At 61.4% G+C, this 57,671-nt stretch carries 35 protein-coding genes and 3 pseudogenes (2 of these 38 running past the window's edge); 13 read left to right on the top strand and 25 right to left on the bottom strand.

The features are described 5' to 3' along the window. The 3 genes from GPA22_RS00795 to GPA22_RS00805 all read right to left on the bottom strand — a co-directional run. Positions 1-715 carry the 5' portion of a DUF1329 domain-containing protein gene (locus GPA22_RS00795; protein WP_211168859.1) on the bottom strand. The gene continues 629 nt to the left of window position 1, outside the view, so 715 of the gene's 1,344 nt are visible here — the first part of the coding sequence; the start codon lies at positions 713-715; its stop codon lies off the left edge, out of view. A gap of 134 nt (positions 716-849) precedes the next feature. Continuing rightward, positions 850-2,697: a DUF1302 domain-containing protein gene (locus GPA22_RS00800; RefSeq protein ID WP_169254191.1), complete on the bottom strand. Its 1,848-nt coding sequence runs from the start codon at positions 2,695-2,697 to the stop codon at positions 850-852. A 210-nt stretch (positions 2,698-2,907) separates the two neighbouring features. Beyond that, on the bottom strand, positions 2,908-3,732 hold the full coding sequence (locus GPA22_RS00805; RefSeq protein ID WP_169254192.1) for a tyrosine-protein phosphatase: 825 nt from the start codon (positions 3,730-3,732) through the stop codon (positions 2,908-2,910). Between the two features lie 514 nt (positions 3,733-4,246). Here GPA22_RS00805 and GPA22_RS00810 point away from each other — a divergent pair. The 4 genes and pseudogenes from GPA22_RS00810 to GPA22_RS00825 all read left to right on the top strand — a co-directional run bounded on the left by GPA22_RS00810 (position 4,247) and on the right by GPA22_RS00825 (position 9,436). Then, entirely contained in the window at positions 4,247-5,890 is a 1,644-nt protein-coding gene (locus GPA22_RS00810; RefSeq protein WP_169254364.1) for an electron transfer flavoprotein-ubiquinone oxidoreductase, read from the top strand. Between the two features lie 153 nt (positions 5,891-6,043). Continuing rightward, positions 6,044-6,521: pseudogene (locus GPA22_RS23045) on the top strand (Rossmann-fold NAD(P)-binding domain-containing protein); the annotation flags it as partial. Next, positions 6,511-6,819: pseudogene (locus tag GPA22_RS00820) on the top strand (HU family DNA-binding protein); the annotation flags it as partial. The pseudogenes GPA22_RS23045 and GPA22_RS00820, both read left to right, overlap by 11 nt. Before the next feature lie 727 nt (positions 6,820-7,546). Then, positions 7,547-9,436, top strand: coding sequence for a putative bifunctional diguanylate cyclase/phosphodiesterase (locus GPA22_RS00825; protein WP_169254194.1), 1,890 nt, complete (start codon positions 7,547-7,549; stop codon positions 9,434-9,436). A 110-nt stretch (positions 9,437-9,546) separates the two neighbouring features. On the opposite strand, the gene GPA22_RS00830 is transcribed toward GPA22_RS00825, so the two are convergent. The 4 genes from GPA22_RS00830 to GPA22_RS00845 all read right to left on the bottom strand — a co-directional run bounded on the left by GPA22_RS00830 (position 9,547) and on the right by GPA22_RS00845 (position 15,125). Then, on the bottom strand, positions 9,547-10,374 hold the full coding sequence (locus tag GPA22_RS00830) for a restriction endonuclease (RefSeq protein WP_246263974.1): 828 nt from the start codon (positions 10,372-10,374) through the stop codon (positions 9,547-9,549). 80 nt (positions 10,375-10,454) lie between these two features. Beyond that, positions 10,455-11,177 (bottom strand): HNH endonuclease, encoded by a 723-nt coding sequence (locus tag GPA22_RS00835; RefSeq protein ID WP_169254196.1) that lies wholly within the window; start codon positions 11,175-11,177, stop codon positions 10,455-10,457. A gap of 12 nt (positions 11,178-11,189) precedes the next feature. Continuing rightward, positions 11,190-12,428 carry a GmrSD restriction endonuclease domain-containing protein gene (locus tag GPA22_RS00840; RefSeq protein WP_169254197.1) on the bottom strand — a complete coding sequence of 413 codons (1,239 nt, stop codon included), beginning with the start codon at positions 12,426-12,428 and terminating at the stop codon, positions 11,190-11,192. Positions 12,429-12,470: 42 nt separating this feature from the next. Beyond that, entirely contained in the window at positions 12,471-15,125 is a 2,655-nt protein-coding gene (locus GPA22_RS00845; RefSeq protein WP_211168860.1) for a hypothetical protein, read from the bottom strand. A gap of 101 nt (positions 15,126-15,226) precedes the next feature. Between GPA22_RS00845 and GPA22_RS23050 the strand changes: the two genes are divergently transcribed. Both GPA22_RS23050 and GPA22_RS00850 read left to right on the top strand, forming a co-directional pair. After that, positions 15,227-15,532: a transposase gene (locus GPA22_RS23050; RefSeq protein WP_425483923.1), complete on the top strand. Its 306-nt coding sequence runs from the start codon at positions 15,227-15,229 to the stop codon at positions 15,530-15,532. After that, a complete protein-coding gene (locus GPA22_RS00850; RefSeq protein WP_425483924.1) occupies positions 15,529-16,479 on the top strand; it encodes an IS3 family transposase in 951 nt (316 codons plus the stop codon). Before GPA22_RS23050 ends, GPA22_RS00850 begins: the two co-directional genes overlap by 4 nt. Before the next feature lie 46 nt (positions 16,480-16,525). Here the strand turns inward: GPA22_RS00850 and GPA22_RS00855 are convergent, their stop codons facing one another. The 7 genes from GPA22_RS00855 to GPA22_RS00885 form a co-directional block, all read right to left on the bottom strand. Beyond that, a complete protein-coding gene (locus tag GPA22_RS00855; protein WP_169254198.1) occupies positions 16,526-17,818 on the bottom strand; it encodes an RNA-directed DNA polymerase in 1,293 nt (430 codons plus the stop codon). A gap of 44 nt (positions 17,819-17,862) precedes the next feature. Beyond that, positions 17,863-19,842, bottom strand: a complete 1,980-nt coding sequence (locus tag GPA22_RS00860) for a coiled-coil domain-containing protein (protein ID WP_169254199.1) — start codon at positions 19,840-19,842, stop codon at positions 17,863-17,865. Between the two features lie 11 nt (positions 19,843-19,853). Then, positions 19,854-24,866, bottom strand: a complete 5,013-nt coding sequence (locus GPA22_RS00865; RefSeq protein ID WP_169254200.1) for an N-6 DNA methylase — start codon at positions 24,864-24,866, stop codon at positions 19,854-19,856. A gap of 3 nt (positions 24,867-24,869) precedes the next feature. Continuing rightward, the gene (locus GPA22_RS00870; RefSeq protein ID WP_169254201.1) at positions 24,870-27,701 is read right to left on the bottom strand and encodes a helicase-related protein; all 2,832 of its coding nucleotides are present in this window, start codon (positions 27,699-27,701) and stop codon (positions 24,870-24,872) included. 3 nt (positions 27,702-27,704) lie between these two features. Further along, the gene (locus GPA22_RS00875; RefSeq protein WP_169254202.1) at positions 27,705-33,026 is read right to left on the bottom strand and encodes a DEAD/DEAH box helicase; all 5,322 of its coding nucleotides are present in this window, start codon (positions 33,024-33,026) and stop codon (positions 27,705-27,707) included. Between the two features lie 61 nt (positions 33,027-33,087). Then, positions 33,088-34,515, bottom strand: a complete 1,428-nt coding sequence (locus GPA22_RS00880) for a nucleotidyl transferase AbiEii/AbiGii toxin family protein (protein WP_169254203.1) — start codon at positions 34,513-34,515, stop codon at positions 33,088-33,090. Continuing rightward, positions 34,508-35,305, bottom strand: a complete 798-nt coding sequence (locus GPA22_RS00885; protein ID WP_169254204.1) for a type IV toxin-antitoxin system AbiEi family antitoxin domain-containing protein — start codon at positions 35,303-35,305, stop codon at positions 34,508-34,510. The genes GPA22_RS00880 and GPA22_RS00885 overlap by 8 nt, the downstream gene beginning before the upstream one ends. Positions 35,306-36,104: 799 nt before the next feature. Here GPA22_RS00885 and GPA22_RS00890 point away from each other — a divergent pair. After that, the gene (locus GPA22_RS00890; protein ID WP_169254205.1) at positions 36,105-36,338 is read left to right on the top strand and encodes a TrfB-related DNA-binding protein; all 234 of its coding nucleotides are present in this window, start codon (positions 36,105-36,107) and stop codon (positions 36,336-36,338) included. Positions 36,339-36,391: 53 nt separating this feature from the next. On the opposite strand, the gene GPA22_RS00895 is transcribed toward GPA22_RS00890, so the two are convergent. The 7 genes from GPA22_RS00895 to GPA22_RS00925 form a co-directional block, all read right to left on the bottom strand. Then, positions 36,392-38,680, bottom strand: a complete 2,289-nt coding sequence (locus tag GPA22_RS00895) for a DEAD/DEAH box helicase family protein (protein ID WP_169254206.1) — start codon at positions 38,678-38,680, stop codon at positions 36,392-36,394. Between the two features lie 111 nt (positions 38,681-38,791). Then, positions 38,792-39,760 (bottom strand): hypothetical protein, encoded by a 969-nt coding sequence (locus tag GPA22_RS22580; protein ID WP_211168861.1) that lies wholly within the window; start codon positions 39,758-39,760, stop codon positions 38,792-38,794. Between the two features lie 264 nt (positions 39,761-40,024). Next, positions 40,025-40,360, bottom strand: a complete 336-nt coding sequence (locus tag GPA22_RS00905) for a hypothetical protein (protein ID WP_169254207.1) — start codon at positions 40,358-40,360, stop codon at positions 40,025-40,027. 101 nt (positions 40,361-40,461) lie between these two features. Next, on the bottom strand, positions 40,462-41,106 hold the full coding sequence (locus tag GPA22_RS00910) for a hypothetical protein (RefSeq protein ID WP_169254208.1): 645 nt from the start codon (positions 41,104-41,106) through the stop codon (positions 40,462-40,464). A 171-nt stretch (positions 41,107-41,277) separates the two neighbouring features. Then, entirely contained in the window at positions 41,278-42,381 is a 1,104-nt protein-coding gene (locus tag GPA22_RS00915; protein ID WP_169254209.1) for a DUF6094 domain-containing protein, read from the bottom strand. Positions 42,382-42,883: 502 nt separating this feature from the next. Next, positions 42,884-43,543, bottom strand: a complete 660-nt coding sequence (locus GPA22_RS00920; protein ID WP_169254210.1) for a DUF3275 family protein — start codon at positions 43,541-43,543, stop codon at positions 42,884-42,886. A gap of 328 nt (positions 43,544-43,871) precedes the next feature. After that, a complete protein-coding gene (locus tag GPA22_RS00925; RefSeq protein WP_169254211.1) occupies positions 43,872-44,351 on the bottom strand; it encodes a DUF3577 domain-containing protein in 480 nt (159 codons plus the stop codon). 676 nt (positions 44,352-45,027) lie between these two features. Here GPA22_RS00925 and GPA22_RS00930 point away from each other — a divergent pair. The 6 genes and pseudogenes from GPA22_RS00930 to GPA22_RS00950 all read left to right on the top strand — a co-directional run bounded on the left by GPA22_RS00930 (position 45,028) and on the right by GPA22_RS00950 (position 49,705). Next, the gene (locus tag GPA22_RS00930) at positions 45,028-45,360 is read left to right on the top strand and encodes a hypothetical protein (RefSeq protein WP_169254212.1); all 333 of its coding nucleotides are present in this window, start codon (positions 45,028-45,030) and stop codon (positions 45,358-45,360) included. A gap of 100 nt (positions 45,361-45,460) precedes the next feature. Further along, positions 45,461-46,435 carry a replication protein RepA gene (locus tag GPA22_RS00935; RefSeq protein ID WP_169254213.1) on the top strand — a complete coding sequence of 325 codons (975 nt, stop codon included), beginning with the start codon at positions 45,461-45,463 and terminating at the stop codon, positions 46,433-46,435. A gap of 691 nt (positions 46,436-47,126) precedes the next feature. Then, positions 47,127-48,005: a DNA-binding protein gene (locus GPA22_RS00940; RefSeq protein ID WP_169254214.1), complete on the top strand. Its 879-nt coding sequence runs from the start codon at positions 47,127-47,129 to the stop codon at positions 48,003-48,005. Between the two features lie 112 nt (positions 48,006-48,117). Continuing rightward, positions 48,118-48,312: pseudogene (locus GPA22_RS23055) on the top strand (DUF72 domain-containing protein); the annotation flags it as partial. A 121-nt stretch (positions 48,313-48,433) separates the two neighbouring features. After that, positions 48,434-49,018 carry a DUF72 domain-containing protein gene (locus GPA22_RS22880; protein WP_343035914.1) on the top strand — a complete coding sequence of 195 codons (585 nt, stop codon included), beginning with the start codon at positions 48,434-48,436 and terminating at the stop codon, positions 49,016-49,018. Positions 49,019-49,225: 207 nt separating this feature from the next. Then, complete coding sequence (locus GPA22_RS00950; RefSeq protein WP_169254215.1) at positions 49,226-49,705, top strand: H-NS histone family protein; 480 nt, start codon at positions 49,226-49,228, stop codon at positions 49,703-49,705. A gap of 220 nt (positions 49,706-49,925) precedes the next feature. Here the strand turns inward: GPA22_RS00950 and GPA22_RS00955 are convergent, their stop codons facing one another. The 4 genes from GPA22_RS00955 to GPA22_RS00970 form a co-directional block, all read right to left on the bottom strand. Continuing rightward, positions 49,926-51,365 (bottom strand): hypothetical protein, encoded by a 1,440-nt coding sequence (locus GPA22_RS00955; RefSeq protein ID WP_211168864.1) that lies wholly within the window; start codon positions 51,363-51,365, stop codon positions 49,926-49,928. A 1-nt stretch (position 51,366) separates the two neighbouring features. Next, the gene (locus GPA22_RS00960; RefSeq protein WP_169254216.1) at positions 51,367-56,322 is read right to left on the bottom strand and encodes an AAA domain-containing protein; all 4,956 of its coding nucleotides are present in this window, start codon (positions 56,320-56,322) and stop codon (positions 51,367-51,369) included. Between the two features lie 198 nt (positions 56,323-56,520). Then, on the bottom strand, positions 56,521-57,276 hold the full coding sequence (locus tag GPA22_RS00965) for a hypothetical protein (protein WP_169254217.1): 756 nt from the start codon (positions 57,274-57,276) through the stop codon (positions 56,521-56,523). A gap of 3 nt (positions 57,277-57,279) precedes the next feature. Next, a protein-coding gene (locus tag GPA22_RS00970; protein WP_169254218.1) for a hypothetical protein crosses the window boundary here: on the bottom strand, positions 57,280-57,671 show its 3' portion. It continues 289 nt past the right edge of the window; only the last 392 of its 681 coding nucleotides appear in the window; the start codon falls outside the window, past its right edge — the gene reads right to left on this strand; its stop codon occupies positions 57,280-57,282.

Consider the following 57,671-nt stretch of genomic DNA (forward strand, 5'->3'; position numbering starts at 1 on the left):
CATGGACCAGCACCAGCTCCCCGGCGATGCTCGACGGCGCCGTGTACGTGATCATGCCGTAGTAATTGAGGTTCTCCGGGGGATTGTCTATGTTGCTGGAGAACAGGATTTCCTCTTTCCGCTTCGACGGAGTGAAGCGGCCGTTACCTTGCACCGGAAATCCCGTACTGACCCGGTCGTAAGTGCCGCCCCGCCAACGCATCACCATGTTGTGGTAGACCTCGTAGGCTGACTGCGGAAACGGGAAAGGCACGGCAGACTTCCGGGTGCCGGTGAAACCGTTGCCATCGGCGCTCAGTTTGGCATTCGGCGCTTCCTTCGCAATCGCCTCGTACTGCTCCTTCGGCAGGGCATGCGTGCGATGGCTGGGGTAGACGTTGATCTTGTAGTTCGGGAATCGCTTCAGCAGTTGGATGTGGCCCGCGGTCAATTGCGCTTCGTACTGCTGGTAGTTGGTCGCGGTGATGGTATAGAGCGGCTTTTCATCGGCAAACGGGGATACGTAGCCATTCTTCGGATCGAATCCGGCGGGCGCCTTCTGGATGCCGCCATCCCAAGCGGGAACGGTTCCAGCCTGGTTGCCGGCTTTGGGCGCCCCCCAAGGCGTCAGCTCCTTGCCGAGGCGGGAGAAATCGCCCGCGGCGGCGGCACTTCCGCTGACCAGACCGGCGATCAGAAAAAATTCACACAACATCGTCAGTTTCAGAAATTTCATGGTGTCCTCGAATTGAGTGTTTGACGAATACCCTGGATTCCGCCAGCCACGCCAGCGGCCGTGCCAAAACGATCCAGTGTTTGCGCAGTGCACGGCGCAGACCCGTTGCGGCCTCGCACCGCCCCACGACGCCGTTAGAGGGTCATGCCGATCACAAGGGAGACAAAGTCGCGATCGCGGAAGGAGTCGTACTTGGTCTCACGGGCATAGGTCGTGTAGCTGAAGTCGGCGTAGTATTTTTTCAGATACTCAGCCCGCACCCCCAGGCCAAGCGTCTTGCGCCCTTCCAGGAAGATGTTGTCGGCCGAGTATCCGCGCACGTCGTGAGCGAAGAACACGCGCGGGGTCAGGTTGACTCCGCCAACATTGTTGTATTGCAAGGAAGCCAGCAGCCGATAACCCCAGGCATTGGTCGTCGCAAACCCGTCCGCGTCACACCCGGCATTTTGGGAAGATGAACCGTTGGACACACAGTTGCGGCTTACCCCGTTGACAGACCATGGTGCAATGCCGTATTCGAAGCCCCGGCCATAGCGAGTCGACGTCAACGGATTGCCGATTCCGCTCCAGTGCTGGTAGGCAACCTCGCCCAACAGGGACAGGTTGTCAGCGCCAGCGACATTAGCAAACGACTTGATAGTCGACACTTGGATCTGCGTCTTATCCTTTCGATCGTAGCCACGGAACACCGCGCCGGCCGGGATGCTGGCGAAAGGCCCCTTGGTCTGGGCCAGAATGCCGCCTTTCTGGATACCGTAGCCGCCGACCAGGTCGGCACCGTTGATCTGAACAGGGAAATCCTTGGTATGGCTGAGTTCGCCGAACATCGACCACCCGCCAACCTCGGTCGCGGCACTGAGCCCGAAGACCTTGATATCGTTGGCGCTCCAGTCCCAGAAACCCTGTACGCCTAACGGCGCCCTCGATAGCGGCCCGCCGGCAGTGGACGGTGCATTGAGGATGCTAATGCGTGGCGCGGTCGTCGTGTAGTTAACGTAATACGCTCCGATGTCAACGTCACCGACGAGTTTCTTTGCGGCGATGCCGTACGAGCCAGAATCCCTCGGATATTCGTTCTTGCCAGTCATCTTGCCGAGATTGGCCGCCAAGGCCAATGGATCAGGGGTGGCAGGGGTGAGGTTCACGAACCCAAACTGAGAATCCCGGCAATTGAGTCCGTCGCTGGCACTCCAGTACGTGCCACAGCCTTCCAGCACACTTCGCTGCGTCTTCAATTTGTAGAAAGCTTCCACATTCACACCAGCAATACCCAGACTGGCTGAAACCTGCGGCGTCGGCAGAATGATTTCCTTCACCTGGGCACCTGGCCGCCGTGCAGCGGCAACGTCAATCGGGTTGTACTGATTGATGCCGCCACCGATGAACAGACTTTCCCCCCAGTTCACCGCATGGCTGCCCAGTTTGATGCCGAGATCAGAACCTTCCGATGGAGCGAAGCTGCCAAAAGCGTACCAGTCGAGCATTTCGATGCCGCTAAAGCGCGACAGGCGGTCGGTGAAATGGCTGTCTTCAAGAGGTTTGCCAGCAGCATAGTCGTTGGCGACGCTGCCGTGGGGAACTCCGCGGTCCTTCTGCGCATAGTCATACCACCCCTTGGCCCGCAGGAACACGCCGAACCCCTCCTTTTCGACCTTGAGCTCGCCGATCACCTTGGCAATCGTCGAAAAATTGTCCCCTCGGTTGCGATAATTCAGGTTGCCGTCGTCCGTAGACTGCGAGGGCATCGAACCACCATTCTGCTTGCCGATAAGCGCCGAATCAGCGTTTCGCGTGCGCCACGACGACGCTAGCGACATATCCAGCCCCCAGCGCCCCGAAACACCATTGTCGAGTTCGAACGCATCGGCCTGCGCCGCGCCGGATGCACATGCGATCCCCACGGCGAAGCCATACGGCACAACACGACAATACCCACTCATGACTTTCCTACCGGTCCCATTTAAGCCACTGCTCAGCAACATCACACTCCTCCTCGTGGTTCGAGCCGAAGGCCCGCTCTTGCGAACAGCCCATGAATCGCCCGCATCCAACAGGTTTAACGCCGCACTGGAGGAGCCTTAAAGGGGCATTGTTCATTTACTGCTAGGCTGAACAGTATGGAAACTCCGGCCCGCCCGCATCGTCGAAAAAGACACTTCCCGGAATCATGCGGTGCACCACCGAGAAAGCCTTCAACCGGAGCACTTTCGCTCCCCGCGGTAATCCCGCACCGTGCTGGGATCGACAAGCAGCGAGCGCAGCAGTCGCCGTTTGCGCGCTGCGTCCAGGCCCGCAACCGCCGCAAGATAGTCGTCTACCGAACCGAATTCGCGCACGAGTTGGTCGATAGCCGCATCCAGAAACTCCCCCCGGACGCCACCCAGCACAGCGGCAGCATTGGCTGCCCGGGCGGGAACCTCGTCACCGAAGGCCCGCCGCAGTTCGGCCTGCATGAAACCCGTCCGGGCGAACCCTTGCGCACTCTTCAGATAGTCGTCCCGAATGGCTGCCATCGGCACCCCCAGCGCCCACAGCAGCATCGCGCAAACGAACCCGGTGCGATCCTTGCCCGCCACGCAATGAATGAGCACCCCACCCGCACCGGGGGAAAGGCAGTGCTCGAACAAGGCCGGGAATACGCCGGCGAGCACCCGCGGCATCTTTTTGTATGCATCGACCAACATCCGGTGCGCAGCGGCGCCATCGAAATCGGGTTCGATCAGCCGCCGGGCCCAACCGACAGGCTTCGCCACCTTCAACTCGGCGCCGTCTTCGATCACTACCGAACGAATTGCGCCGGAAGCGGAAAAGATGCTGCTCCTCTCAGCACGCTCGGCAGCACTGCGCAGATCGAAAACGACCTCCACGCAGAGCACGGGCAATTCCTCCAAACCACCCCGCTCCACCCGCGAAATCAAACCGGATCGATACAGCCGCCCGTGGCGGACGACACGACCGTCCGCGGCTTCAATTCCGCCCATGTCGCGGCAATTGGGTAGATCCTTGAGTATCGCCATGAAGCCCTCGACCTGCTTTTTCCCGTAGCCGCGCCTCTGAAACCACCCGTTGCGGCGGTCTTGCTCGTCGTTTTAGAGGACAGCCTAACGAAGCAAGCCGAGCAGCCCATCGTCGTAACCGACAACAAGCGACCCCAGCGCCTCCGGTCGACGGATGCCGCAGGGCAGCGGTGAGCTTCCTGAACACGAGGGCGCGAGCGCATTCTCCTTTGGCGAGGCTAGGCTGGCCCCTTCAACAATCAAAGCAGACAGCCGCCCTTCTGCTGCAGGCGATCGCGGCTTCAATTCGATCTCACAGCCGTGGCTTTACCTCCCGCCCTCAAAAATCGTCGCTTCCGATGACGACAGGCGATGCGCTCGGGCGCACTGTTGCGACAGTGACGGAGCAGTGCGATGCACGCAGACGTGACACGTAAAGTACAGAGAACTGCAGATCAGCGCCCGACCAACGCGTTCCGCGGCTTTGGGCAGTCCCCGGAAAACTATCTTGTTCATGAGAGTGAAAGAAATCTTGATGGAGCGCGAATCGATGGAGTTTGACGTCCTGATCGTCGGCGGCGGCCCTGCGGGCCTGACTGCGGCGATCCGGCTCAAACAGCAGGCCGAGGCCAGGGGCCAGGACATCTCGGTGTGCCTGATCGAGAAGGGGGCCGAGATCGGCGCCCACATCCTGTCCGGTGCGGTGATGGACCCGCGCGCGCTCACCGAGCTCTTCCCCGACTGGAAGGAACGCGGTGCCCCGCTCAACACCGCGGTCACCGAAGACCGCGTGATCTTCCTCAACGAAACCGGCGGGCGCACGATTCCCAACGGTCTGTTGCCGGACTGCTTTCTCAATCACGGCAACTACATCGTGCGCCTGGGCAACGTTGCCAAGTGGCTCGGCGAGCAGGCCGAGGCGCTGGGCATCGAAGTCTATCCCGGCTTTGCCGGCGCCGAGATCCTGTACGACGAAGCAGGCGCGGTGAAGGGCGTCGCCACCGGCGACATGGGCCTCACCCGCGAGGGCGAGCCCGGCCCCAACCACCAGCCGGGGATGGAGCTGCACGCCAAGTACACGCTCTTCGCCGAAGGCTGTCGCGGCCATCTCGGCAAGATGCTCGAGGCGAAATACAACTTGCGCGACGGCGTCGATCCGCAGACCTACGGCATCGGCCTGAAGGAGCTGTGGGAAGTACCGGTCGAAAACCACCGCCCCGGCCTGGTGGTGCACACCGCCGGCTGGCCGCTGCCGTCCGACACCTATGGCGGCGGCTTCGCCTACCACCTCGAGGACAACCTGGTCGCGGTCGGCTACGTGGTCGGCCTGAACTACACCAACCCGCACCTGTCGCCGTTCGAGGAATTCCAGCGCTACAAGACCCACCCCGAGATCCGCAAATTCCTCGAGGGCGGCAAGCGTCTGGCCTACGGCGCGCGCGCGATCGCCGCCGGCGGCCTGCAGAGCCAGCCGCGCCTGGTATTCCCGGGCGGGGCGCTGATCGGCGACGATGCGGGCTTTCTCAACGCGGCCCGGATCAAGGGCAGCCACGCCGCGATCAAGTCCGGCATGCTCGCCGCCGATGCCGCACTCGAAGCGCTCGCCGCGCACCGCCAGCGCGATGCGCTGACCGCCTTTCCCGTGGCCTTCCACGACTCCTGGCTGTATGACGAGCTGCACAAGACGCGGAACTTCAAACCCTACATGAAGCGCGGCCTGTGGCTCGGCTCGCTGCTGTTCGGAATCGACCAGAAAGTGTTCGGCGGCAAGGCGCCGTGGACCCTGCACAACAGCGCCGACCACGACAAGCTCAAGCCCGCGGCCGAGTGCACCAAGATCGACTACCCCAAGCCCGACGGCAAGCTCACCTTCGACCGGCTCTCGTCGGTGTTCCTGTCCAACACCAACCACGAGGAAGAGCAACCCTGTCACCTGCAGCTCAAGGACGCCGCGGTGCCGATCGCAGTGAATCTCGCACTCTACGACGCGCCCGAGCAGCGCTACTGCCCGGCCGGGGTGTATGAGATCGTCCGCGAGGGCGAAGGCGGCGCACCGCGCCTGCAGATCAACGCGCAGAACTGCGTGCACTGCAAGACCTGCGAGATCAAAGATCCGACCCAGAACATCACCTGGGTGGTGCCGCAGGGGGGCGAAGGGCCGATCTACCAAGGGATGTAACACATCCCCATCGTTTTCAGGGGTGTCGCAGTTCACGTTCAGGGGGTCTTCCTCCCTCTCCACTTCCCCCTTTTGCGCGACTCCCCTTTTTTTTTCAACTGCAAACGAGCACTCGGGAACCAGCCATACCATGACGCTCTTGATCGGTATTGCAAGCGAAGCCATGTCGGGCCGGATGTGTTCAAGAAGTATCAGGGCCTCGGTGCCCAGTTGGTGATGCAGGCGGGTGCCGGCGTGCCGGCGCACTATCCGGACGCGAGCTTTACCGATGTCGGCTTCGCCGCCAATGCCGAGGCGGTATATAGCACCGCCGAAATCGTGCTGTGCGTGCAGCCGCCGTCGGACCGGATCGCGGCGATGAAACCGGGCAGCCACTCTGCATGCTGCAGCCGTGGGCCGACGCCGAGCGGGTGAAGCTGCTGCAGGAAAAGCAGGTGGCCGCGTTTGCGCTCGAACTGCTGCCGCGCATCTCGCGCTCGCAGAGCATAGACGCGCTGTGTCCTCGCATGCCGCAGTGGCCGGCTACGAATGCGCGCTGATCGCCGCCGACCACAGCCCGAAGTACTTTCCCATGCTCACCTACGCTGCCGGCACCATCCGTCCGGCCAAGATGCTGGTTGGAAGCCTTGGAGATGGTTGAGGCTTTTTTCGAGGAAATCTTCGCTTCGCTCGAAGCTGGTGAGGACGTCAAGCTGTCGGGCTTCGGCGGATTTCAGCTGCGCGAGAAGCCCGAGCGTCCGGGCCGCAACCCGAAGACCGGTGAGACCGCGCGGGTGACCGCGCGCCGCTTCGTGACTTTTCACCCGAGCCAGAAACTCAAACTGAAGGTCAGTGAATTTGCGAACAAGCGTCAGGAGCCGCGCCAGACCGACAAATCGGTGGGAGGCGCTTTGGGCGTTCAGCGCGGGCGAGTAACGGAGCCGGCGTGAGCGACCGGATCGGGCCTCATCGCCACCCACTATGTGACCAACCGTCCCATGGTTACGGGAATGAGCATCCCGCCCCATGTTTCAGTGGCAGCCTGAAGTTTTTGACCGATCACCCTGCCTTCGGCGAATCGAAACCCAATGAGGAGTAGGTCAAGCTTGGAAAGACCCTCAGCATGAACCACAATACGTAGAAACGTCGTGACTCGACCGGCTCTTCGAAGCTGCGTGACCAGTCAGCCCCTCGAACTGGTACGGCCTCCGGCCTGGGGCTCTTGTATTCCATCCACCGATCGGAAGGATTTCGATGACGGTGGTCATGCGTCCCTCCGACCGCCAGTGACATACTGCTCTCCGAGTCACCGACAAGACTCTTGAGAATGTACCCTCCAAAGGCTACATTTCTTTCAGCGAAACGGCACGATATCCGCGTTGTGCGCGCAGCGATGGCCTCAAGCGGTGCATAGCCGCCCCCGCGCAGTCGTTTTTGCTCATCGTTGAGCCGCGCACTGCGCCGCTCAACCTCATTGCTTCCCGCACTCCGCTCTTCCGCGTCGCACATCCATGCGTATGGCGTGGACGTTGCGCCGCCGAATTCGCGCTTCAGAACCCCGAAAATCGTTGCTCGCCCCGCCGGCGCCTCACCGCTTCGACGCATCAACCGGGTTACCCGCGGCCCGTAGCGTGCGTCCTCCTCGTTGCCCGTGCTCGCGCGTAGCTCAAGGCTGCGTTGCAGCGTCGGCCCTTCGGCGCCAAGAAATCCCTGAAGGGCAAGGCCAATAGGCCATCAACCAACGAGAAAACACGATGGAGAGACGCCATGCATACGACATCCAACCTTTCTCTCGAAAGCCACTACCACCCGAGCGCATCGACGGCCGGGCGGCTTGAGAAGCACCAATGTACCGAGGCAGACAGACTCCCCGAGGATCCGAGAAGACCACGTGTGCTCGTCGTCCGTGACGACCGCAGCACACGCCCGGGGCTGCGCGACGCGCTGGAACGCAACGGCTTCGTCGTCGACGTGGCCGACAATGCAGGGTTGGCGATCGCCCGGCTCATGCACACCGTTCCCGACCTCCTGCTGCTCGATGCGGCGAGGTCCGGCGCCGACGGCTTCGCGACCTGCATGCGGCTCAAGGCACTCTCCCAATGCACGGACCTGCCGGTGCTGATGATTACCGCTCCCGACGCGAGGCAGATCGAGTACGCCTTTGCGGTCGGGGCGAGCGACTGCATTTCGGAACCCCTGCACCCGAACGTCCTGGTCCACCGCGTGCGCCACACCCTCGATCTCAGCCGCGCCGAACGCTACGTGCGCCACCTCACCTACACTGACAGCCTCACGGGCCTGCCGAACCGCACCGCCTTTCAAGAGAAGTTGCGGGCGCAACTCGACCCCACACGGTCCGACACGCGGATGCTCGCGCTGCTATTCCTCGACCTCGACCGCTTCAAGTTCGTAAACGACACGCTCGGACACGAAATCGGCGATTGTCTACTGAAAAGCGCCAGCCGACGGCTCGCCCGTAGCGCCGGGGCTTACGTCGCGCGCCTCGGCGGGGACGAATTCGCGGTGGTGCTCGAAGATCTGACCTCGGTCGCCGCCGCCGCGTCGGCCGCGCAGGCCATCACGACCGAGCTCGCGAAGCCCTATCGGATTGACGGCCATGACCTCTTCGTCACGGCAAGCATCGGCGTCGCCGTCTATCCGCGCAACGGCGCCGACGTCGGCACCCTGCTCCGCCATGCCGAGACCGCAATGTATCGCGGCAAGCGCACTAACCACAGCATCATGTTCTATGAAGGCGCAATGGAGACAAGCGCCAGTGAGCACCTGCAGCTCGAATGCGATCTGCGCCATGCGGTCGAGCACGGCGAGTTTGTGCTCCATTACCAGCCCGAGCGAGAGGTGACGACCGGACGGATGGTCGCCGCCGAAGCGCTGGTGCGGTGGCAGCACCCGTTACGCGGACTGATCGGCCCGAACCAATTCATCCCCCTCGCGGAGGAAATCGGTCTCATCGGACCGATAGGCGCCTGGGTGCTCGACACGGCTTGCGCGCAGCTCAAGATCTGGCGTGAAGCCGGGAACAACTTGCGGATTGCAGTCAATTTCTCCGCTGAGCAGCTGCAGGACCTCGGCATAGCTGACGCGGTCGAAAACGCGCTCCGCCGCAGCGGGCTGAGGTCCGACGATCTCGTCGTCGAGATCACCGAAAGCCTGTGGTTGGACCGTCACGGCGGCGCGATCGATAACCTCTTCCAGCTCAAGCGCCTTGGTGTGCACCTCGCGATCGACGACTTCGGCACCGGCTACTCGTCCCTCAGCTACCTGAAGCGAATGCCCGTGGACATCCTCAAGGTCGACCGCAGCTTCATCACCGAGCTCACCTCTACGGGCCCGGAGCCCGCGATCGTGCGCGGCATCATCGCCCTCGCCCACAACCTGGAACTCAAGGTCATCGTCGAAGGCGTCGAGACCGCGATCCAGTACGATCTGGTCCGCAAGATGGGCTGCGACGTCGTACAGGGCTACCTGCTCGGCAGAACGCTATCTCCGACGGCGTTTTCGGACGCGTATTTCGGTCAAACATCGTGCGAAGGATCGAGCACCTGACGGCGACAGCACCAATCCGGCCGTCAGACGTCTTCTCGTCGATTTGCCCGAAGCGGGAAACGAATCGCATCTCTGGTGCTCGACCGAGACCTGCCTGCAATCGCGGCTGGTCAGTCGATTTGTCTGGTTCCACGACATGCAGGATAGGCCGTGCACCCCCAGAACTCGCTGCCCGCATTGGCGCCGCGGTTCGCAATGCGCTTGACCATGGGTTTGGCGCAGGTCGGGCACTCCGGTGTGAGAGTAGCATCCACCGTTGCCGGCGTCGGCGGCTGATCGGTCTCCCGCTCCGGGGTTTGTCCCTTCGCGTTTTGCGCTTGGCGAATCAGCCCGTGCAACAAGGGTCCGTCAATGAGCTTCAGGTTGCGCCCTCGCGCAAAGCGAGTCGCCTCTTCGGTAAATCGGCCAGACGTAACCACGAAGCCGCCTGCCGCGCCTTTGGCTGCCATTACGCCGTAAAGCTCGCGCACCACCTCCACCCCTACCTTGTAGGCCTTCCACTGCTTGCATTGCACGAAGAACTTCTCCGTACGCTTCGAAAGCACCAGATCGACGCCGCCATCGGCGCCCCCGCCCCCTGTTTCTACCACCTGGTAGCCCTGCAGCCGGAACGCCTCGCCCACCAGCATCTCGAATTCGCGCCAACTCATGACGTCGAGCACATTGGCCGCCTTGCTCTGGCCGACGTTGGTGATGAGCTTGCGACGCTCCCGCCGTCGCCACGCCGACATGCCTGCACCCGCCACGCAAATCAGCGGCAAGAGGTATTGCCCAAAAGTCGCCAAGGTCTTCCAGAGCGTCTGCGTCACCATGGTTCCCATCTCACCCGGCTTGACGGCCGCGACCACCTCTTGGCCGGCCATACGATGTAGGACGAGATACGAGACCGCAGCCAGCGCCACACCAGCCCACCAAGGCAACATGGCCACGATGTCCATCAAGTCTTCGGCGGGGCTCGTTTTCCTTCTACGTGCCATAAATTTCCTCCATTGGTCTCGTGCCTTCCGTCATCGAGCCTTCACTGCCTGAACACTTCGGCGCGATGGAAACCCATGTAGCGCTGGTGCTGCGAGGTCAGGTAATCGACACGAAGTGAGTGTTGAAGGTTGAACAAGACCAAGGCCTCATGAGGCAGCGTGGTCGACACCAGCAGCTCGCCCGCGTCATCAAAGCTCACCCATCCACCGTCGAAGAGCGCATCCAGATGCGGAGCGAACAGTAGACCATTGAACACATCGAGCCGCTCGTCGTCCGAGCCGCACAACGCCCAAGGCTTGATGTGGGAGGCCCTCAGCAGTTCCGGAACGGAAAGGCCGGTGACGCAGCATCGGCCCCGCCAGTAGTCCAGCAACGCTCGTCTGAATAGATCCTGCCCCACGCGCTGAACCACGAGGCGCTCTGCTTCCGTGGATCGCGGCATAGCCTTCGTCGCCCGCTCGAACTGTGCTGCGACGCGATTCGGCATCGTTCGAGCCGTCGCTGCAGCCCGCTCGAGCGTTGCATACAGCGCCGGGATTCCATCCGCGAGCGTCCAGCCCTCTCGTGCAAGCGGTAGGCCTTCCAGCAAAGTCGAATCGCTCGCACGCACCTCGAAACGGGCATCCCGTATTAACCGCACTTCCAAGGTCTCAGGAAACCTAGTCGACCGAAGGATCAGGCCGCCTTCTTGCAGCTCTGGCGGAAGATCCAAGCCGCAGTCGGCGGCGGCTTTCTCGATGCGGGTGCGGTCCAAGGGCATCATGGCGGCGGCCCCTCAGTCGGCGCCTTTTGCCAGATTGCATGCCGGACAAGCTACCTGCCCGTTTTCGACTGTGGTCGCACCCCCCTTCGACCAAGCCACCTTGTGGTCGCAGTGCCAGTCATCCCACTCGACGCGAACACCGTCGCACTTGATGCGCACTTGGCAGGTTTGGCTGTCCCGGCGAAATACCGCCAGCTTCTGCACATGCGTGAAGTCGCGCTGGTTATCCTTCAGCGGCAAGGCCGGGAACAGCTCAAGCAGGTGGCGAAGCATGAAATCCATCCGGAAGCGGATGGATTCCTGCGCGTCGGTACTGTGACTGATGCGTTCCTTGTAGGTTACCCACTCAGCGTCGCCATGGTCCTCATCGAGTGCCTCCTGAGTGCGACGCTTGGCTTCGAAATCGAGGAACCAGCCCCGCAGCTCCGGCTTGATGTCGGCGATCGCGTACACACGCTGAAGCTCGGCAAAGACGCAGTACAACGCGATAGCATTGTAGCGCTCCAGTTCCGGCGTCTTTTCCGGGAACACCTCCGCCATGAGACCAAGCGTGCGGCGCACAGCCTTGGAGGTGGCGCCGTTTACGTCGAACTTTTGATTCGCCTCGTACATCCGGTTGAGGTCGCTATTCTTGACGTTGACTGGCCCGCCGGCAAGCTCCAGGCACACCATCTGCGCAGCAATTTGGTCGTGCGTGAAGCGTGTGTTCGCGAAGCCCACGCGCCCGAAAAATTCATGCTGCGTTAAGGAGCGCACGAACTCACGCATGACGCCCGGCATTGCGTTGCGTTTCTCCTGCGCCTTAAGCGAGGTGCCGTTCTGCAGACGGAGGAACATCTCTCGTACTTCGTCTTCGTCGGTGTCCTCGAGCACGACGATGTCGAGCGCATAGGTGTCGAACCGCACGCGCAGGTCGTCTGGCAGGTTCTCATAACCACACCCTGCCGTAGGCATCCCTTCGACAGGCTCCACGTCCTTCGGCAGCCTGAAATCCCCGTCTACGAAGCTCCAGATGGCCCGCAATCGCTGCTGCCCGTCAACAACGTCGTAGTGATCTGGGGTGCCCGGCAACTTGCGCCAGTACATCTTGGGCACATCGTAGTCGCGCAGAATAGTGTCGATGAGTAGCTGCTTCTGCGCCGTTGTCCAGACTGCGGGGCGCTGAAAATCGGGGTTGGTGTCGATGCGCTGTCGGATGCCTTTGGCGTTGGACAACGTACCCAGGGGCCACGGTTTCTTGTTGGTCTTCATCTTCCATTGCCTATGAACAAAACTTTTCCGATGGACACGATATCAAGCCGGTCTGCCTTTGTAGCCAGCCGGAGCAGCCTTGAGTTCCTTCGCGACTTTCCCTGAGCTGGTCGATTTGAAGGGGGCGGGGTCAATCTCGAAGACGCTCACCGCCACCTGGTTGTTGCCGTGAACGTGAGCAATCAAGCGCTCGTGCTTGGGGAGCGGTGCCTGCGCAGTAGAGCCACCAAACTCACCCGAGTTGGCCAACACCACTGGTTGGTACATATGAAAATGCAGGGCTGCCACCATGTTGTCGAAGGTCTGAACATCTTGGTTCAGCGCTGCGACCAGAAACATGTCGGACTTGTCCCGCAGGTCGGCGACCAAATCAAGGTCGGTCGCGTCGTAGCAGATGGCCGCCGCAACACGTGTTCGCGTCTTTGTTCCAACGGGTAGCTCAACGAGCGTCAGATGTGGGCGATACCCCTTCACGCCCATTGCCCGTTCCAGCTTCATCGGATGAAGCTTCCCTTGCCAAGCGTATTGGATGCTGCGCCCGTGGCCTGGCGACTCGGTTCTGATGAGCCACAGGCCTTGGTTTATCGGTGCGCCGAGCTTGGCCGAATGCAGGAACGTGAGGCCGGCAAAGATGTTCGAGCGCAATTTGTCGGAAAGCCGGCGGAGGAGGAAAATATGCTCCGGATGCACGGCCAGCTCAGGGAACAAGATGACATCAACTACTGGGTTCTCGCCGTCATCATCCCTAAGTTTTGGCGGCTGTGCGGAAGCCCACGTGCGTAGCTTCTGATACGCCAGTCTGCAGACCTCAGCCAAATGCCGCCTGTGTTCGGCAAGGACGCCAGGCGTCCAGTGGGTGGGGTCTTTGACGTCGAACTCATCTTTTCTTGGACGCATCGGCTGGACGATAGCGACGCGCAGAGGCCTGTCTTGCAGTGCGGCATGGTCGTCAGTCGGCACCACATACATCGGTGTTTTGCTGCGCACACCGAACAGCGCTCGCTGTTCAACAATTCTCCGCTCGATGAACAGCAGTAGCTCCTCCGGCGTACGTGCTGCTCCCGCTGCCACCGCATCATTGGCCCGGAACTCGACACCCGGCCATTGGAGTAATGTCGAAAGCAAGCTGGAGAGCCATGGAGAGACCGGGCCAGGCTCGTCCGTCAATCCTCGCCCGGAATTCAGCAGCCCAAACCGGCGCTTGAACCACGTACTGCGGAGACCCGAGTAGCGCCCCACCTCCTCGGTCACCAGATACCGTCGGCTGGTGAAGTCAAACTCGCCGGTCAATGCCGCCCGAAGAATCCGGCCCAGCCCGTAGAGCCATGCCTTGTCTTCGCCTACCCACGGTGGATTGGCATACAGGGGGTTCGGCGCCTCATTGCCCTTGAACGGCAACACAGAGAGGAACTCCGTCTCCTCGGGTAACGCCAGGACTCGTGACCAGTCGGTGCATTCCAAGGTGACGTCACTTGCGCTCAGGCCCGCGCTCAAATGCTTCTGGATACCGTCAGCCCTCAGCAGCGCTTTCGCTAGCATCAGGACACCGTTTTCCTGGCCGAACACGTTGTCCGCATCCAACATGATTTGGAGTAGCGGACGCTGCGCCCGGCGAGGCGTGCCGAAACGTTTTGCAGGCGGCTTCCGATTGGCCTCGATAAGTGCATGGGGCACAAACTTCTTCCATCGGGGGGCTCTATTACCCTTTGAGTTCAACGCTGCCATCACGAGGTCGGGTCGGTTGAGGGCAACAGTCATGACGATCACGGCCTGATCGTCTTCGTCTTTCGTTAATCGCAGCCCTTCAGCCAGCCAGACGCCGAACCGCCTGGAAGTCGGACTGAACTGCTGCGCGACCAGTGCAAGGGGTAGGGCCTCGATCAGGTCTCGCGAATACGTTGGTTCAAACATCATCGTGCGCTGAAGAGCCTTGTATGCCGATGCCTCAGCAGGCATCTTCCTTCGAGATGCTGCGAGCGATACGTCGCCAATGGATGCCAGATACAAGTAGGCCTGCTGCAGCAGGTACCAAGGCGAGGCGTCGCGCTCAACGATGATGCGCCGAGCCAGCACTCCGAGATCCTCACGGTAGCCAAGGATGTCAACCGACTCCGGGTACTCCTCCTCATCTCGAAAACCCGTTTCTACGGCCCCCGCCCGAAGCAGGTCTGCGACGACATACTCGGCCACTCGCACTTGTCTCAGCCCCTCGCTATCGAGGCCATCGAGTGCAGCGAACAGCTTGACGCCAAGCGCTTCCACTACCGGCGCCAGCAGCTTGGGGTGAGGGTAAAGGTCCATCCCACACCGCAGCAGCAGAGCGAGCGACGGGTTCTCCGCCCAGCACTTGATGAGCTTGCGGGCCGTCGATTCGAACTCGTGCGCGAGTGCCATTCCGTTGGTTACCCGCTCGCTCAATGCCTCACCCGCGTCAGCAGGCGCGGTGATGTCAGTCATTGCCAACCGATGGCGCATTAGCTGCGCCAAGCGCGTGGCCACGAAGCGCTTGACGGTATCGTCGCGGACGTCCGTGTTGGGCACAGCGATGCTGGCAAGACTCAGGCGCGAAGGCGTCGGCTCCTCCGAGTCCTCAATCTGGTCAGACATCCACAGCAGGCCATCAAGTCCGCCAGCCGCTTGGGCCAACGACTCGAGGTCGAACGTCCCGCTCAGCTCGGCATTCAGTACGTCCATCAAGGCGGAGAGGTTGCTTTGTGACGAGATGGACCGATATGAGCTTGCCCCCATAAAACGGACGCCATGAAGTGAAGTTCTAAGGGTTCATGGAGGAACGTGAAATGAAAGCGAGGATACCGAAGCGGGTCTATACGACTCAGTTCCGCGAGGCGGCGGTGCGGCAGGTGATCGAGGCCGGACGCAGCGCGAACGAAGTGGCGCGCAGCCTGGACATTTCTTCGAAGACGCTGGGCAACTGGGTGCGCCAGGCGCGACGCGGCAAACCGCTGGTCAAGCGCGTGGCGGCCGTGCAGGTCGATGAGACCCAGGCCGAACTGAGCCGACTGCGCAGCGAGGTGGCACGGTTACGGGTGGATAACGAAATTTTAAAGCGGGCGGCGGCGTACTTTGCGCGGGAGTCGCGGTGAAGTACGCGTGGATCGCCGGTGAGTGCGCCCGCTTTCCGATCGCACGGCTGTGCACGCTGCTGGAGGTCTCGCGCAGCGGCTTCTATGCGTGGCGGCACCGTCCCGCGTCGGCGCGGGCACGCAGCGATGAACGGCTGGTCGTGGTATTGCGCGCGACCTATGCTCATCATCGCGGCAAGTACGGGCGGCCGCGGCTCACCCGCGATCTGCGTGAAGCGGGCTACCCGGTCAATCACAAGCGGATACGCCGGCTGATGCTGCGCGAGGGGCTCGCCGCACGGCGGCGGCGCCGTTTCGCGCGCACGACCGATTCCCGGCATGCCCTGCCGGTAGCGCCGAACCTGCTCGAACGCGACTTCAATGCGAGCGCGCCGAATCAGAAATGGGTGGCGGACATCACCTACGTCGACACTGCCGAAGGCTGGCTGTACGTCGCGCTGGTAATGGACTTGTTCAGCCGCCGACTGGTCGGCTGGGCGATGAGCGATCGCATCGACACCTACCTCACGACGGACGCGCTCGCGCTGGCGCTGGGCCTGCGCGGTCCGCCCGCCGGACTGCTGCACCATTCGGACCGTGGCTGTCAGTACTGTGCGCACGACTATCGCAAGGTCTTGGAGGACCGGGGCATTACGGTGTCGATGAGCCGGCGTGCGAACTGCTACGACAATGCCCCGATGGAGTCGGCCAACGGCACCCTCAAAGTCGAACGAGTCTATGACGAGCACTACGCCACACGCCAGCAGGCGATTGACGATCTGACCGAATACATCGGCTACTACAACAGCGAGCGGCGTCACAGCGCACTCGACTACGACAGTCCGGTCCAATTCGAACAGAGGTGGAAAATGCAACACCAGCACACGACACCGATTGGCACCGCAAGTTATCCACCGCCGCGCGCTCTGCCTGCGTATGAGGCGCCGCAGGCGCGCGCCCGTGGATAACTTGCTGCCCAGTACCCTTCATGGCGTCCATCAAACGGGGACAGGGTCAATACGGTGTCACGGCGCACTTGTCGTCGGAAAGCTCGAGTGTTTGCGAAGCGCCAAGTCGGACTCTGTGAGCTTCGAGCTCACGCTTCACGAACTCCTCCACTGCCTTCTGAACGTCGGCCTGCGCTATACCTCCGGAACCGTTGCGCGCCTCGACAACAATTCTAATGTCATCAACGTAGCGGCAGTAGTCGTGGATCTTGACACCCCCGTCGAGCTCAAGCGCGTTGCCGGCCGCGCGTTGAAGCTCCCGGTCCAGACCTACCAGATAGGCATTCGCAAAGAAGCCGGATGCGACCAGCCCCTGGGGAAGTCCCAGGTCGAGTCTTGCGGCCCCGTGCCCAAGAATCAGTTCCGCTTGGCCATGCTCTCCATCGCGCCAGGTCCAGTCGAGGATTCGGGCAGTACATTCCCAGAACGGTTCGTCCGATGCCATTCGGTCCGGCAGGCCAATGCTTTGCCGGTACTCGGTCTCCAGCCGCCGCAGCTCTTGCAGCAATGCGGCACGGTCCACCCGGTCGAAGAAGGACTTGATGTCGAGCGAGACAACGAACAGCTCTCTCCCCGGCTGCACCTGCGGCATGAGTTCGGTACAGACACGGCGTGGCCTTGCCAGAAACGCACGATAATCTTGAAAGTACTGCCGGTAGGTTCGGCTGTTACCCCACGAGAAGTGAGCACGGGCGCGCGCGTTTGGAGTCTCCACCCAACGGCAGTGCAGACGATTCCCATAGCTCACTACCCCGCGCTCACGGGTGCTCAGGACGTCCTTTTCGGTTGGGTCGCCCTGCGCCGTCTCGATGGCTTCCGCGAGGCACATCATTACCGCCGTTGCCAGAGTCTGGTCGCGAATGGACAAGTGTGCGAGAGGACGAAGCTTCTGCAGCATCGAGGTGTCGACGGCGTGAGAAGTGGTATCCACTTGCTTCGGCTTCGGACACCAGTCATCGAACGTCGGCTCCGAGCCGAGTTCGTCGATGTCCGAGTTCAGAAGATCTTCGAGCATCGGTGCCTCGGGCCGAGGGCGGAATTCCCACTTGGCATTCTTGGGGGCCGGAACCAGTAGCAAGTCGTCCGGCTTGAAGTCGGAGCGGCTGATATCCTCCGCCCAGCGAACGAGCCGCTTCTCCAGATTGATGGTCGAGCTGTCGAGTTCCAGGACATCGGCGTACCAATTGTGTCGCCGAATGAACACATGCGACTTTTTCCAAGCCTGCGAGAGAACCACGACGTCCGAAAGGTAGCGACCTTGTGGAGCAAGCTCGAGATATTCCTCCCTAATAATCGACATCAATTGCTCTCTTGTTTGGTGAACATTGGTGACCTTTCCTAATCTCAAACGCCGGGCAGTTCAGGGAGCAACCTTCTCTTGAAGAGAAGGCCATCCTCCGCACCCGGCCGCAGCTCAAGCACCAGGAATGGAGCGGCCCGCAGTTGCTCGGGCGGCGGGGAGGTAGTCGTGACGATGTACTGGAAGGGGACACCTCCGTCGCGGCCGAGCTGTTCCTCGGCCTCCGCCACCATGAGCAAGAACTCACGGTAGAGCCGCTCGCTCATGTCCGCCTCTCTCGGGCAGTCATGCACGACGAATCCTGGGTGCTGGCTCGACGTCGACATGGCGGCATCCAGCAAGCTTGTGATGTCGCCCAACAGAACCTCAAGCACCTGATAGGCCTCGCCGCCAATATTGAGCTCGAAGGGGCGTATATCTGAATCGGGGCGGAACAGGCCGTACCCGCTCTCGCCGAGAAGGCGGCTGGCGACGATATGCGTCAAAGCTTTCACGGCTTCGCCGCGTTCGGACCGCTGCAAACGGCGTGCAATCACTTCTGCCTGCTTGTGGTCTGCCTCGGCGACAAGCTCGGCCCGGCGCGCCTTCGCACGCACCAGCTCTGCAGTACCATTGCCTTCGTCTCGTTGCCGGAGATGGAGTAAGAGTTCATTCCACTGATCCCGAAGGGAGTCGCGCTGGTTTTCGTTGGTCCAGCGCCTCATCTGCAGACGTCGCACTGCGGCGCGCTTCTGACTGACTACGGCTTCTTGCGCGGTGGCAGCAGCTTGGGCCACCGATGCGCGCTCGCTCGATTGCGCAAGTTCCAACCTGAACCGGGACATATCCGCTTCGGCACCTTGCCGCCTCAGACGCCAAGTAAGGCTGGCCGTGCTCCGACGCGAGACGATATGGTCGCATCTCGAGAAATCGACGTCGCCGTAACGGCAATGGCCGGCCAACCGGTCAAGTTCTGACAATTCGGCCGAAAGCCTGTTGAACTCTTTCTCGTTGTTGTCGACGAGCGTCTGCGCGACTTGACGTTCCATCTCGCGGATCTTTGCCACATGGGTCAAGTCGGCAAGCCGCACCAGCTCGGGGGTGAGCAATTCCTCCGCTGCCGCGACTTCCCGCTCTATCTGTTCGTCGCCCTTCTCCCCATCGCGGAAACGCTGCTCCATTATTTCCTGCAGAGACGGCCCAACAGTGCCTCGAAATATCGGAACCTCGTCGTCCACGCCAAGCCGGGCACGGAGGTGTTGCTCCGCAATGGTCAAGGCATACGCGGGCAGCCGCTCGAGCTCCGGTAACTCCGCGTCAATCGCGTTCAACGCCGCTTGCGTTGCCTCGACGTCCCGCATTAGCACGTCGAGCTCACGATCATGCACACCGAGTATGGACCGCACGAACATCGGGGGATCTTGGCGCGGTCGACGGAATCCGAGGCCATCGCCGTCGCGCCAATGAAAGAAAGCGTCGAACCGAGTCTTCTGGTCGCGGATGCACCACGCGAGCAAATGCCGCCACTCGAGAACCTGGTTGCTGCCAGGAAGCGTCGTTGCGGACAACTTGCCGATGAAGGCTTGATTCAGGCTATCGAGGAAGTCCTGAAAGCTTCCATCGAGTTCCCCTGCGAGCAAGGACTCGAGGCTATCTCCCCTGCCGGCCAGGGACTGCGCGTGCAAGCCGTAGGAACGATAGACGACCCAGGCAGTGCCATCGAGATGAACCTTGGCCGCTACGCCACCCTTTGGGAAGCCGGCCACTGCCTTCTCCCGCAATGCATTGATTGAGGGCGCCTCGTCGCCAAGGCAGTAGCGCAGCAGCAGGCAGAAGGAGGTCTTGCCCACACTGTGCCCCGCACTCGCGAGACCCGAAGCGGCATCGGTCTCCGGCTCGCGGGCCCAAACCACGTTCACACCCGGCCGCAGGTTAACCGTGCGAACAACGACCAGTGGCTCCCTCGATTCCAGCAACCAAAGCCGCTCGACCCACAGTCGCGGCTGAGTACGGTTTGCTTGGTGGTCGCGTAGCCAGTCGGTCATCCACGCGTCCTTCAGGCAGCGCCTCGCCCGCGCTGCGCCTCACTGCCCGGCGCGCTTTCTTCGCGCAGGGCCAGTCGACGTCGGGCGTCCAACTCCAACATCAGTTTCGCCAACTCTGCGTGCTCGGGACGGGTCCGTACATCCGGAGGTAGCGGGCTCGCGCCGGTCCCATAGACAAACGTGTCGCCCTTGCGTACTCGACGAACGGCGCCGCAAGTCTCCAGGCGGTGGACGAACGAGGGGATCAACTGAAGGGCAGAGGGCAACATCAACGCGCCCGCGTCCTTTGCGAGAGCATCCAGGCGCAAGGCGTCCTTGGCGTCCAAGTGGATCTCGGCGTAACCGGCAGTTGTGGCGTGTGCCACGATGACCTGAATGTCCGCGATGGACATGCCATCCCGATGCTCCACCAGGAGGGCCGACACCAGCCCCGCCAGTTCCGCTTCGGCCTCGTCGCGAATCACTCCGTGGTCGCCATAGACAAGCCCTCTGTCATGAGAGGGGGCTTCTCGGTCCGCCAGTTCACCAGACTCCAATCGGTCCCAGGCATCGAGCACCAGCCGCCGCGTGCGGTACTCGCCGAAGGCGCGGACTTCGCCTTCCTTGAGTACGCGGAAGGTCTCGGAGGGGTAGTCGGCCCCCATCACGTCAGCGGGATCGAGGATGTAGCGCAGTTCGACGCGGTTCAGACCATAGAGGCGGGCATAGTAGGCGTCCAACTCGGCGCGCAGTTTGGCGCGGCGTTCCGGGTTCCAGGGGAACGGAGCGCCGCGGTGGCCAAGGGCTTCGGCCCAGGCGCGCAGGTCGTCGGCGGTATAGGTGAGCTCGAGGACGCGGGGGACAATGAAGTCGAGGGCTTGTGGCATGTAGCGTTCAGGCGGGAGCACCGGAAGCTGCTTCAACACATAGTCTGAGAGGTGCGTTCCCCCTAATGCCTGGCGTGCGGCAAAATCGAAAATCAGGGAGTTGAACTCCGCCAAGAGACAGGCTGCATACTTGGGTTCTGCGTCGAGCTTTGTGGCTACGCGTACGGTGTACGCGATGCCGACTCTCGGCATGATCGATGCGATGACTGTCCGCACCTTCTCCACTCCGGTAATGTCCCGCCAGCCCATTAGCCACCGCGGACTTCGGGCGTCCATCCAGGCATCCAACAGCGTCAGCAGCGCTGGTGCCAGGTTGGCCGTCTTCAAGGCGGTGGCGAGTTCCAGCAGTTCCGCGTCGGATAAGTGCACGTCCTGGTTCTGCGCGGCCCATTTCGGGAACTCGACGAGTGCCTTCTTTGTCGTCAGACCAGTGTCCAGTAGCGCCTGCGACAGCTGGGAAAAGCGCGCCTTCAGTTGCGCCTCGATCGGCGCGACGTGCGGTAAGACACGCTGTTGCGGCCACCCGCCCTCCTCAGGCAGGCCGGCGGCGCGGCCGAAGAGCTCGCCGGCCACCCAGGTCGCCAGAGCCCGCAGCAGGTCGGCCAACGCATCGTCGGCCACGGATGTCGAGAACGAGGGGGCGGCGCCATGCAATGCCAGCCAAGACTTGGCTACGCGCGAAGGCACGTGGGCGATGCGGGCCAGCACCTCGCGCTCATCGACCCAGTAGCGCGGGCGCACCGAGAACGCAGGATCGGCCTTCTGGGCCACCGTGACGTCCACTGTTTCAACCTCGACTGGCTTCCCGTCGGCATCGACGTAAGTTGCCCAGCGGTGGTCATATTGATGGATTTGTTTCCCCTCATAAACGGCCTGCGGCCTTCCACGAAGACCTACCGGTAGGCCATCAATCACTACGCCGTCGTTGATGTCATTGGTGAGGTGAAAGAGACCTTGTCGGATCTTTAGTCCCCACGGATTCACCTCGGGCTTGAGCAAATTGCCATCGGCATCCGTGACCTCTTCCTCGATGAGCACGGGCGCAGCCCGGTAAAGCTTCTTGGTCAGTTCGGCATCGCGCTCACTACGGAAGATGGGACAGGTGCGCGTATTTGGGTTAATGAGCGAAAACTCCGCCGGAGTGAGCGTAAAGCGACGGGCGTTGTCGTGGATCTGGGTGGGCTGACGCGCGAAGAACACGAGTGTCGCGGGCTCGGTCGAGGGACTGCCGCCCAAGGTCAAGAGCGCAAATCGGAACGCATGATGCACCGAAGGAAAGACGAACTCCTCGTTTTCCAGACAGAGCATGGAGCACAGGTGTCCACCAACGGCCAGGTGCTCGAAGTAGGCCTTGGTGGAATCGTCGGTGGCAATGCCAGTCGGAACGATAAAGCCAGCACGCCCGTGGCACGCCGTGGCTTGCAGGAAGGTTTCTGCGAACAAGGCGTAGGTGTTGACATCTCCCACACCGGTGAGCGGGAAGCGCCGGCTGTCATGTGCAAAAAGGCTTGCTGCTTCCGCACCACGGCGCGCAGAGATGAATTCCTCATACAGCCGCATCTCCGCTCGGTTCGGCGGAGACAGCCCCTCGGACGCTTCGACGTCCGGGTACAGCGTGTGCAGCAGCATGCCCTGGCGCAGCAACTCGATCCGTTTCCCGCGCTCGGCCTTGTTCTTGGCCATGGCCACCAGCGGGCTGCGGCTGGCGAAGAACTCCTCCTCCTGCAGCTTGATCCGTTCCCACGGCGGGTTTCCCAGCATCACCGAGAAGCCGCCTTTGGCCGCCACCTGCGGAAAGGCAAGCCACCAGTGGAAGACCCCATGACTCATGCAAATCGCGCGGGCCGCGCCATCGACCTCCGGCTTCGCCGCCTGTCCGGTGAACAGCCCCCAGAGGTAGCCAGACAGGGGGATGCGAGGTGCATCGGCGGGCAGCTTGGGGGCGAGAAAGGCTGACACGTAAGTGTCGGCCAGTCTGGCAAGCACGCTTTGCTGTGCCAGTGACGAGGCTTGCGCCCAGGCTTCGCGCTTGGCGGCGATGCCCGCGATGCTGTCGTCGGCAAGGTGCTCAACTCTATCCGCCTTGATCGCGAAACCGGCATTGGTAAACAGGTCCCCTGCGGCGATGGACTTCCAGCTCTTGAGGTCGGCCTTGTTCTGCTTCTTCAGTGCCGAAGCCGTGGCTTTGTCATCGCCCGACAGGACAGCGAAGGCTTCGTCCGGGATACCGCTCTCGAGCACTTTGGGGTCGAGCACGCCGAGCAGCGCATCGCCGCACTGCAGGTGGTGGTCCAGGAAGGAAAGCGGCAAATCGGGCGTGTAGGCCTCGAGCCAAAGGGCGGTCTTGGCCAGCGCAATGGCCATGGGGTTCTTGTCGATACCGAAGATGCAGCGACTGACGACATCGCGTAGCGCATGTCGGTAATCTGCCTGAGTAGGCGCTCCACCTGGTGCGCGCAGTTTGGCCACCTCGTCGGCCAGGCGGCGGGCGCCTGCCAGCAGGAAGTGCCCCGAGCCGCAAGCCGGGTCGCAAATGCTGAGGTCAAGGAGCGCTTCGACCGGCCGCTCGGGATTGGCGCGCAGCGTCTGCTCGATGACCGGGTCCAATGCGGACTTGATGAGTTCCTGCACCAGGCTGTCCGGGGTGTAGTACGAGCCGGTCAGCTTGCGGGTATTGCCCTTGGTGGAAGCTTTGTCTGCCGCGCCCTGGACCGAAACCACCTCGGCGCCATCGCCAGGGTCGCCCACAAAAGCCAGGCGCGCCGCGTGGGGCTGCGACAGATTCTGGATGTCCGGCACCAACTCCAGCAGACTCTCGTAAACGCTACCCAACTCCTCCGGCCCCATGTCACGGTAATTCACCCGTGTCAGCCCAGTGGGCTCGCGGAAGTAGCCCAGTTGGAAGACGGCTGAGAGCAGCCAGCGGTTCTCGATGTCGGCATTTGTCAGATGCAGGCACTGGTCGGCGTCGAACAGGCCGCCGAGGGCGGGCAGACCAAGGGCGGGCTCGCCGCGTGACAGTCCGTCGAAGGTAATCGACAGCGCCTGCCACAAGTCGTGATGGGTATCGTGCGCGCCGCGGCGGGCGGCGCGCGAGCGCTGCATCGTGAGCGAGTATCCGTTGAGGTAGCGCTCGCGAACCGTCTTGTCGGTGTCCGGTGCGAAGACCAGAGGCAGTCCCGTCGAGCTGTCGCCCCGGTCCTCGACCGTGGCGAGGAAGATAAGCCGGTAGACCAGGCGCAGCAGTTCCTCGAAGAAGGCCTGTTTCGAGAGCGGCTCGACACCATCGCGCCCCTGCAGCGCATTACGCAGCGCTTCGTTATCCCTGTGACTGATGAAGCCCGTGCCCAGGGCACGCAAGGCTTCGGCGACGCCATCGCGCAGGCGGTCCCGAGCGCGCACGCCGGCTTCCTGCCCGGCGCCGCGCCACCGCTCCCAGGAGCAATCACCCGGCTCTGCGCCGGCTTGGCCGAAGCGGCTGGCATGAGCCAGCAGCCAGAAAGCTGTGAAGTCGGCGTAGAGCTCCTCGGTGAAGAGCGCTTCCAGGTCGACCTCGACGTACGCCGGGCGCGTCAAGCTCGGGTTGTCGCGCAGAATGCGCAGTGTCAGGCCGTTGCTGACGATGGCCCACAGCGAGTGGTCGGAGGCATTGAGCGCTTCCTGCGCCAGCATGAATGGCGAGCGGCGGCGAATGCGCCCGGTCTCGGGGCTGTGCTCGCCGAATCGCTCGGATGCCTCGTCCAGCCGCTGATCATGGGCGGCCAGGATGAGCGGCAGTCGCCCGTCGCGAGCTGAGCACCCGATGTTGTAGGTGTGCCCCGACGCGGCAACGCTGGCGCCATGCGCGAGGTCGGTGAAGCCCAAGACGTCGCGCAGCAGTGGCACGAGAAACTCGCGCACCGTGACGTCGTGGGCATTCACATCCTGCCGCTGGCGCAGAGGCTGGAGATCGGCCCACAGGTTCTGGGCAATCTTCCAGTAGCGCGCGATCTCGTCGCGCAGCTTCAGGCCTTTGGGCGTGCCGTAATGGATCTCGGTTTGTTCGGTCTGTTCGGGTGCCTGCAGCGTGGTCAGGCGCGACAGTTCGTCGGCGGGGATGAGGCCGCCCTCGATGCGGATGGCCTGGTAGGCAAGCTGTGTTGCATTGCGACGGGCCATGGCTCAGACCCCCACCGCAGGAATGAGCACGTAGACGCCCACGACGTCCACCGGCAGGCTGGCGGTCACCTGGTACGAACCCTTGGCCTCGGCTGCCTCACGTACGCGCCGATGGTCCTGGAGCAAGGCCTGGGCGCGTTCCTTCGCCATGGCCTCCAATTGCGCTGTCCAAGCGGGGAGTTGATCGAGCGCTTGCTGCAGGTGCCGGTCCCGGATGGGCGGCGGCATGTTTCGCACCGCCTCGGTCCCCAGCAGCAATCGGGCAGCATCGGGCGCCAACACTTCCGGACTCCCCGAGCCGGCGACGGTCACGGCAACGGTCTCTTCGCACAGCATCAGGCGCGTCGCAGTACCACGGGTCACGGAGAGCTGATGGCGCAGGCGCAAGAGCAGGACGGTCGTCCTGAGGCTGACGTTGCCAACGAAGGCGGCACCCGCACGCGCCACGGCATCGGCGTCGCTGGCGTCGGCGGCCTCCTCCAGTGCGCGCTCAAGCAGCGTGTCAGCCAGCGCAGCAACGATGGGATGGGTGCGATGGATGAAGAGCGAGCCCGGCGCAGGCGGTTGGTAGAAGCTGACGCGCAATGTGCCGATGAAGCTGTCGGCGGCAAGGCGTTCACGCACGGCCAGCGGGAGCTGATCAAGGTTTAGCTTGTGGTGGCCTCGGTAGTCTTCCAGGGACACGCCAAGCTTTGCCACCGCCCGTGTGACGAATCGGGCGACGTCGTCTTCGCCGCCCAACACGGCGGCCGACTTGCGCCACTCCGGCAGTACGTCTTCAGGCTTCAGGCGGCGCTGGGCAAAGATGGAGCGGTTCCTGGCCGCTTTCTCGCGGGCGCTTTGCCAGGCCGTTTCGATTTCCTTCGCCGGAGCGCCAAACAACTCCAGTTGCGATTGCGCGTTGAGCGCGTTGCCCTTGCGCAGCAGCACCGCGTTGAGCAGTGCCTGGGTGAGTTTGCCCTCGTCGTCGGGCATGGGCACCAGCACGCCCAGTTCCTTGCGGATACTCTCTGCCTTGCGCAGGATGACTTGCAGCACCGCGCCGTCGACCGGGTTATCCTCGCCGTAGAGCATGGTGCTGCGCACCTCGCGGGCCTTCTGCCCGAAGCGGTCGACTCGACCGTCTCGTTGTTCGTGACGTGTCGGATTCCAGCTCAGGTCGTAATGCACAACGGCGGTGAACAGGCTCTGGAGGTTGATGCCCTCGGACAAGCAATCGGTGGCCACCAGGATGCGCTTGTCGCTGTCCCCCAGCTCCTCGACGGCCGCCTCGCGTTCGCCGGGCGTGAATTCGCCGGTGACGGCCTTGATGGTGACGTCCTTGAACTTGGTGCGCAGAAAGTCGGCGAGGTAATGGGCGGTGGCGATGTAGCGGCAGAAGACAACTGGCAGGAAACCCTCCTTGAGCAAGCTTTGGAGGTGCGCTTGCAGCTTCTCGAGCTTGGGGTCGTTGCCCGGGCCGGCCAGGCGCTCGGCGGCGGCGATGAGTTCTCGCAGGCGGGCGGTGTCTTCGGTCTGAGCGGCCGGCTCGATGTCGTCGGTGGAAAGCGCATCGTCGAGGCCGTCGAGCACCCGCTCCTCGCCTTGCTGGTCGATGTCCTCCAGCGTGAGCTCGCGGCCGTCCTCCGCTCCGACTGCACCGTTCAAGCGTGTGCGCAGCGCGTTAACGGCTGCGGCCGGCGATGACGAGATGCAACGTAGCAGCGCCAGGGCCGCCCACCAGTTCATGCGCTGTTCGCGCAACGCCTTGCCTTCGGCCCGCTCCACCAGCTCCCGGGCATAGACCAGCACATCGTTGAAGAGCTGGCCCCAGGCCCCCGTGAGCCGGTAGGTGACTTCGGTGGTCTTGCGATCCGGGAACATCGAGGTGTCCTGCCACTCGGCAATATCCGGCCGGCGACGCTGCACGAAGTGACGGGACAACTCGTCGCGCAGGTCCGTCCGCGCGCCGGGCGGCAGGTCCTTGAGGGCGGGGAATTCCGACCGAAGCAGACCCAACAGGTTGTAGAAGGCGCTTTCGTCGCCGCTGTGGGGCGTGGCCGTCAGCAGTACCAGGTGGCGTTCCTCGTTCTCGGCCAACCCCTTGAGCAACTGGTAACGCTGCTGCCGCCCCTGTCCGCCTTGGGTGCAGGTATGCGCCTCGTCGACGATGACGAATTCCGGACAGAAGCGCTGAAAGGCTTCGCGACGCCGCTCGGACTTGATGTAATCGAGGCTGACCACGGTGAACGGATGGGCGTCGAAGACCGAGGTGCCGGGGGGCAGGTCTTTTTCCAGTCGGGCGGCGGTCGCGGTGCGGACCACCATCGCGTGGATGTGGAAGCGCTCGGCGAGTTCGCGCTGCCACTGCTCGCACAGGTGCGGCGGGCACAGCACCGTCATGCGCTGGACTTCGCCCCGGTCCAACATCTCGCGCGCGATCAGGGCTGCCTCGATTGTCTTGCCGACGCCCACATCGTCGGCAATCAGCAGGCGGACCGTCGCCTGCTTGAGTGCCATCAGCATCGGTACGAGCTGGTAAGCGCGCGGCTCGACCGCGATGTTGCCGAAGCTGCGAAATGGTCCAGCCCCATTACGCAGCTTGAGTTGCAACGCATCGAGCAGCAGTTGGCTGGCGGCGTGGTTGCGCGCCTGGCCGACACGTGGCCACGGGAACGTGGCTGGCCGAACAGGCTGTCGCTCTAGTGGCAGGTAGATGAGCGATTCGTCCTTTTCGCCACCACCCAGTGGACGCAAGCGCAGGGTGTCCTGGTCGGACTCGGGAAGGACAATCCATTCACGGCCACGGGCCGAGACCAGGCTGCCCGGATAGAACTCGGGGATCGGTGTATTCATGGGTTATTCGTTCTTGCTGGCACCAAACAGGTCGGCGTGGGCGGCGAAGACAGCGGGCCATTCGCTGGTGATCCGCGAGAAGCGAACCACCAGGTAGCCTTGCTCCTCAAGGCGCCGGGTGATGGCCTCGTCCTTGGCGTTCTGACCCGCGGCTTCATGGTGAGGACCGTCGATGAAGACTGCCAGCTGGTATTCGTCGTAGAAGAAGTCGGCGCTGGTCTGCGCCGAAGCGATGGTGTGCTGCCCGCGGTCGGGCTTGCGGTGGCCATGCTGCTCGACATAAGCCAGCCAGGCTTGCTCCAGCGAGCTGCCTGCCGTACGCGCCAGCTCGGCGCTGTGCTGCTCGGGCGCCCGCCCGTGAGTGCCGAGCTCGGCTTCGGACTGCGTGAGGCGGCATAGCATCTCGAGCACCAGGCCACCGGCCTCCTCGTCCTGGCGGTCGATGAGCGGGTGATCGGGTTGGTTGTAGTAGGAGAGCAGGCATTTGTAGCAGCCCGCTTCGCAGATGGGCTGATTGTCGTCGTCCAACTCCTCGTCGAGCGCAGCCTTGACCCACGGCTGTCCTTCGGCCGGCAACTTGAAGTGCATGATTTCAAGCGCCTCGGCGGCCACGGCCGCCAGCGCGCTGGGCTCGGTCGCGAGGCGGGTCAGGACGCCGGCACCGCCCTCTGCGGCCTCATAAAACAGGATGGATTGCCGGTTGTCTCGCGTCGGCAAAGGTTCGGCCATCAGCTCGCTTTCTTCGAGCTGGTACACGGACTCAATGCCGCGCTTGAGCGCGTACTGCAGCGTGGTCAGCGTGGGTGCTGACAGCTCGCCCAGGCCGTGGTGGGGCCGGATGATGAGGATGTTGCGGCGGTCTTCGACGTAGGGAACGATGCGCTGCGGCGGCGTCTTGTCCGGCGGCGTGTCGTCTCCGTTGTCCTCGCCCGCATCATCGACCCCGCCGACCCAGTGGCCGGTAACCGGGTTCATCATGAACCCCAGCACCTTTTTGTCCTTGCGGCGGCGCCAGCCGAAGTTCATGCGCCAGACGGTGGCCGCCGGGCCGTACTGAAGCTCCAGCAGCGGACCTTGGGCATCCAGCACCTCGGTGGTGACCTTCTGCAGCCGCCCGTCCGACTCTGCGAATTGCAGGGTGGTCTGCATTTCGTAGCCTTGGCGCACCCGCTCTTCCTCGTTGGCGGTGATGCGTTCCGCGCGCTTGGTGGAGACGTTCTCGATGCGATAAAGGTGCTTGACCTCCTCGGCAGCCGCCAATGAGGCACCACAAGAGAAGCAGCGGTCGGCATCGCGCTGCGAACGGAAGTGACCATAGCCGCATGATGGACACAGGCGCGCTACCTCGGTGGCCAGGCGGGCGCCCTCGGTGACTTGGTCCTGACTGGTGATGGTGAGTAGCGCTTTGGTGACCCGGTACTGGCTGCCCTCGTGATAAATGAGGCTGTACGGACCGAACTCACCCAGCGCCAGGAAGCGTGGACGGGAGAGAAAGCTCTCGCGTCCGATGTTGCCCCGGCGCGCGGGGATGTAGGCCAGCAGGGGAAGGCGCGGGAAGTTGTAGCCGGGCAGGAAGCCCTGGCTCGCCAGGTAGCGGTAGGTGTAGAAGTCCGAGTTGAAGGCGCTCTCGCCGGCGAGCAGCAGGTCGCGCTGCTTGCGTGCTTCGTTGTGACGCTGCTGCGCTTCCCGGCGTTCGCGCTCGCTGGCAGCCGGGTTGTTCTCGATCTTGAAGTTCAGCTCAATCTGCCGCGCCGTGGCGCGATACAGATCCCGCCATCGTTTCAGGGCTTCATCAAGCTCCTTGTACGCGCGCTGGAAAACGGTCTCCGGCCACGCCTCGCTGAACCAGGGTGCGCGCTGCGGGGTGAGCTCGTCTTTGAGCATAGCCAGTACCGCCAGCCCACGCTGGTGGGCGCGCTTCTTCGCCTCGGGCTTGTCCAGGTCGGCAGCCAGTTCCTCCAGGATGGGCAGGGCCTCCGGGTGGTTCATGTCGAGCAGGCCGCGGATGCTGCTGTCGAGCTTCTTGCCGGTTTCGGCCAGCCAGATCGCGTGCATGTGGCTCTGCACGAGTTCGCGATTGGCGAGGTCCAGTGTCGGCGGATTGACCTGCCCATGGACCATCCGCACCGGGTCACGGAAATAGTATTGGTCGTGCGGGCTCTGGCTCGCGCAGTACGTGATCGCCAACGCCGGTTGACCTGCTCGCCCCGCTCGGCCGCTGCGCTGGGCATAGTTGGCGGGTGTAGGCGGCACGTTGCGCATGTAAACGGTGTTGAGCGACGAAATGTCGACGCCCAGCTCCATGGTCGGCGAGCAAAACAGGACGGGCAGCCATTCGAGCTCGCTACCTTTCTTGTCGCGCCACTCCTTGCGGTCCTTGTCGGTGAAGCGGAAACGCGCCTCGCGCTCGAGGCGGTCTTCTTGCTCGACTTGTGCCGTGTGCTCCCTCGCCTCGAAATCGAAGAGCTGGTGCTCGGGCTTGGCAAGCATTCCCGCGATGTTTCGGTACAGGTTGCGGAAAAATCGATTGTCATTCGATTGCTTCGGACTGACGCCGTCACCCGGGGTCCAAAGCAGAGCAGCGCCGTTCAGCTGCCAGCCTGTAACACCCACATCCGTTTCTTCTTGGCGAACGAGACCGTAGCTTTCGGCAGCCTTCAGTAGTGCATCGATGACGTTCGGGTAGGTGTCGTCCTTGATCTGGCCCACATACGGGTTGCCGCCGCCCCAGGTGCTGGGCTTCTTCAGTTCGCGCCCGATGCGGGAGCGGCTCGAACCAATGACCAGGAAATCGTCGAGGTTGAGCTTCCGACCACGAGGACCCACCTCCTCTTTCGGTCGGCGTGTGACGAACCAGCGCGCAGGAACGGGTCGCTCATCCTCCGTGAATCCCCAGGGCTCACGAAGGTTGGCATAGCTCTGCGTGCGTAATTGGTCGAGCTCAGTCCGATCGAGGTAGCGCGTGGCAATGCACAAGCCCTGGCGCATGGTCTCGAAAAGAACGCGCAACACTGCAGCGCGCTCTTGCGCAGTTGCGGCCTGAAGCACCTGAGGAGCATTGGCCCATTCGTCGGCATCTGCCGCGAGGTCGCCAATATCCTGATAGGTGATGCGGACGAGCCCGAGTTGTTCGAGGTTGGGGTTGTTGAAGCGCCAGCCGCGGCGTAGGTCGAAGAAACTCCGATAGCCCAGGATTGCCCGCATGGCATCCTTGACTTGGCGCCGGGTATTACCCTTGACATCCGGCTGCTGCATATATTCAGCGCGAACCGCCGGGTCATCACGATCAAAGCCCAGTGCCTCGAACACGGCATTGGCCACCTCCTTCTCCGACAGGGCCTCACCGTCGCCCTTGGTGAAGGCCGCCAGCAGCGCCGCACGCGTTAGCAGGACCTGCACAAAGTCGTTGAAATGGCCTGCCTGAAGCGCCGCGTCTTGGCGGTTGTCTGAGAAGCCCAAGACCTTCTTGGCCTCGGGACCGAGGTGTTCGTCCTGCTCGTACAGGTAGCGCAGCGATGCCAAAGTCAGCATCGTAGTTGCCGAGCTCCGCCCCTCCCCGGACAGCGATGTCAGTCGCAAGGAGTCCTTCCCCGAGGTTGCGTGTGTCGTACCGCAGCCGAGGCAGAACCGGAAGCTTCCCGGAATAAACCAAGCGCGCAGCCCGCCTTCGGTTGTCGTGACTCCATCCGGCCGCAGCCTTGCCGCTTGTGGCACGTACTTACGGTAGCTCGACTTGATGCGCCACTCGCTGTCAGCGCGCTCCTCGACCCAAGTTTCCGGGTACCGGTCAAGTTCGGCCTCGTTCCAGGTGCCTGCGGTGTCCGGCATTAGAAAGCCGAACTTCACGCCATCATCCTCGTGTTGGCGTTCGTCAATGCTCCGTCGCTCAAAGGCGCGCCCCTCCGGCCCGTCGACGTCCCAAACGGGCACATACTCCTGGCCGCAGTCACGGCAGAAATGGAGGTTGTAGAGGTGGCGACTCCGGTCGCCGGCCACGAACTGCTGACCGTCGAGGGTGATCTCGCGTTTCCCAGGGGCCTCGAGGGTTGCATAGACCTTGCCGCCACCGGAGATAAACTGGTGCAGCTTGAATGCGAACAGAGGCTTGCCGGCGTCATCCGCGACACTGTAGGCACTCAGCAGGAACCGCTCCAGGTATCCCCGGCATACTTCTTCAGGCCGCCCCGAGGTCTCAGCCAAGAGGGTCGCCGCTTGCTTCAGCGTCTTGGGTCGCGCCCGTCTCGGCTTGCCACTTTCGTAGTCCAGGCCCAGCGTGAGTTCGACCCAAACTGACACGGGGTGCGTAGCCAACTCGTCGAAGCGGAGGTCCGGTACACCTGCATCAATCGCAGCGGCCAACTTTGGGGCGACGGTCTTCAGCGTTTCCGCTGCGGGCGTCACGCGCTGCAGGGTTTCGGTGACGATGTTATGGCTGGGAATGGCGGTGCCGAAGAGCCGCGTGGCCACTTTGGCGACGGCGGCGTTGCGTTCCATCTCCGTGCCATCGGTCGCCATCGTCGCAGAGGTGCCGATGCACACCAGTTTGTCCCCGAGGGCCTCGCGAACACGGCGAACCAGCAAGGCTACATCGGCCCCCTGGCGCCCGCGATACGTATGTAGTTCGTCCAGAACGAGGAAGCGCAGCCCTTTGGCATTGCGCATCACCGCCTTGTCGATGTCGTTCTGCCGCGTCATGAGCAGTTCGAGCATCATGAAGTTGGTCAGCAGAATATCGGGCGGATTTGCAGCCATCGCTTCGCGTTCTGCGTCATCCTCCTGGCCAGTGTAACGGCCGAAGGTGACCGGCCGCCTGCCGGGCTCGCTGCCGAGGAATTTCTTCAATTCCTCCAACTGGCTGTTCGCCAGTGCGTTCATCGGATAGATGACGATGGCACGGGTCCGCGGCTCCGAGGCGGCCAGCTTCGCCTTCAAACAAGCATCGACGATGGGGATGAAGTATGAAAGCGACTTGCCTGAGCCGGTGCCGGTGGTCATCACATAGCTTTCACACGCTGCGGCGAGGCTGATAGCTTCTTGCTGGTGAGTGTGAAGAGGCAACGGAACGCCGACGGATGACTCACTCTTGCCCAGGCGAAAAATCTCCGCGCACTGGGGATGTAGTTGCCCGGCTTCCACGAGCTGTTGAACGGTCCCGCCCGGCTTGAAATTCGGGTTGACCTGAATGAGTGGCTCGGGCCAGTACTTTTGCGAGTCGTACGCCTTGGTGACGTACGACTGTATGTCTTCGGCCTTGATGCGCGTGAAACTGCGGGTGAACTCCGAGTACTCGTTGACGATGTGCTGGCGGAAATCGAAGACGTTCAAGCGTAGCCCCCCTGCGTCTTTTTGGGTCGTAGGCGCATCGGAGCATGACCTCGTACGATCATCATTGGTACCTGGTCCCCACCAGCCAACCCGTTCTTCCTGAACATGGCCATCCCTGCTCGGTCTTGTGCGGCCGAAGCGTCGAGTCGGACGTCTTGCGCTCGAACTTGCGACCGCACACCCCACACTGATAAATGAACGTCGGTCCATGCGCCTGGAAGGCGGACGCACGGGCAGAGGATCGAATCGGCTGCGTGCGACGGATTACGCTGCTGCCTGCACTCCGTGCGGCTGGCTGAATCGGTCCCGTCTCGGTCGGAGTAAGTTCGACGGCGTAACGCGGCGTGAAGGCCTGCGATGTCGCCTGCGCGCTCTCGATGCGGTCGAGCCGGTAGCTGCGCGGCTCGCCGGTATCGGTCTTGATCGCGTACAGCAGGATGTCGCCGACTTGCGTGCGCCGCAAGGAATACGGCTCGATGCGGCGAATGCTGCGTTGGTAGCCGAGATCGACGCAAAGATGATTGGAAGCAGCGAAGCGGATGATCTCGAGATACGACGATCCGGCTAGACCCTGGCGCCGTAGCGTTCCGACGGCCGGCCTGAACACGATCTCTTCGGCCGCGATCGGCGCGGTCGAGGGTTCGGCCGTTGGTGCACCACCCTGCAGCCAATCGAAGAACTCCGGCAGCGCGGCCCAGTAGCTTTCGAATGGCGGCAGCATCGGCAGTTGATGCCCAAGCATTGCCTGCCAGTCGCCACGCAGTTCGTCAGTGGCGCCGGCCAGACTCGCGAAGGTCGGTACCTCGATGCGCTTGAACGCGCACTTGCTTCTCAGGACATTGAGGACGGCATGCGCCGCCGGCCGGAACTCGCCATTTCGGAACAGGTTGATCACGTCGTATAGGTCGCGCGGCCGGCTGCGCTCCGCGAGGGCGCGCACTTTCTCGGCGAAGACTTCCTCATACGCGTAGCAGCGCGCCGTGATGCCGCCTTTGGGCATATCGCTGTAGGGGTGCCCTACTTGACGCTCGACCGGCGGCAGCACGAGCACCTCGTCGACCGTCAGGTCCAGCTTGACTCGAGCAGGGTCGCTCGAACGGCGGAGTGGCCCGCGATAGTAGATGCGGCCTTCGCAGCTCAGTCCGTTGCGCTTGTTGCGGTAGACGTCAAAACGCAGCCGGTCCACGGAAATCTCAAGGCCGATCTCGTCGTACAGAGCTTCGGCGACTTGGGTGAAAGCGCCCCTGAGGAAGCCGTCGTTCATCTGCGCTTCCGCAGCGATCGTGAAATCCAGGTCTTCCGAGAACCGGTAAGTCTCGAAATAGCACTTCTTCAGGCACGTCCCACCCTTGAAGGTCCAGGCGCCGGCCAGTTCCTCGTTACGGTAGATGCCGGCCAGGAGCCAAGCGAGGACGTAGTCCTTCTCGACGACCTCGGGCGCGAGCGAGAGATCGGTGGCGACTTCGAGGATCTCCGACCGATCAATCATCGGCGGCCTCCTGTTTCCAGCTTTCCGGAACCCATAGCCGCCACCGGCGGATCAGGCGCGGGCAAGGCAGCGCGGGATCGAGTTTCGCGTTCCCCATGGTGAGCCGCTCGGCGCAAGCTGCGATCAGCGCATTCGGCGCGCTGGCACGCTCCGCGAGGAAACCCAGGCGCTTGAACACCGCGCCGTTGCCGATTCTTTCGGCATAGCCAACAAGCGTTTCCGGCGACGCATCGGGTCGCTTCAGATAGCTTTGAAGGCAGTCGACGACGTGGCGGACACCTCCGCCCGATGCCGGGTCGTCGAGCATGTCGATGACGGTCCTGTGCGGATCGGACACCTGAAGCTTCGTGCGCCCGCGCCAGAGGACGCGTGTGCCGAATAACTTGTCCTTGGCCACATGCCGGAGGACGAATGTCGTGCCATGGACAATGTGCGTCTTCCGGCGGACGGGCTGGGCCGTGCAGACAAAGACGCTGCGAAACAGTTGCTCGGTCAGGTCCCAGTGATGTGCGGCGCTGGCGCCGCCGACATAGGCGGTACCGAACAACTCCGGAATCAGTGTCCACGGGTCTTCGATAACCTGATCACCGGGCGTGGAAGCGAGCGGTACGGGGGCATACAAGCCGCGCTGAACGCGCGCAATCCAGCCCTGCCGCTGCCAGCGCGCGAGGACCTTTGCCGCGGCGCTGCGGCCGACCCCGAGAGCCTGCGCGGCATCGTCGACGGTAATCAATGTCCGCCCCCCTCGTAGCACGGCAGACAGACGGCGGCGTCCTTCAGTCTTCAGCATACTGGAGCCTGAGTTGGTCTAACGTGGCCGCTCTAAGTCCCGCTTCACGGTGCTTCATGGAGCAGCAATGTACCAGACAGCCGGTACAATGAAAAGCCTGTTGTTCGCTTCATGTGGGCATTGACGAAGTCAGGCTATACCATGACTGCCAACTGGCCGAGCACCCAATACCCCATCCATTTACGCCCATTTAGCTCTTATACCCACCGTTCAAAGTCTCGTTCTGCAAACGTCTGTATTGGTGGAGTGCCATCCTCGGGGCCAAAGAAGGCAGTCGCTCAGGCTGATTTCCTCGCCAGTGTCGGCTGAGGGTTACTCTCCAACCGATCGTGGCTCATGACGCCATTGGCCGCTTGCCGATCAGCACTCGTCGACCACTACATCGCCGAATGTCAGCTGCAAGAATGTAACATGACGTCCAACATAGCCTGTTGCAGCTGCCAGCACCAGCATGTCATGGTCGGCTGCAGCCGAACACCACTCCGCCGTGCGCGGCGGCATACCGTTAGACCTGCGGTGCTAGACGGCCGCGCGCTGTTAAAGGCAAGTGTCGTAAGAGGCCGTTTGTCGGGCTGAGTCACCATCAGGGCCTCCCGCCTGATCGTACGGACCGTGGGCATCTTCCTTCCAGCCCACTTCCCGACGACCCCGCCCGTCGAGATAGTGATCTTTCCCGCAAAGAGTGCCGACGGCGCACCCAGCCGTGCAGCGACGATTCCATGCCATATGATGCGATCGGCGATTCAGCGCCGACGACTAGAACAGTTACCGGTGCCATTCCCACGACGAAAATCGCTCGATGACACCAGAACAATTCGAAGCAATTGCCAAGCTCATCCGCGCGCGAGAGGGGTCTGCCCAATCCGCGGCGCGGCTCGTGCTCATAGAAGGCAAGAGGGTAAAGGCCGCCGCTGAAGCCTGCGCGGTGACGAGCCAGTCCGTCAGCAAGGCCGTGCGCCGCTTCCGGGACACGCACGCCCTACTCTGCACGGCTTACCCACCACAAGCAGAGAAATCCGAACGTGAAGCGTGAATACCTGCGGGGGCAGCGTGAGCTGCCCCCGCAGAGATGCCCCGGATGGGACGTCAGGCGATCAACTTCTTTGCCAGCGCGACCTCGATGCTGTCGCCCGACTGATTGAGGACGTCCAGTCCGGTGTCGGGCATGTCGCCCGACGTCGATTGCGCGACGGCGATCTTTTGGGCCATGAGCGCGAGGCAGACCATCTGGGCGGTGTCCGCGTACCCGAAGAAATGCACATCCACCGGATGCCTCTGCCCGATTCGCCAAGAGCGTCGGGAGGCCTGCTGAAGGGTGTAGACGTTGTAGCCCGACTGCATGTAAGCGATCGTCGGAAAATCCAGAAGATCCAGGCCGGTCTTAACCAATTCCGGGTTGGTGATGAGCACATCGATACCGCGCTCCACCTGATCCGCGACCCAGTCTTCCCGCTTCGCCGCATCCACGCTCGCGCGCAACACGGCCACCGTGAACCCCTGCTGCTCGAGTTGGGCGCGGAGCCGCGTCGTCGTATCCCGCGTCCCGGTGTAAATGGAGTACACGAGCACTTTGCGGCCCCTGCCCTTCTCCCGCTGGCAGAGGTCAATCAGCGCCCGCTCCTTCGGGCTCACCTCGCCATCGCCGAAAATGGCTCGCTGGAACGCAAGTTGTGCCCGGCTTCGAGGATGCCTCACGAGCTCGTCCCGGAAACAACAATCAGGCCACGCCAGCAGTACCTGCAGGACCACGCCCAATAAGGTTGCATCGCCACAGCGCAGCGCCTGAACCAACTCGGCCCGGAGCACGCTCGCGAGCTTCGTATACGCCTCGCATTGCGCATCAGTCATGTCGACGGACTCGAAAACCTCCCGATATTCCGGTAGCACATTTCCACCAATGTCCTTCAGCTTCAGGAACACCGTGCAGGGCAAGACGTAGCGAATGATGCCCTTCGGCCCGAACCCCGGTGCCTTCGCAGTACGATGACTGATCGTCTTGCCCTTGGCGGTGCGGTGGGCATGCGCCCCCACTTCGCGGTAGATGTCCTTGACGACACCATGATCCCGCATGAACGCCATCGCGGCGGGCCCTAGGCTGCCCCGGACGTTCGTGCGATAACCGTCATCGATCATCGCCCGAGGATTCAGGCGCCATAGCAGGTAGAAGAGATCGTCCGCGTAGCCGCCCATGAGCGTCCCGGTCAGCAGCAAGATCTTCGTGCACTTGCTGGCCAGAACCGCCATGGCCTGGCCCTGCGCGCTGCCGGCGTTCTTGTACTCGTGCCCTTCGTCCACCACCAGGAAGCCGAAGTAGCATTGCGGCAGGTAGCGTTTGATGAACTCGGTCGCCTGATAGTCGCCCTGCCCGAAGCTGAACTCCATCGCGGCCATCGCGCGCTCCATTCGCGAAGCCTGCCGGTCGGAGAACACCAGATCACCCTCCTCGTCCATCAAGTTGATGAACTCGTAGAGGTTGTCCGTCAGCATGGCGCCGAGCATCTCTTCGCCGAATCGGCTCACGAGACGCTCGGCGGTCTTCGCTCCGATGGTGGGGAGTTGCTGGAGCGCATCGACCACCAGCTCGCGCTGCGTCCGCTGTGGCTTACCCTTTCGGGTCAGGGTCCACAACCGGGCGCCGCAGCGGCTGCAGGCGCAGCGATTTTCATCGAGCACCTGTCGCGCGCGGGGCACCGACAAGGGGATGTCGGTCCCGTCCTCGGCCTTGTTGGTCAGCCATTCCCCGCAGTCGGGGCAGCTCGCGTAGGCGTCGATATGGCGTGCGCCGAATTCGTCGTGATAGACCGTCTTGCGGACGACGAACGCGGGTCGCCAGTGAAAGCCCATGCGCATACGCGCGCGCCCCAGCACGAAGAATTCCGGCACAGTGGGCGCCGCGCGCATGGCACGCAGGGCGAGCAGCTTCTGCAGGGTATCGGGCCCGTTGAGGATCCACACGCGGGCGTCCGGCGTTGTCGTCTTGATCTCCCGGCGCCACTTATAGACTAGGTGAGGCGGCGAGAGCACGAGGGTGCGGTGGTAGCCGGCGTCGTGCATCACCGCACCGGCGGCGATCGCCATGATCGTCTTGCCGGTACCCATCTCGGCGTTGAGGACGACGGCGGGTTCGCCGGCGTCGAGCAGGAGGCAGGTCAAGGCCTGAACGGCTTCACGTTGGGCCGGAAACGGCCGGCGAGCGAGGCGATCCATCAGGACATCCCGATGAGGATCGGGCTTGCCGTCGTAGATCGGCGGGTTTTGCCGACGGACGGCCGCGAGGAGGCTGTCGCCGAATTCGTCGACGAAATCGGACAGCGCGAGGTTTGCGGGCTCCGGGGGGGTGGCGGCCGGAGCGAGTTGAGCCTGGGCAAGATGCATGAAGGTCTCCTGGAAAACGGCGGAGACCCAACCCCGCGGGTTTGTGTCCCCGCCTGGGTTGATGACAGCACGTTGGAATGGCTGAAGCTGTGCCAGCCACGAAGCACTCGGTCAGTACTCCTCGGGTAGGAGCAGCGTCGTCACACTCCGGTCCGCTTCGGTGATGACCCACACCGTGTTTTCGCCATAACCGCGGCTGGGTCGTGCCGGATCGATCGGATAGGCCGCCAAAATGCGGCCCTCGCCCGATTTCACCGCCTCGTCATTGAGCTCTCGGTCGGCACTCACGCCCCAGTCACCACGGGTGTAAGCAGCCAGGCACCGGTTGATCAGTTGCGGAAACATGTCGAGGAGGTCCTCGACACCCGGCGTCATGACCACCCTGCCGAGTTCGAACAAAGGGCTCCCTCCTGCAGCCCGCTCTGGCGGCAAGTCGTTGGCGATCGCCGCTACACGCAGCGCGGCATCGGCCGGCAACGCGTCGGGCTCGAGCGAGAGCACACCCGCGCTGACGCCCATCGACACGATGTCCTCGAACCGGTCGCCGAGGTTCACACGGACGCCGCCCAGTTTTCCGATGGGCGGGAACCTGAACGTGCTCAGGGGGGTGCAAAGGCGCACGCCCAGGCCGTCCAGCAGTGGCCCCTGCCAGTGGTCCAGGAGCGGCAAAGGGCTGAGCGCTTTGACGAGCGTCCATAGGCGCGAATGCGATATCTCGGCGCCATCGCCCAGCAGCCAGGCCGTGCGCCCAGCCCGGTCAGGCTGGACCAGGATCGGGTCGTACAGCCAGGTATGGGTGAGCGTGCCGAAGAGGTTGCGATCCGGAAACCGGCCGGTCAGCTTCTGGATACGGTCCGGATCGGGGACGTACGCCGTGTGACGTTGGTCGGATTCCACAATCGTGAAACTGGCCTGTCCGCCAGTCAGCAGGCCGCCCTGGTCGCGCGGCACCGAGAATGCCGACATGAACTGGAGCACCGATGTGTCGCGCCCATACAGGGAGAGCAGCAGGAGTTCGGACTGCTCGCTGCGGATGCAGGCATCCACGAACAGATCCGAGAAAGACTCGATCGAGAACATGATGGAGACCTCCATGACGGTGAGCCGATTGCCAGGCGGCGGTCGGCTGGGGTTGAAGAGAACGGGTGGATGGAACACGAGAACCCCGGGCCGAAGGCCGTACCTGTTTCAGGGGCTGACAGGTCGCAGTCGCGATGGGCCGACTCCGTGGAGCCGGCGACCATCAACGCGTAATGCCATTCGCACGAATCGCTTTTTCCAGTGTTTCTGTGACAGGCACTCGAAAAAGCCCCCGCGCCGGTGGCGCAGGGCTCGCAGGATTCTTCAATTTGAAGGCATCGCTTCGTGTAGGGCGGACAGCCACACGCGGCCGTTGTAGCTGATATAGGCGACCTGCTGGTCGCAACCGTCGAGCACCTCGCCCCCTGCCCAGTTGCCGGCACCAAGTGCGTGCTGGTCGATGAACGAACGCACGCGCTGGCGTGCGTCCTGGAGCGAAGTGACCCGTGCGAAACGGTTGGGGATCCCCAGCAGCGGTTGGCTGGGATCCTGTTGGAGATCCGGGTTGCCGCGGGTGAAAAGTGCCACCCGCAAGGCTTGAACGCGCTGCAGCGTCCACGCGTCGGATTCCCGGTCGAATTTCATCTGTCGGATGATCATGATGAGACTCCCGTGAGGCCCGTCGGGACGCCCCAACGGGGGCAGAACCCGATGGGCACGATTGAAGATGAGATGTGCGGATGCGGGCGCCGCGAGGGCCCTCACGTGCCGATGCGTCGCACCGGCACCAGGACGAACTGCTCGCCGGCGGCAAGCGCCGCCTTCAGGGCCGAGTCGTTCGGGATGTGGACCGAACGGGCGCTGGCATCGAAGAACGGCGACTGTTCGGTCAGCCGGTCGGAAAGCAGTGTCGCCAGGTCAGTCAGCGCGTCATGCACGGCGTCTTCCGGAAAGGGAGAATGCTGCTCGGCATCCATGTGATCGGCGCCTTCCACCAGCCGATCGGCGAGGTAGGTCAGGAGCGCGGCCGCCATCGGAAAGAGGGCTTCCTGCCAATCGACGTCGCCGTCGGCCCCAACCGGAATCTCCATCTGATCGGCGCCCGCTTCGGGAAGGAGCTCGCACAACCGGTTCAAGGCGCTCGCGAGCGCGTGATTGAAGGCGGTTCGCACCCGTTGGAGGATCGCCCAGAAAGCGGCGGGTTCGTCCTGCGCGCGGCAGGCCAGCGGCCAGATCATCTCCGTGGTGGCGAGGCCGGCAGCGTGACACATCAGTCTGGTGCGCAGAAAGTCGGTGCAATGGGCTCTCCACTCAGCGTCGTTCTGCACAGGGCGCGGCGCTTGAGTTCGGGCCGAGGCCAGCACATCGACCTCTCGCACGAGCACCCACATGAGATCGTGTTTCATGGCAAGTCTCCTAACTTGATGGATGGCTACGCGGGCAGCAGAAGGAGATCGCCCGAAGGGCCGTCTCCTTCGGGTCGCGTTGCTGAGGATGGTTGGGCGCCGATGAGCGCCCGGTCAGCGATGGCGGAAGCGCTCCGCGGCAAGCGTGAAGCCGGGCCGTGCGCCCCGCAGCTACTGGATGGTGACGACGGACCCCAGGCGGGATCCCGGCGTGAAGTCGATACCCCGGATGACGGGCACGAAGCGGTCGGTCAGGATGACGGTCTCGTTCGCGGTGCCGTCCGGGTTCTCGCTCAGTTCAACGGTGCGCACCTTGTCCTTGTAGGTATCGCCCTTGATGAGGAGGGTGCGTCCGCTCGCGGAAGTGACCACGCCTTGCGCCTGGCCTGCCGCCAGAGCGAGGGCGAGATGCCAGCGCCCCATCGCCTGCAACGGTGGCCGGTGTTCAGCCTTGCCGTCACCGAAATGGATGCCGAACTGGGGCCACAGACTGTGTGCGTACAGGCGTTGCACCTCGGCGGCGAGTTGGGCCGCATCGATCCGCACGGCATGGAAGCGAACGGCCTCCCCCGTTGTCACTTCGGGAACGAGATAGGGCTCCTCGGGCCACGCTTCCGGTAGCACGCGATCCAGGAAATCGCCCTTGCCCGCCGCTCGCAACATGGCGGCGATCGCCGGCTCGGGTCGAGCCGACCGTCGCCGCACACCGAATACGACACACTGCTTGAAATGCTGTTCGGGTGCCATGAAGAAGCGGACGCGGTCGAAGCTCCGCGCGATCAAGCTCGCGAACTCCTCATCGAATACGTGGTACGGCACGATCAGGACCAGGATGCCGCCGTAGGCAAGACTTGCGATCGACCTGCGGAAGAAGATCTTTTCCAGACGTTCGGCCTTCGCCCTGTCGCCCGTGTGGGCCCGGTCGGCAACGGCGTCACCGTAAGGGGGATTGAGGAACAGCAACCCCATCGTACGCGGGCCGACGACGACGTCCTGGACGTCGCTGTGGATCGCGACATCCAGCAAGGCCTTGGCATGCCAGGCGCGATCGGCGTCGAACTCCACGCCGAGTGCCTGGACGGCGGCGCCGCACTCGACCAGCGCACCCTTGAGCGCGTGCAACGCACATCCCTCGCCACAGCAGGGATCGAAGATGCGCAGATCGTCCCCGGCGATGTCCAGGGCGGCGATGATGCGCCCCAAGGTCGCTTCGTCGGTGGGGAAGTAACCGTTCTTGATGAAGTTACGCGCCAGGCGCGGGAAGATTAGGGCCATGATGCCTCCGTGAGGAAACCGCGGCTGCATCGGGCGGTACGGGCCGACGACGACCCGCGGGGGTGAGAAAAGGTGTCCCGGAGCGAAGGCTCCTGCCTGTTTCAGGGACTGACAGGCTGCCGGGCGGATGGCGCCGGCAACAGACAACGCATGAACGAACTCCCAGAGAAGGCCTGCACCCAAGCAGTCTGTGGGAACCCGCTGGTTCCGCTTCGGACGGAGTTTGGACGATGCCTTCGTCACACCGGCCGGCTCCGTCGCCAGCGGCCTGGGAGCACAAGGTGCACCGGTGCGAGACACCCCAATGGAAGGCCAGGGTGCCGATGAGAAAGCCGCGCGGGCGGAGTCGCCCACGCAAATGCCGCAACACATCGGGCGTGTTGCTGCCCAGCTATCGATGACGCCCTGACGGGCTTTCCGAATCAGCGCCGGGCGCCGCAGTATTGATTCGGAAAGCCCGCGAACGGGCGATTGTTTCGTCGGCCATCATGGCCAACGCACGTCACGTGTCGGACTTCGTGGCCAGGTATGCCTGGTACCGCTCCGACTCCTCCGGATACCACGTTTGCTCCTCAGGAATGAAGCCGTAACGGAGGCCGGCTTTCAGGCGGTTCCGTTGTTCCCTGAAGCGCCTGCGGTCGTCGATCGCGGGGTCAAGCTTCACCGGCTGGCGCGACGCCACCAATGCGTGGAGCTCCTCGCCGAACAAGGCACCGTCCGAGGAATCGCCGGGAACTGAGCTTGGGATCGCTTCGGACTCGTCAGGTGCCGAATCGGCAGGCGTTCTGCTCGGACTCGCGCCCTGCTTTTCGGCGGCCGGTGAGCCCTCGAGCGGCGTCGCACCGGATTCGTGGGTGGACTCGTCGGCCGGATCAGGCTCAGTCGTCGAGTCGGGAAGCGAGCTTTCGGTGCCGGCATGGATCTGCAGGTCGGCCAGGCGCGCCCGGATCTCCACCACCAGTCGGCCATTCGCGTTGTAGGACCACGAGAAAATGCGCTGGATGGTGTAGTGCCCGGTATAGACGCCCTCCTCAAACTGATCGAGGACGGGGTCCTTGACACGGAACTCGCCAATATCGGTGAGCAGGTCGCCCACACAGAATGGTCCGTTGGCGCCGTTGATGCGCTTGATGCAAAGGGAGCCCTCGACAGTCACGCTCATGGTTTCAACCTCCGTAGGATGGATCGGAGGCCTGCCCCGTCGGGGAGACGCCCCGATGGGTGACAACTTCATGGATGACGGATGGGGTCAGCCTGCCGGAAAAGGACCGCCAACTTTCGTCGGCGGGTCCGGTTTCAAGGAAGCACCGGTTTTCCGGACCAGCGCGGGGCGCTGACAGGCAAACCCATGTGAGAAAACCCCGGGCCGAAGGCCGTACCTGTTTCAGGGGCTGACAGGTCGCGCAGCGCACGTTTTTGCCGAAACGTGCAAAACAGGGGAAAGTCGGAATGGCTCCCGACGTATGAACGGACGCATCCAAGGTGACGCGTCACCCGTGGGTACCGTTGCGTGGCTCAATTTGCTGCGGCGGACGCTCGTATGTCGTCTCGCCATCCACTTTGACGTGACTCAGCAAGAAGAGACGGCCCTTGATGATGGCTCGCGGCTCCTGGGTCACCTGACCGGTGGTCTTGTCCTTGACCTCGGTCGTGTAGCAATGCGGGTAAATGTCCCCGATCTTGAACGCGACAAAGACCTTGCGGCCCGCATCGACGTCCCCTTGCAACGACTGCACCAGCTCGACGCAGGCGTCGTCGGTGACACGCACGTCGAAATAGCTATAGCTGGGATCCGTCGTGTCCCCGTGCAACGCGTTGATCGCGCAGGCGAGAAACGGCTTGCCTTGACGACCGCCGCCTTTGCGCGGATTCACCCAGCGAATGCGGGACAAATATCCGCATCCCTGCGTGTGCAGATCAAAATACTCCTTGTCGGGAGCAGCGGTATTGGAGTGCGCTTGGTCGGACATGATGATCTCCAAACAAAAAAATCGGGAGATCACACGCCCGACATCGGGAAGAGAGATCTTCCCGATCGGGTGGGTGACACTGACGAAGCCCCGAGCCCGAAGGCCGTTCCGGTTACAGGGGCTGACCGGACGCCGCGCAGCCATGCGGCTGAACGTCATACATATTCATACGCCGCGAAAACGCGATCGTCAAGGGTCGATTCATGGCCATGGGCTCAGCCCCCTCTCCAATTCAGGCACCCCGGGCATCAGCCTCGTTTCCGAAGCGCCCTTCGACTGTGCCACACAGGCCGAGGCGCAATCGAACGCGCCTTGCATCTCGCTGCGCGGTGACCGATAGTGGGCAGATCGCGTTCAATTTTCCTGCGCGGACGAGACACGTGGCCGAGACCGCAGTCCTTCCTCGCCGTGGGCTTGGATAGGCGCCGCTCGCCCTCTCGCGCCAGGTGATACCCGCCGTGGCACCGGTGCAGCACCTTGCGCGCACTGTCTCAGGCGACCGCCCACGATTTCGCTGTACGGCACTCGGGCCGATGACATCAGCAGCGGAGAAGAACTGTCCCATGCGGACTCGCCACGGCCGCCTCGCTTCCGACGCTTCGCCGACTTGCTACGGCGGTCCACCACACTCGCCCGCGCCGGCAATCGCGCCATGCCAAAGCCTGTGGAGACACCTATGACGAACATCGTCTCGATTGATACCCACCCTGCCCGCCTGCGACCCGGCGAGATGGCGCTCCACGCCGAGTACGGCTGGGTCGAGATTCTCGAGCGCGCCGGCTCGCGCCGAAGGATCCGCTGGATCGAGCGACCACCGGTTTCATCGGAGCTTCCGCGCACTGAGGTCGACCATGCCGGCGACGTCTCGATGGAATCGCCCGCCGTCTGGGAAGACTGGGTCGATGGCAATGCCTTGAAAGGGACATCCCGTCCCCTACCCGCATCGGGCCGGCGCGCGGCCGTTCCCCCTGCGATCCTGCCGCGGCGGACGACGGCACCGGAGGGATGATGCGATGGCTCGTATGGTCCCGGAACGGGAAAGCCCGCCGAAGGAGCGTCCAGTCGCCGCCGGAGCCGCCCGCCGCGCGCAAGAGGAGCATCGACCGCCCATGGCCGCAATCGAACCGAACCAGCTGACGCTGGATTATCGATCCGGGGACGCCGTTCCAACGTGGGTGCGCGAAGTCATCGACACCCACTTCGCCATCGAGGCGGAAGACGCGCGACACGCCGGCTCGCTCGGTTTCATGGCCCGCGCCCTCGTCATCGCCACGATGCCGTACAAGGATCCCAGGACGGACGTCTTCAAGCGCCAGAACGGGGATTTCCGCCTGCGGATCATCGCCGGCTACGAGGGTGGCATCCCATATGGCATCTATCCCCGCCTGCTGATGTCCTGGGTGTCGACCGAGGCAGTCCGCAGGCAGTCACCGGAGATCCAGCTGGGCGACACGTTGCGCGCCTTCCTGCGCGACGTCATGGACCTGCGCAGCAGCGGCGGCGGCGCCCGGGGCAGCGGCAGCCGCGTCGCCGAGCAGGTCAAGCGACTGTTCGGCTCTCTCATCACGGCCCATTACACCGGCAGCCAGCAGCAAAGGGGCTTCGTCCTCCGGAATGTGCTGATCGCAGAGAACCTGCAGTTGAACGATGCCGAGCTGATCGGCCTGTGGACGCCCCAGCACGCCCACGAAGCCGGCCGATGGCAATCTCAGGTCCGCCTGAGTAACGGCTTTTTCCGCGAATGCATCGACAACCCCGTGCCCATCGACCTTCGAGCATACAAGGCGCTGCGGGGCTCACCACTGGCGATGGACGTCTATACCTGGCTTACCTACCGGATGAGCTACACCCAGCGCCGCAGCCGCCCCATCCGCTGGGAACCCCTCATGATGCAGTTCGGCTGCGACTACGGTTCCGAGACCAACCAGGCCGTGCGCGACTTCAAGAAGGCATTCCTGAAGGCGTTGAAGCTGGTCCTCGCAGTCTATCCGCAGGCCCGCGTCGAGGTCGGAGACGCAGGCGTCGTGTTGCTGCCGTCCCGGCCCCACATCCTCCCTCCGCCCGTCCAGCACACCCTCTTCTGACGCCGGACGCCTGCGGCCACTGAAACCGCTCCCCGCGAGCCGACCAAGGCTTGCCCGACCATGTGCTCGGAGAGCGGAACGACAGCCCCTTCGCTGAAGAACTCCCGACCGTCAACGGGGAATGCCTGCACCGTCCCGACCACGACCCCAGCGCACTGAAGCGCCGCCGTTCCCGTCATCGCTTGCCGGTGGAAAACCCTGTAGATAACCCAAGTTATCCACGCTGAAGAACTCCCGCGCGGATTTCCCCTTAACAACAACCAGTTAAACCCGTTTCGCGCAGTTATCCACGCTGAACAACTCCCGACAGCATGCGCTGAACAACTCCCGCCGCTGACTCACCCATCGCCCGGAAACCCGCGCCAGTACTGCCTTTGCGACGATCGCCCAAGAGCTCCCCTGTATTTATATTTGTATACCTATATTTATTCCTGTATTAGCTCGGCCTTCCGGTGGAAAAGATCGCCGGCGTCAGCACAGCGCCCGCCGCCATCCACTCCGGCGTGATCGCCGAGCTCGGCCCGGGCGGTGGCCACAGGGACGTCCTTCCCGGAAACAAGCGCCGCGTAGTCTGCAGAGAAAAGTCCCCAACCTCGGCAACCGGGTGCCGTCGAAACGCGGCATCGGAGCTTGAAGCGTATCGTAACGTTATCTATAAGTACGTTACGTATCGCCGCAAGAGGAACAGGACATGCCGCGGGAACCCAGCATCACGTATGAGGAGGTCGCGGCCATCGCCGACACCATCAAGGCGACCGGCGGGAAACCTAGTCCACGGCAGATCCGCGAACGCCACGGCAGCGGCAGCCTCGGCACCATCCACCGGCTCTTTCAGCAGTGGGAGACCGGCCAGGGCGGCCACGCGGAGCGCAGCGCAGCCCTGCCCGCCCCGCTGCAGCGAGCCGTCCTCGACTTCATCGCGCACGAGGTGGCCGCCGCCCGCGCCGACCTCGAGGCCAAACTCGCCGACGCGCTCGCCGCCGCCAACGATCTCGCCACGGAGAACGAGCGTCAGGCCCGGCGCGTCGACACGCTGGAAGACACCTCGGAGGTCCTCCGGGGCGAAAAGGCAACGCTCACCGGCAAGGTCGCGCAAATGGCGGCCGACCTCGATGCCGCCCGCGACGAAGCCGCTCGGGAGCGTCAGGCCGCCGAGATCACCCGGACCGAGCTGGCGAAGGCCAATCTGCGCCTCGAAGCGATTCCGGGGCTGGAGAAGGACATCGAGCGTCTTCGGAAATCCATCGATGCCGAGCGCGCCGCACGCACGGATGCCGAGCGCCTGGCGGCGACAAGCGAAGCGAAGGCTGCGGGGCTCGCCGACCGACTGGCAGATGCCCACGAACGCCACAGGCAAGCCGTGGCAAGCCTCGAAGGCCAGCTTCAGGAGCAAAAGCAGCGATCGATGAATTTCGAAACCGAGCTGTCGGCGACACGGAAGGAGGCACGCGAGTTGGCGACCAAGCTTGCCGAGGTCATGGGCGAATTGGAGGGGTCACGGGCTCGGAACGTGCCTCGGCGGGACGCTGACATGAATCCCGCTCCGAGAGCCGAAACCCGTGACTCCTGACCCCGTCCGGCGGTCCACCGGCGCCTGTCGGTCAGTTCCATCGCCACGCAGCGACGCTAACCGTCTTGGCCTGTGCACGCTACCCTGAAAAAGATGCAACCAGGAGAGCGGCATGACCGGCACCATCCTCATCGGAACGGCCTCATGGACCGACAAGGCCCTCATCGAGTCCGGACTCTTCTACCCCGACGACGTGAAGACCCCAGCGGGCCGTCTCCATTACTACGCCACCCAATTTCCGATCGTGGAGGTGGACAGCTCCTATTACGCCATGCCTTCGGTGAGAAACGCCTTGCTATGGGCAGAGAGAACACCTCCCGACTTCACCTTTGACGTAAAAGCGTTTCGCCTTTTCACAGCACCAGACCGATCCGCAGGCATTACCGAAAGACATCCGGGATGCCTTGGGACCAGTGCAGAAAAAGAACGTGTATTACAAGGACGTACCGCCCGAGCTCAAGGAAGAGTTATGGACTCGGTTTGCAATGGCCGTGGAGCCATTACGTGCTGCCCAAAAGCTCGGGGTGGTGCTATTCCAGTTCCCGCCCTGGTTCGTGCCCTCCAGGGCGGCTTTCGATCACATCCTGGAATGCGCTGAACGGCTCCGGGGATTTCAACTGGCGGTGGAGTTCCGGAACCGGACATGGTTTGAGGGCGATCGGGCGGCCCAGGTGATGGCGTTTGAACGGGAACACCGGTTGGCACACGTCGTCGTCGATGAGCCCCAAGGCTTTGCCAGCAGTGTCCCCGCACTGTGGGAGGTGACGTGCCCGGACGTGGCGATTGTCCGGTTTCATGGGAGGAACACCGACACCTGGGACAAGAAGGGACTGAGCTCGTCCGGGGAACGGTTCAACTACCTCTATGCGACTGCGGAGTTGTCGGACTTGGCTGAGAAGGTCCGAGGGCTGGGGAGGAAGGCCAAGTCCGTACACGCCGTTTTCAACAACAACTTCGGTGACTATGCGCAACGGAACGCGGCCCAGTTCAGGCAGATGATGCTGGGGCTATGACGGAGCCCTGATAGCAGGACGCCTTCGGCAACCGCAATCGCCGAGCTACCGATCTGTGACGCTCACCTGCCGTCAACTCCCAAATCCTCTCGCCCCCAAAGGTCCGTTCAAAAGCAAATCGTTGTAACGGATTTTTCACGTCAAAGCTCTTTATACTTCACGCCGTATACATCCTTTCCTGCAGCTTTCTACGGTGCCCTACTCCCTATGACGGTGAATCTCAGCAACTACACTCTTACCCAACTCAAACAGCTTCGTGCGCGAATCGAAAATGAAATCGCAAGACAGCAATCGGCCGGAAAGGACGCCTTGTTAAAGAAACTCAAGAGGATGGCTCGCGAGCAGGGTTTGTCATTGGCAGACGTGCTGGGCAGCTCTCCCAAGTCGGAAAAGCCGAAGGCCAACGGCGCAACACGCCCGGTGGTCCCCAAGCCCCCTGTTGCGGTGAATTATCGTCATCCCTCGAAAATGGATCTCGCTTGGTCAGGGCGTGGCAGGAAACCTCGCTGGGTAGAAGCATGGCTGGCTCATGGCGGCGCTCTCGACGCCCTCGCCACTGCAGCAGCCAAATTCGACAAGAAGCAGCAGCGTGTAGCAAAGGCAGCCACCGATTCAGTCACTCCGACTCCGACAACTACGGTTGCCCCTGCAGATGCCGCGGAAGCTGAGGTAGCGCCGGCGAACTAACGCCTTGCCCCGCGGCCGTCGTTCCCCCTGCCCGACCACGCGTGACGGGAGTTGTGAATCGCCCCGCCCTCACCGACGTATTTTCGGCCGTTGCAATCATTCAGCCGGCGCGTATCGAGCGGCCGGACTGCAGTGACAGGACAGCCGTTCGAAAAATACTACGGAGCCCGATGGTCAGCACAACGGGCCCACACAATTTACAGATCAACTCTGAACTTGATCACTCATTGCGCCCGAAACGGGATAGCAATCCACAGTTGTTAGGACGTTCAAACCCAGAACTGCCCTCTAGGTATGTCGTAACCAACCGTCCAACAGACGAGACGACATCTTTGTCGGCGCTAATGAACCCAATTGGGAAACTTACAGGGTAAGAATCAGGCAATGAGACGTGATAAACAACAATCACAAACTCGCCTTCGAAGTGCAGCACCTCAACATTGCCGCCAAGGAAGCCCTCAATCAGCCCGTGAACCTTATCGGTATTAGGTTCAAACGCCCTTTTCCATTCGCGTGCTGTCTTCTGATCCTCTGGACCGGAGACGGGCAAAAAAATAGTCGGCAAGTAGAGCTTCCTATCCTTCGTACTAGCCTTGTCGAGAAGCTCACTGACTCTTACTTGAAGATTGCTGCTCTTCCCCCAATACGGGTCGCTAGGTGCAACCCAAAGGAATGGAGTGGGGGCCACGTCCGCCTTGCTTTCTCGCCTCGCCTTGATGATGGGAGCCAGGTGTTTCTGGAGCAATTCCCAATTTGCCGACGAATAGATTGGTCCGATAAAGGTGGCTCTCTTCTTCTGACTGTTCGATTCCAGCTTCGTCAATTCTTCGAAGAATTGCGGGCTGACGGAACTGCCCTTCGAGTCGAAGAGCTTCAACGTCTCGCCATCACCAATATCGAGCATAGCTTTCGCAAGCTCGCCGAAATTGCTGGGTCTTGCCAAGCGGTCAAGTTCCAAGGAGATTTGCTCATGCACGTAGTCTGAGCTTTTCAGCCTCTCGAAATCCTCCCGCTCGACGCTTCTGCCATCCTCGTCAACCTTGAACTGAACCGGCAGTCTGACGGGCATCTGCTTAATCTTATTGACCGAATTCACGGTGTAGACATTCGGCGAGTCCTTTTCATCCTGGGTCAGCGACCTTGAAAGAAAACCTTTCTGCAAAATTTCATGGAACTGACGCTGGAAATGCTTTTCCACATGAGTCTCACTACAGGATGCGTTCTCGTCGTCAACCTTGATTGAGAGACCAGCTTTCCATTTTTCAGAAGAGTTGTCTTTCCCAAGGCATGAGAAGGATGCGAGGTCGAAAGACAAGCAAGCCGTACTGTCTCGAAGCAGCGACAAACGCGGAACCTCGCCGAGCTCCGTGAAGTAACCGCTGGATTTCTCCGTAAGGGTGAGACGACCATTTTCGGACAATGTCAGTTCGCCGCGTTCGACGAGGTCATCAATCGCCTCTTGAACTTCCTTGCGTGAAAAGCCGAAGAAGGTCGCAACCTGCGACATAGACATTGGCGCAAGGTGGATCAGACGAAGAACGAATTCGCGAACGAAAGGCAGCCCTTTTTGGGTGATGTACGAGAAATTGATGTTGAAGCGTTGCGCTGGCAACAGGAAGTCAATCTCGTGATATATCGTAGTGTTTTCCAATGTCGTCACCTTAGCGGTTCTTCTTCGCGAACATGAACTTGTAGCCGGCGTCCTCGCCCATATCGCTCATGTAGGAAACAACCTGTCCGAGAGGCTTGTCCTTGTTGTGGGTCTTCCACATCTCCGCGTTGCCAATGATTAGCAGCCGATCCATCGCTCGGGACATCGCGACGTTTATTCGATTGGGTGTGCGCAGGAAACCTGGACTCTTCTGTTTGTCGGAACGCGTCAGACTCAAGATGATGATTCGGTTTTCCTTGCCCTGGTAGCTATCGACGGTGTCGATTTTCACCAATGCCTTGAACCCATCGCTCCAAATCCCTTGGTTGAACCTCTGCTTAATTAGCCGCTTTTGTTCGGCATACATGCAGATGACACCGATCAGCGCATCATCTTTGTCCTTGAGGCTGGAAAGGTCAGTCAGGAATTGACCGCTCTCTGAAATCTGCTTGAGTAGGTCGATGACCTGTTCTGCCTCGCAACGGTTGTAAATGCTGACGCCACGGTCGCTTTGGTGATTGGCATGTTCGCCAAGCGATGATGTGTCGAGCCAAGTCACGGGGGAACGAAGCTGATTCGGAGCACCCCGATAGATGTCGGGAATTGCCCGATTTCCATTGTTCAACTGGCCGTCATAGAAGGTCTGGGAAACCAGATTGCCGATGGGAGGAGCCATCCGATACTGAGTAAGCAACGTGGCGCTCGTTTGCTTCCCATATTCCGAATTGAAAGCCCGCGCAAAGTCGCTTCGCAACACTTCATCAAGCTCGGTGTGCTTGTCATTGATGCCAAGTCGGCGTGCCAGAGCGGCTTTGTGTGCGTCGGAATACAGGGGTGGCAATTGCAAATGGTCGCCGACCAGAAGGACGCGTTTCGCAGACTGCATTGCAATCGCCAGTTCACTGGATATTGAACGAGCCGCCTCATCAATGATTACGAAATCATAAATGTTGTCGTGAATACCGATATGTCCTTGCCCGATACCGACACAGGTGCCGGTAACCAGTTGCCTCGAGCGGGCGTAGAACTCGTCGCAATTGACCCTCTCCGCCGACAGGGCATCCTGGATGTCACGGGATATCCGAGCCAATGCCCGAACCCTTTTCGCTTCATTTGGACGGACGCCATACTCGGAGCAGATATTTGAAAGCAGGATGGACTTCGCTTCTGAAACCTTGCTTTCCTGTGAAAGAGCAATACCGTAGTCCAAGTGAAGTTTGGTACGGATAGTCTCATCCAGTTCGACCGCGATCGGTTTGAGGGCTTTGATATCCTCCTCGTCGCCTACGTTCTCGAAGCTGTTGAGCAGGGATTCGAGATGGTCAATCTGCTTGAACAGTTTCAACTCCGCCTCGACAACCTTGGAGATGAATTCAGCGTCGAGCCCCAGCGCATCCGATAGAGCAGCGACACGGTAGCGATATTCGGCGTTGAACAACTCGCGCTTTTCTGCGGTGATGGCATGGGAGTAGACGTCCTTCAGCCCATGCGAAACCGCCCCTTCACGGTTGCTGAACCTGACGACTTCGAGCGAAGTCCCCAACCTCCCGCAGTGCTTCCTTATCCGCTCTGCAGCCGTATTGACCGCTTCGTGAGATTGGCTGACCAGCAGGATTCTTCGCACATCCAGCTTCTCGACGAGAAAGTGGACGAAAGCAGCGATGAATTCCGTCTTCCCTGTTCCAGGCGGTCCTTGCAAAAGCGACAAAGGGCCGTAGTTCAGCAGTTTGGTAAATGCCTCACGCTGTTGCTGGTTGAGGCTAATCTTGTTTCCATGCTGGTCTTCGCGGTCGTATCTGGCGAAGTCCTCGTCAGTGACAGAAATGTTGTGTGGCGTTGCATCCTTGTTGCAGGCAGGGTCAAACAAATCGAGCAGGTCAGGCAAGACCCCTTCCCTATCAAGCAGTCTTTCAAGTGCAGCCTTCCGTTTGCGGTATGAAGCCCTGTCTTGTTTCGTCCTGAAGAAGACGGAGTCGCCATCTTTAAGACCGTAGGCTGAACTACGGACTTTCGTCAGTCGAACTTCGTTCAACGCTGATTTTTTGAGAAAGACTTCCCCGATGACTTTTTCTGCTCCATCCTGATCGATGAGAAGAGCCTCGACCTCATCCGCGCTTGCGAAAGCGCCAAGCGGATCGATGTCCGCCTCGTAAGGAAGTATCAGTTCAGAATCGGTATCCGATGGCTTAATCGAGGCACCATTCAACTCGATATTTGGACTTGATTCGGTCTCCGTGGCGAGGATTGCCCGCCAAAGTGCCTGAGTCGAAATATCGACCGAAATATCAGAGCGGCTTTCTCCCACGGAAGCTGCCGCCCTTTCGAACACATCCTTGAGTTGTTGGCTCAACTCCGATTCATCAATTTCGGGCGGAACCATCTGAAGCATCTCGATAGCACGATGAAAGGCGTCATCATCGCGAAGATGTTCAGACAAGCCTGAAAGTTGCCCCGGTCGACCTGGCTTAATACGAATTGCCGTGCTGATTTCGAATTGGCTTTCTTCTGCCACCCTGAAATGGACATCAGATCTGATTCGAGGGGGTAACCCTCCGACAAAGCACCGCTGTTCCTTGTCGTAGAAGGCGACGAATGCCCCTCCAATGCCGGAAAACGTCACTGAGTAATCGCTCTTTCCTTGCTTCGGTGCCTCTACCTTGACGTACAGATGCCCGTTGTCGGGCAATATCGTAATCTGTTCATTAGCATTGCTGAGTGTTATTTCGACAAATTGCTGTTCCTGCACTTCGACTGCGGTCGTCAGAGCCTTTTTGAACCGCCCCAAATCCCTGAAGCCGAACTCTAGATCGTTCAGTTCCGACTGAATCGCATCCGAGACTCTCGGATAGTCTTTGGACTCATCGCCCCACTCCATGCCGAGCAATTCGCATGACATCCGCAGCACAGCAAAAATATCCCGATGTTCGGAGGAGCTGCCGTCGATGTTCTCTGGGCTATACCTATGGTTCTTGGCTTCGGCAGTGTTGTGGGAAAAGTCAGGAATATCTATCAGATACACATTCCCGTCTTCCCTATCCAGCATCACGTTGGCGGGGTGAAGGTCGCCATGCGAAATCCCGAGTCCATGAAGATGTTCAACGGCATCAGTCAGCTTCTCGATAACGCCTAATTTGTCCGAGTCATCAAGTGCAGCATCAGCCCACGTCGTACCATCAACCACGTCGGTCACGAGATACATGCTGCCGGACCTTGCCGCGAGCCCGTATTCATGAATACGTGGCAGGTATGTTGGATTCACTGCTGCAAGCTTGTCCAAGCGCTTCAAAAAAGTAAGGACGCGGAAATTGCTTACCGGATCATCTCCTTTGCCACCGACATTCAACCAAGCCTTAACCAGCCTTCCCTCCGAGACATAGACCTCTTTATCATCGGTCGAAACCAGAAACTCGCCCTGGTCTGGGAATTGCCGCGTGTGGTTTATCGGGTGACGATAGGCTTCCAGTTCGGAGTCGTCGAAAGTCGGTATCGAGTCGCCCTGCGGTTCTGCACGCTTCAAGGCGTCGAAGAATGCCGATGCATCCTTGAACGTCCCTGTCACTGCTTCAAGAAGAACTCCTGCGTACCATTCGCTGCTTGAAAGCATCTCGTTCTGAATGTTCTCCAAGCTCTTCGGAGACATTCTTTGTGCAGTCAGCAGATGCCACGACACAAGCCCAAGCGCATGAACGTCCTGCTGGAATGGGGTCGTTGACGAGCCATCCAGCATCTCCTTGACTTCTACTGCCCCTACCGAAAGGTTGCTCCGATAATCGCCAACAGTTCCAATTGGTTGGTGGTAAGCGGAGATGAAATTGGAGAGAGCAATTTCCTTCGAAGGCGACAACCACAGACTATGGTCAGCAATGTCTCGGTGGGCAATCTTGATCCCATGCAGGTCAGCGAACTTCGCAATGAGCAGCTTCGTGAGGTTAAGTCGGTCGATCTGGTTAAACGACTGACCGTATTTGCCCACGAACTCGTTGAACCTCACATGCCCAGGAGGAAGCTCATAAACCTCGCTGTACTGCGATGTAACCTCATCCCTTTCGAAACTTGTCAGCGAGCGTAGGCAGTGGTTGTACAGGTCGCGATTCTGGTGGTTGATGAACAGCAACACCTCCCGCTCGCGGGATACGATTTCAGCCCTACCCCGTGGAGTAATAGCCTTGTTGCCTTGGACATTCTTGAAGTTCCAGACTCGAAGCAGAGCCTCCGTGCCTTTCGAGATTTCCGAACTTGCCAAGTATTCCTTGTAAACAAATTTCGGATGTTCGAAGACCTCCTCGACCGCCGTGTATCCACCAATTTTCAGTGCTTTCGGCGCCGTGTTGCCACTCTGGAACAATTCATCAAATATCGGAAAGTCCTGATTTAGCACCTTTGCGGCGGGATGGGGGCGGAAGTGCTTTTCAAACACCCCCTTGTCTGCAAACTTGAGAAAGTCCTTAAGGGACATCGTATGGCGAAGTTCAACCTCGGGAAGCTGACTGAAATCAGCATTCCCAGTCATCACCACGAAGTATTCAATAAACGGGGTATATCCCTTGTTTGCAAATCTCTGACTAAGCCTTTTTAGCTTGTTAGAGAGGGTGTATTGCTTGCTTCTCGTGACGCTAACAGGCGACCGACCCATGTTCTTGTCGCCCTTGAACCAAATGTCTCCATTTGCCGTGATGGGAGCATGGTTCCAGTCCTTCAACTCCACGATGATGACATTGCAGTGGGTCACGATCACCAGATCAAACTCTCCCTCCTTGCCCTTCGAATCGACGAACCTGAATCCTGCATACCCTTTCCAAGGGAACATGCCGTTGCGCCCGAGCTTGTTTTGAAGCTGATCCCGAATAGACCCGCCTCTTGCTTGGGACTTGCCATCAGATTGAGCATCAGAGAACGCCGCCCCGATTTTTTTGATTGCTTCAATCTCTTGTTCTTGAAGGCCGCCGTCCCAAATTTCGATGTCCAAGATGCTTCCTTTTGTCCCGTTACCGAATTGATCGATCTACCTGATGGATCTTACATGCCAAATGGTTGCATCATCTGCACCCATTCACCTAGGCCGTACTCAACCTCGCGACCCGCACTGGTCAGCCAGGTCTACAGTTCAGATCCCAACCCGAGCGCATTTCTCTTGGGGAGTTAAGCGGATGGCCAACCGCACGCCTTAAAGGAAATGCAGCAAGAGCCTGCCTATAGAATTAGTCATATCTCGCGCGAAAGTGGCAAGCCATCGGTGAGAGTCTTCGCCAAAGTGGGACTCACTAAAGCCGTTGCGTGAGTTCGCAACGGCATTTGTCAGTGTAGGAATGGCATTGATGATCTGCTCTGGGTAAGGGCCTCGCGCCTTGAGTTTCTCGCTGATGTCGTCCTTCACCACCTTGCAAAGCTGGATGAGGTCTGTGAGGTTGGCCTTGTCGGGGACATGCCGGCGCACGTATGCCTTGTAAAGACCCTCCAAGCAAGTGTAGGCCAAGGTCGTCGCGCGGTTGAACTGCTGGGCATCAACCGCGTGGTCGATGTCGCTGAGGCTGTTGTTGAGTTTCTCGGAGTTCCAGAGATCCTGTGGAACGACGGTCGTCGGAACGGCCTTGCCTCCACCAAAAACGATGGCTCTGATGGCCTCAACCTCTTCCTTGGCATGCGGCTCAAGCTCTTCAATAAAGAGGCGGAAGAGCTGAAGCCGTTGTTGCTCCTCCAAGCCCTGGATGACATCCCAGTAGAAGGACTTTCTAGATGTACTCTTGCCTTGGCTCTGCCTGAGTGGAATCAACTGCTCGTAATTGGGAGAACCGGGGTCAATCTGCTGAACCATCCGGAGGAAGCTCGGCCCGCTGTAGTAGGTCGGGGTGCCGCGCCTGTCCAAGAGGATGAAGAGGCGGTTGAATGCCGCGATCCAATTGATGGAAGAGCCTGGCTGCATGCTCTAGCTCTTGCCGTTGGGGAAGGACTGGCGAAGCAGGGGAAGAAGGTCGGATGTATGGTCAGTCGGGATCTTGGCCGTGCCGTTGTTGGCTAGGTGAATAGACATGATCTTGCCTGAAGCAGTGAGCTTGACCTGAACCTTCTCTAGGATGTACCGCTTGCCTCCTACGATATAGTCAATGGCCTCGCGCACATCCCTATTGCCCTTCAGAAAAATCTTTCCCGTGATGCCTTCCTCAACTTCAACACCAGAGAGTTGGAGGGAGTCCACCAAGATCTTCTGCCCGAGGATATCCTGAAAAGAAGCGACCCAGTCGTAAAGGTTGACGGTAAGGGGGGAGACAACCAAGTTGAAATTGCAGGCTTGAAGCAGGCGATTCACGAACTCCTTGA

The sequence above is a fragment of the Aromatoleum toluvorans genome, assembly GCF_012910905.1.
Taxonomy (GTDB): Bacteria; Pseudomonadota; Gammaproteobacteria; order Burkholderiales; family Rhodocyclaceae; genus Aromatoleum; species Aromatoleum toluvorans.

Excerpts from the sequence above, each read along its gene's own strand:
- GPA22_RS00855 (WP_169254198.1), bottom strand. The coding sequence starts at position 17,818 with ATGTCGATTATTAGGGAGGAATATCTCGAGCTTGCTCCACAAGGTCGC.
- GPA22_RS00910 (WP_169254208.1), bottom strand. The coding sequence starts at position 41,106 with ATGAAACACGATCTCATGTGGGTGCTCGTGCGAGAGGTCGATGTGCTG.
- GPA22_RS00860 (WP_169254199.1), bottom strand. The coding sequence starts at position 19,842 with ATGACCGACTGGCTACGCGACCACCAAGCAAACCGTACTCAGCCGCGA.
- GPA22_RS00950 (WP_169254215.1), top strand. The coding sequence starts at position 49,226 with ATGACGGTGAATCTCAGCAACTACACTCTTACCCAACTCAAACAGCTT.
- GPA22_RS00905 (WP_169254207.1), bottom strand. The coding sequence starts at position 40,360 with ATGATCATCCGACAGATGAAATTCGACCGGGAATCCGACGCGTGGACG.
- GPA22_RS00940 (WP_169254214.1), top strand. The coding sequence starts at position 47,127 with ATGCCGCGGGAACCCAGCATCACGTATGAGGAGGTCGCGGCCATCGCC.
- GPA22_RS22580 (WP_211168861.1), bottom strand. The coding sequence starts at position 39,760 with ATGTTCTCGATCGAGTCTTTCTCGGATCTGTTCGTGGATGCCTGCATC.
- GPA22_RS00965 (WP_169254217.1), bottom strand. The coding sequence starts at position 57,276 with ATGCAGCCAGGCTCTTCCATCAATTGGATCGCGGCATTCAACCGCCTC.
- GPA22_RS00935 (WP_169254213.1), top strand. The coding sequence starts at position 45,461 with ATGGCCGCAATCGAACCGAACCAGCTGACGCTGGATTATCGATCCGGG.
- GPA22_RS23050 (WP_425483923.1), top strand. The coding sequence starts at position 15,227 with ATGAAAGCGAGGATACCGAAGCGGGTCTATACGACTCAGTTCCGCGAG.
- GPA22_RS00925 (WP_169254211.1), bottom strand. The coding sequence starts at position 44,351 with ATGTCCGACCAAGCGCACTCCAATACCGCTGCTCCCGACAAGGAGTAT.
- GPA22_RS00890 (WP_169254205.1), top strand. The coding sequence starts at position 36,105 with ATGACACCAGAACAATTCGAAGCAATTGCCAAGCTCATCCGCGCGCGA.
- GPA22_RS00840 (WP_169254197.1), bottom strand. The coding sequence starts at position 12,428 with ATGAAGACCAACAAGAAACCGTGGCCCCTGGGTACGTTGTCCAACGCC.
- GPA22_RS00830 (WP_246263974.1), bottom strand. The coding sequence starts at position 10,374 with ATGGACATCGTGGCCATGTTGCCTTGGTGGGCTGGTGTGGCGCTGGCT.
- GPA22_RS00885 (WP_169254204.1), bottom strand. The coding sequence starts at position 35,305 with ATGCTGAAGACTGAAGGACGCCGCCGTCTGTCTGCCGTGCTACGAGGG.
- GPA22_RS00880 (WP_169254203.1), bottom strand. The coding sequence starts at position 34,515 with ATGATTGATCGGTCGGAGATCCTCGAAGTCGCCACCGATCTCTCGCTC.
- GPA22_RS00800 (WP_169254191.1), bottom strand. The coding sequence starts at position 2,697 with ATGTTGCTGAGCAGTGGCTTAAATGGGACCGGTAGGAAAGTCATGAGT.
- GPA22_RS00870 (WP_169254201.1), bottom strand. The coding sequence starts at position 27,701 with ATGAATACACCGATCCCCGAGTTCTATCCGGGCAGCCTGGTCTCGGCC.
- GPA22_RS00810 (WP_169254364.1), top strand. The coding sequence starts at position 4,247 with ATGGAGCGCGAATCGATGGAGTTTGACGTCCTGATCGTCGGCGGCGGC.
- GPA22_RS00930 (WP_169254212.1), top strand. The coding sequence starts at position 45,028 with ATGACGAACATCGTCTCGATTGATACCCACCCTGCCCGCCTGCGACCC.
- GPA22_RS00865 (WP_169254200.1), bottom strand. The coding sequence starts at position 24,866 with ATGGCCCGTCGCAATGCAACACAGCTTGCCTACCAGGCCATCCGCATC.
- GPA22_RS00805 (WP_169254192.1), bottom strand. The coding sequence starts at position 3,732 with ATGGCGATACTCAAGGATCTACCCAATTGCCGCGACATGGGCGGAATT.
- GPA22_RS00835 (WP_169254196.1), bottom strand. The coding sequence starts at position 11,177 with ATGATGCCCTTGGACCGCACCCGCATCGAGAAAGCCGCCGCCGACTGC.
- GPA22_RS00895 (WP_169254206.1), bottom strand. The coding sequence starts at position 38,680 with ATGCATCTTGCCCAGGCTCAACTCGCTCCGGCCGCCACCCCCCCGGAG.
- GPA22_RS00915 (WP_169254209.1), bottom strand. The coding sequence starts at position 42,381 with ATGGCCCTAATCTTCCCGCGCCTGGCGCGTAACTTCATCAAGAACGGT.
- GPA22_RS00920 (WP_169254210.1), bottom strand. The coding sequence starts at position 43,543 with ATGAGCGTGACTGTCGAGGGCTCCCTTTGCATCAAGCGCATCAACGGC.